The organism is Kitasatospora sp. NPDC092039 (genome assembly GCF_044756065.1).
Classification (GTDB): Bacteria; Actinomycetota; Actinomycetes; order Streptomycetales; family Streptomycetaceae; genus Kitasatospora.
The window spans coordinates 227,976-279,941 of sequence record NZ_JBIVSD010000011.1; the positions used below are offsets into that span (position 1 = coordinate 227,976).

A 51,966-nucleotide genomic window follows, 5' to 3' on the forward strand; every position below is an offset into this window, starting at 1 on the left:
GCTACCCGGGCAAGTTCACCCTTGAGCGGTGGGCCGGGCGCGCCCGCTCCGCCGACCCGGCGACCGACAACGTGGCCGCGCTGTCCGGCGGCACGTCCCTGCACCCGGTGGACGCCCCCGGGCTGGGCCCCGGGCCGCAGTTCGTCCGCACCACGCTGCCGACCGACGCCATGACGGCCGTCCAGCAGCCCTTCCCGGTGCTGCTCAACACCTTCGTCACCGAGATCCCGGCGGGCGCCACCGCCCCGGTCTTCCGGCCGGACGGCCCCACCCCCGGCTCCCGCGCGGTCGCCGGGGGCGGCGGCGGGTACCTCTCCAACGAGGTCGCCTACCGCTCCAACCGGCTGCGCGCGTTCCTCGCCCCGGACCTCCCCGGCGGTCATCTGCACACCCCGGTGCTGACCGGGCTGCCGTCCGACCCGGACCTGCTCACCGCACCGGAGTTCGAGCGGAACGAGGCATCGATCGGCGACGAGGTGCGGGCGATCCTGAGCACCGCCCGGCTCTGACGGGCCGTCCTTCCCGGTCGGCCCCACCCGAGTCCTGGCCGCCGGTCCGGGACCGGACGCTCGGCCGGATCGGGACCGGACCCTCGGCCGGACCGGGGCACCCGCTACGCCGGGTCGGCGTAGCGGGTGCCCGCCGCGCGGGCGCGCGACTCGGCGATCTCGGCGTAGGCGGCGTCGCGGCCCGCCCAGTGCGAGCCCTCGACGGACTTGCCGCGCTCCAGGTCCTTGTACACCTGGAAGAAGTGGGTGATCTCCAGCAGGTCGAACTCGCGCAGGTCGCCGATGTCCCGCAGGTCCGCGTAGCGCGGGTCGCGGGCCGGGACGCAGAGCACCTTCTGGTCCGGGCCGCGCTCGTCGCGCATCACCCACAGGCCCACCGCCCGGCAGGTCAGCACGCAGCCGGGGACGGCCGGCTCGCCGCCGAGCACCAGGGCGTCCAGCGGCTCGCCGTCGCCGCCGAGGGTGCCCTCGACGTAGCCGTAGTCGGTGGGGTAGGCGGTGGCCGTGAAGAGGGTGCGGTCCAGCCGGATCCGGCCCGCGACGAAGTCCATCACGTACTTGTTCCGCGACCCCTGCGGGATCTCGATCATGACCTCGAACTCCACCGCGGCCTCCTCCTTCGGCTCCTCCTCGGCTTCTGCGGGGATTGTCCGCCGTCCGGACGGCCACCGAAAGCACCCCCGCCGTTCAGCCGGCTCCACTACCATCCGGCACATGGGGAGCTGGCGGGTCACTGTCCTGGACCACCGTCGCCGCGGGGGCGGTCGGCCGCAGGGGCTCCCGGAGGGGCCGCTGGCCCGCCGGGACGGGCTGGAACTGCACGCCCGGGACGGCGGACTCGTCTGCGCCGACGCCACCGGCGGCGTCCGCTGGCGGCGGTCCTGCCCGGGCCGTCCGAACGCGGCGCACCTGTCCTCCGGACGGGCGCTGGTCACCACCGACTCCTTCGAGTACACCGCCTGGGGCCACCTCGGCCCGGCCCTGCTGCTGGACCTCGCCGACGGCCGCACCGTCGCCGAACTGCGCGGCGAGCGCGGCGCGGCGCTCGGCGGCGGCCGCTTCGTGCTCGGCCTGGAGGGCTACGACACCTTCGACACCTGGGCGTACGACCGGGACGGCGCCCTGGTCGACTCGTGGCGCAGCTACGGCCACTACGTGGTCGGCAGCGGCCTGCGGGTGGTCGAGACGGACCGCCGCCACCCCACCGGGAGCCGGGTGGTCCGCCTGCTGCCCGGCGGCCGGATCGAGCCCGGCCCCCGGCTCACCGACCCGCAGGCCCCGGCGCCGCTGGTGCTGTCGGACGGCACCCTGCTGGTGCTGGACGCGGGGGTGCTGCGCGCGGTCGGCCGGGACCTGGACCACGCCGTGCTGGCCGAACTGCTCCCCCTGCCCTCGCAGGACCAGCCGCGCTTCAGCGGCTCGCTTCACCGCACCGCCGACCGCCTCACCGTCAACCTGGTGGAACGCCACCCCACCCGCATGGGGGCCTACACCACCCACACCTGGACCCTGGACCTGCGGGCGCCGTAGCGCCGTGCATCACCCCAGGTCTCGATTGTGCGGCGAACTGACGGCCCGGCAGTTCTTCGTCCACGATTCCCCTACGGTGACGCCTGCAACAACCGTCACCATGCAAGAGGGGGCACGCCCATGTCCCGGAGCCGGAAGCTCCACCGCCTCAGCAACCCCGACACCGACGAACGCCGTGCGCAGCGAGCGCTGTTCCGACACCTCCGCGACGACACCAACGCCAACCGAGGCCGGATGGCCAGGCGTGTCCGCGAGCTCCAGCTGCTGCTGGCGATGGACCCGGTCGAGTTCGAGGGACTGATCGCCCGGCTGATGGAGGCGATGGGCATGAAGGTCGAACTGACCGCCCGGTCGCGGGACGGCGGGGTGGACGTCCGCGGCATCGACCCGGACCCGTTCCGCGGCGGCAACGTCATCGTGCAGGTGAAGCGGTACCGGGACACGGTGGCGCCCTCCGCGGTGCGGGACCTGTACGGGACGCTGCGGCACGACCAGGCCGCGACCAAGGCCGTCCTGGTCACCACCAGCAGGTTCGGCCCCAGCTCGCACCAGTTCGTCGCGGGCAAGCCGATCACCCTGCTCAACGGCGCCGAGCTGGTCGGGCTGCTCAAGCACCACGGTTTCCACGAGGTCTTCGCGGACGCCCAGGACGAGGCCGCCGCGGAGGCCGGCGCCCTGGACGGGCTGCCCGCGATCGAGGTGGCCACCGAGCCGTCCCGGCTGCTGCTGCACTGGACCGGGGAGGAGGAGTACGACATCGCCGCCCTGGTCTGCACCGGGAACGTGGCGCTCTCCGACGACCACCTGGTGTTCTACAACAACGGTTCGACGCCCGACGGTTCGGTGCGGCTGGTGACCGGCTACGACGACGCGAACGCCTGCCTGATGGTCGACTTCGACGCGCTGCCCGCCGAGGTCGACCGGCTCGTCGTCATCGCCGCCGCCGACACCGAGAACCATCCGGAGGCCACCATGGGCGGGTTCGCCGGGCCGGCGCTGATCCTGGAGGCCGGCTCCGGGCAGGACGCGGCCGTGGTGCACCTGGCGGACGGCGCGGAGACCAACACCGCGATGCGGCTCGGCCGCTTCGACCGCGAGCCGTCCGGGGACTGGGAGTTCACCCCGGCGCTCGCCGGGTACCCGGGCGGGCTGCGGCAGGCCGTGATCGCGTACGGGCTGGAGGTCGTGGACGCCTGACGGGGGGCGGGGCGCCCGGCCCGGGCCGGGCGCCCCGTACGGCGGCCGTGGTGTTCTACGGCAACGGGCCGTCCGCCGGAGCGCTCCGCCCCGGGACGACCACGACCCGGCCCTGGCCGTCCCCGGACTCCTGGCCGGTCGCACCGGTCGCACCGGTCGCACCGGTCGCGCCCGTCCCGCCCGCCCCGCCGTCGCCGCCGAAGTCGCGGACCGCCTCGGTGACGATCGCCTCCAGCCGGGCGTGGTGGGCACCTCGCCAGTAGGCCTGGCCGCAGTCGGTGCACCGGGCGAAGGCGTCGTAGGAGCGCTCGGTGCCGTCCCGCAACTGCTCGCGCACCGAGGTCTTGGTGGCAGGGAGCAGGGTGCCGTTGCAGGTGGTGCAGCGGCTCCAGGGCGCGAGCGGCGGCGCGAAACGGGAGAGCACGTCGCGCAGTTGCTCGGCGGGGCGGTGACTGTAGACGTACGCGCCGGCCCACAGTTCGCGGCGGCGCAGCAGGCCGCGGTCGCGGGAGAGCATGATCCGCTGTTCGGCGGCCGAGCGGGCGGCCAGGGCGGCGTCGCCGATGTCGGGGTTCTCGTACGCGGCGTCCACGCCGAGCAGGCGCAGTCGGCGGGCGAGGGTGCCGAGGTGGACGTCGAGCAGGAAGCGCGCCGGGACGGGCGAGGGCTGCGGCCTGGCCACGGCGCGGACGGCGATCTCCTCGCCGTCGGCCGGGACGTGGGTGTCGGGCACGGCCCGGCCGTCCACCAGCAGTGCGCCGACCTCGGTGAGCGGGACACCCAGGGACTCGACGACGTGGCCGAGGGTGGAGGTGCCGTCGGTGCGCAGCGCGGTGCGGCCGGCCCGCCGGGGCGCGGAGACGAAGAGGTGCAGCTCGGGGGCGAAGTCGAGCGAGATCTGGGGTCGGTCCACGCGGTCAGCATGCCAGCGGGCGGCGGGCCGGGGCCACCGGTTTCCGGCCCGCCGCCGTGAGTCCCCGCCGCCCCACCGCTGCGACATCCCCGCCGTCGCGAGGTCCGGGGTCAGGCGCCCGCGGCCACCGGTGCCGGCGATGTCACCGCGTGACCGCGGTCCCGCGCCGCCCAGCGGGCGACCGGGCCCATCGCGTACCCCGCCGCGAGGAACACCCCGCCCAGGACCAGCCAGCCGGCCAGGCCGCCTTCCAGCAGCAGCGCGGTGAGCAGCAACGGCCCGACGGTGCGGGCGACGGCGACGCCGGTGCCGAAGAAGCCCTGGTACTGGCCGATCCGCCCGGGCGGGGCGAGGTCGAAGGCGATCTGCCAGCTGCCGGCGGACTGCCGCATCTCCCCGGCCACCTGCAGGACGGAGGCCGCGACCAGCAGCGCGCCGACCGCCCACACCGGCACGTCCAGCGCGGACAGTCCGAAGACGGCGCAGGAGGCGAGCAGCAGCAGCCCGGCGGAACGCACCGCCCGGGCGGCCGGGTCCAGCCCGGTGATGCCGCGCGCCGCCCGGACCTGGAAGGCCAGCACCGCAAGGGTGTTGAGCACGAAGAGCGCCGAGCCGAGCCAGCCGATCCCGGGGGCGCGGGCGGCGATCCAGAGCGGGATGATCAGGCTGAGCAGCGGCATCCGCAGCAGCAGGACGGCGTTGACGGCGGTGACGGCGGCGTACCGGCGGTCGCGCAGCACGGCGAGGCGCGGCCCGGCGTCCGACGGCCCTGCCGCGGGCGGGGCTTCGGGCAGCCGCCGCAGGACCAGCGCGCCGAGCAGGAAGCCGAGCGCGGTGACGGCGAAGGCGGCCTGGTAGGCGGTACGGGTGCCGACGCTGAGCGCGATGCCGCCGATCGCCGCGCCGACGGCCAGTCCGCCGTTGAGGGTCGACTGGATGTGGGCGAGCAGCGCGGTCCGCTGCGCGGGCGGCACCAGCGCGGCGACCAGCGCCTGCCGGGCGGCGGTGAGGCCGGACTGCGCGGTGGCGTAGAGGCAGACCGCGAGCAGGAACAGCGGGTAGGAGCGGATCACCAGCAGGGCGGCGACCACGGCCGCCGTGCCGAGCGCGAGCGCCACCGAGGTGCGGCGCGGGCCGCGCCGGTCGGCGAGCGAGCCGAGCGGGACGCCGGCGAGGGAGCCGAGCGCCCAGGCGAGGGTGAGGCCGAGCCCGAGGGCGGTCGGCGACATCCCGACCACCCGGGTGAAGTAGAGCGCGGAGCAGGTGTAGTAGGCGCCGTCGCCGACGGCGGCGGCCAACTGGGCGGCCGCGAGGGTCCGCTGGGGCCCGGCGGGCGGCAGGGCGCCCCGACGGGCGGCTCGGTCGGTCGGCACTGCTTCTCCTTCACTCGTTCGCGGGGATCACCCGCCGGTCCCGGACACCCGGCCGCCGTGGTGGTCTCACGGTCCGTCACCCGCAGGCGCCCACGGCCGTAAACGTCATCACGGTCCGTCACCCTTGCTCGCTGCGCCCGGACGGGCGGCGCGCGGAGTCGGTCTCCACGACCGCCGGCTCCGGCGCGCCCCCTAGCCTACGGAGGAACCGGCCCAATGGACCGGTCCAGTGATCAAGGAATTCCCTGGGCCAATCCACGGCGCCGCCGTACCGCCGACCGACCGCTGAACCCTCGTGCGAGGGGCGCCAGTTGGCGTCTAGGAGCCCTTCGGAGCGGCCCCGAACCGGCCTCGCCCGCGCCTGCGAAGCGCCGTCCGTACCCGCTCCGAATCCGCCTCCGCCGACCGGCGCGAAACCGTGATCGGGCCGACCAGGGGCCCGCTTTGACCGTGTTGACCCCTCAGTAGCGCGCTCCTATGCTCAACGGCATTCGCGACCAGGCACCGGGCCGGGGCCGCCCCGGCCGCCCGTTCCGTCGCCGCCTCCGGCTCGAAGGGTGTCCTCCCATCAGCACCTCCATCGCCCCCTCGGACTCCACCGGCCAGCCGGGCGACGCCGGACACCCGCTCGCCCACGCCCTTCCGGACGCCGCAGACACTCCGGCCGCTCCGACCAGCCCAGCCGGCGCGGCCGCTCCGACCGGCCCGGCCTCCCGGGCGACGGCAGGCGGCCCCCGCCGCCGGCGCTTCCTCACCTACCTGCTGGCCGCACCCACCCTCACCGTCGCCGCCGGCCTCGGCGTCGACACCGCCGCGCCCGCCACGGCCCGGGCCGCCGCCCCCGCTCCCCCCGCGGGCTCCGTGCCGGTCCACGAGACCGCCCTCCCGAAGCAGTTGATCGGCCTGCCGGGCATCCCGGACATCGTCGACCTCGGCGACGCGATGATCATCGCCGGGCTGCCGACCGCGCACCTGCTGGTCCTCGAAGTCACCCCCGCCGGCCGCGCCGTCCTCCACCTGCCCCGGCTGGAGGTCGGCCAGGGCCTCACCACCGCGATCGCCATGATCGTCGCCGAGGAGCTCGACGCCCGGCTCTCCGACGTCGACGTCCCGCTCTCCGACGCCCGCCCCGAACTCGTCTTCAACCAGCTGACCGGCGGCTCCAACTCGATCCGCTCGCTGTACGACCCGGTGCGCGCCGCGGCCGCCGCCGCCCGGGCCCGGCTGGTGACCGCCGCCGCCAAGCGCTGGAACGTTCCCGCGACCACCCTGCGCACCGCCGACTCCGCCGTCCTCGCCCCCGACGGCCGCCGCCTCCGCTACGGCGACCTCGCCGCCGAGGCCGCCGACGTCACCGCCCCCGCCGTCCCGGCCGTCCCCAAGGACCCCGACCAGCTGCGCCTGGTGGGCCGGCCGACCGGCCGGATCGACGCCCGCGACATCGTCACCGGCCGCGCCCAGTACGCCGGGGACCTCAGGATCCCGGGCGCCGTGCCCACCGTGGTCGCCCGCCCGACCACCGTCAACGGCACGCTCAGGTCCCTGGACGCCTCCGCCGCCCGCGCGATGCCCGGAGTCCTCGGCGTGGTGCGGATCCCGAGCGGCGTCGCCGTCCTGGCCGAGACCTTCGACCAGGCGCTCAAGGCCCGCGACGCGCTGCGCACCACCTGGAACCCGGGCCCGGTCGCCGGCCTGTCCGACGCCGACGTACGGTCCCGACTGCGCGCCGCCCAGCTGCCGTCCCTCCCGCCGCCGCTGTTCGCCCACCGCGTGGAAGGGGAGTTCGACTTCGCCTTCGTCAACCACGCCCCGATGGAGGTGCTCACCGCCGTCGCGGACGTCCGGCCGAACCGGGCCGAGGTGTGGTTCGCCGCGCAGAGCCCGATCCTCGCCCAGGGCACCATCGCCGCCGAACTCGGCCTGCCGGAGAAGGCCGTCACCGTCCACGTGGTGCGCGGCGGCGGCTCGTTCGGCCGTCGGCTGTTCTTCGACGCCGCCCTGGAGGCCGCCCAGGTCTCCAAGGCCGCCGGCCGCCCGGTCAAGCTGATGTGGACCCGCAACGACGACATGCGCCACGGCCGGGTCCGCCCGGCGAGCCACCACCTCGTCCGGGCCACCTACGGCCTCGGCCAGGTGTTCAGCTGGGAGCACCACGTGGCCGGCGTCCGGACCGACCTCGGCCACGGCCTCGGCGACATGCTCACCGCCGCCGGCTACGACCTCCCGCTGGCCGGGCTCACCGCCTCCGAACTGTTCTTCCTGCTCACCGAGAAGATCCCGTACGACGTCGGGGTGCCCACCCAGCTGCTCGCCGAACTGCCGCTGGAGCTGAACACCGGCAGCTGGCGCTCGGTCTACTCCGGCACCGTCCGGGTCTCCGACGAGATCATGATGGACGAACTCGCCCGCCGGATGGGCGAGGACGAACTGGCCTTCCGCCGAACCCGGATGCGCGGCGCCGCCGGGCGGGCGGTGCTGGACGAGCTCGCCGCGCGGGGCGGCTGGGGCCGCCCGATGCCTCCCGGCCACGCCCAGGGGATCGGCTACCACGACGAGCACAGCGCCTGCGTCGGCTACCTGGTCGAGCTGGACGCCACCGACCGGACCGACCCCCGGGTGACCAGGGCCGTCATCGTCGCCGACGTCGGCCGGGTGATCAACCCCAGCGGCCTGGAGGCCCAGCTGACCGGCGCGCTGGTCGACGGCATCTCGGTGATCCTCCGGGCCGGCAACCACCTCGACAACGGCGCCTTCCGGGAGGGCAGTTACGGCGACTTCCACTACGCCCGGCAGCGGCACACCCCGCCGGTGGTCGAGATCCACCTGATGCCGCCGAGCGGACCGCCCGGCGGCGCGGGCGAGGTGGGCGTCCCGGCCGCCTCCGCCGCCGTCGCCAACGCCTACGCCCGGGCGACCGGCACCAGCCCGCGCTCCTTCCCGATCGACTTCTGACGCACCGCCGCCCCATGGCCCGCTCAAGACTCCTGACCACCAGCTGAGGAATCCCGACTCCCCATGCCCACCCACACCTTCGTCCTCAACGGGCGGCCCGTCACCGTCGAGGCCCCGGACGACACGCCGCTGCTCTGGGTCCTGCGCGACAAGCTCGGCGTTACCGGCCCCAAGTACGGCTGCGGTGTGGGCGTCTGCCGCGCCTGCACCAGCCACCTGGACGGCCGGGAGTTCCAGCCCTGCACCCGGCCCGTCAAGGACTGCGCGGGCCACACCGTCACCACCATCGAGGGCCTGGCCGACGGCGAGGTCCTGCACCCGGTCCAGGAGGCCTGGCTCGCCTGCGACGTCGCCCAGTGCGGCTTCTGCCAGCCGGGCCAGATCATGACCGCCGTCGCCCTGCTGCGCCGCACCCCGAACCCGACGGACGCGGACATCGACCAGATCCAGAACATCTGCCGCTGCGGCACCTACCCGCGCATCCGCGAGGCGATCAAGCAGGCCGCCGCCCGGCGGGCCGCCGAGCACTGACCCGGACCGGCGCCGCCGGTCGGCCCAGCGCGGTCCCGCCACCCGTCACGAGAAGGCCGCCACCGTCCGCCGGGCCGGGAGACTCCGCGTCGCCGGGCTCTTCGTCCGGTCCGCCCGCTGATCCGCGGACAGGGCCTACGGCGCGTCCCGGGGGTCGCGGCCGAAGAAGGCGGCGAGCCGGTCGTACGCCGGGGCGTCCTCGGGCACGGCGACGGCGGGGCCGAAGGCGTGGTGGTCCTCCTCGGCGCCGCGGTACTCGGGCTTGAGCGCGCCCTCGGCCCAGGCCAGCGCGACGAGTGCGACCTCGTGGTCCAGGCCCTCGGTGGACTGGCCGGTGGCGCGGGCCAGGTCCCAGCCGTGGACGGCGAATTCGGCGATCTGCTGGTCCACCGGGAAGCGGGCCGGCAGGGTGCCGAATCCGGGGAGCTCCAGGGTGCCGCCGAGGTCGCCGGCCGCGCGCCAGGCGCCGACCAGCTCCTCCGCCCCGGCCTCGAAGGCGTGCAGCCAGTTTTCCTCGACCCGCTCGAACGGCTGCGACCAGTCCGGCTGCCCGCCCTTCGCCCGTACGGTGAACTGCCGCAGGTCGTACAGGAGATGGCTGACCAGGTCGCCGACGTCCCAGGAGCGGCAGGGCGTCGGGTGGCCGGCCAGCTCGACGCCGGTGCCGTCGATCAGCCCGGCGGTCTGCGCGAGGGCCCGGGCGAGCAGCCCGATCGGGTCTTCCGCTGCGGTCATGGCACACCTCTCGGTACGGGGTCCCGGTGCGGGAGCGCGGTGTCGTGCCGGGTGATCGTAAGCGCGGGCGCCGACCACCGCCCGGCACGACACCGTGCGGCCCCCGCGCGTCAGGCGGCGAATCCGCCGTCCACCGCCAGCTCGGCGCCGCTGACGTACCGGCCGTCCCCGCCCACCAGGTAGGCGACCGCGGCGGCGACCTCCGCGCCGGTGCCGTAGCGGCCGAGCGCGGTGAGCCCGCTCTGGAACTCCGCCGAGGGGCCGTCGGCCGGGTTCATGTCGGTGTCGATCGGCCCGGGGTGGACCAGGTTCGCGGTGATCCCGCGCGGCCCGAGCTCCCGGGCCAGCGCCTTGGTCAGACCGATCAGCGCCGCCTTGCTGGTCGCGTACAGCGTGGCGCCGGGAAAGGCGACGCGCTGGGCGATGCAACTGCCGACGGTGACGATCCGCCCGCCGTCGGCCAGGTGCGCACAGGCCGCCCGGGCGTAGAGGAAGGGGGCGCGGACGTTCACCTCCAGCGTCCGGTCGACGTCCTCCAGCGTGAGCTCGCCGATCGGGCCGAGGACGCCGACGCCCGCGTTGTTCACCAGGACGTCCAGCCTCCCGAACCGCTCGACGACGGCCTCGACCACGCCCTGCACCGCCTGCGGGTCGGCGCTGTCCGCCCGTACGGCCCAGCCGGTCCGCCCCATCGCGGTGATCTTCGCGACGACCTCCTCGGCCCGCTCCGCGCCGCCCTGGTAGGTCAGCACCACGTCGGCGCCGTCCTCCGCCAGCCGCAGGGCGACCGCCGCCCCGATCCCCCGGCTGCCGCCGGTCACCAGGACCACCTTGCCGTCGAGGCCGTCGCCACCGTTGCGCACTGCCGCACCGTTCATGGTCATCTCTCCAGAACTCCTCGTTCCGATCTCGGACATGACTCGATCCTGGTCCGACGCGCTTCAAACCTCCGGCGGTATTCGGACGTTGCGTTCAAACTTCAACAACGCTTCCCGGCACCCCGCGCCCCGGCGTGCGCACCGGCCACCGGTCGTACCACCCGGCCACCGGCCGCCGGGTCGGCTCCGGCGCATGCGAAGGGCGGCGCGACCTTCCGTCCGCCGTCCCGCACCCGCCCGACCGGATCCCGCCGGGTGCCCGCCGACTCCCGCCGGGCCCCGTCGACACGGGGAACACCGCGCCCCCGCGCGGCCGGCCACCCCGGGGCAGCCCGGGAACAGCCCCCGAACGGCCCGTGAACGGCCCGCCAACGCGACGGAACCGGCCGAGCGGCCACCCCCGTCCAGGGTGGCCGCTCGGCCGGTTCGAAGGCTCCGTCAGGCGTCCGCCGTCAGACCGGACCCCGGGAGGCCGGGGAACCCGTCAGGCGGAAGGCACGTCAGGCCGAGCTCCTGTCAGGCGCAGATCCCGTCAGACGGCCAGCGTCTGGCCCGGGAAGATCAGGTCCGGGTCGCCGCCGATGACGCGGACGTTGTTCCGGTAGAGGCTGTCCGTGTCGGTGCCGAACTTGGCCGCGATGCCGCTCAGGGTGTCACCGCTCCTGACGGTGTAGCCACCCGCCGCGGTGTTCTTCGGCGCGACCGGCGCGGACTGCGCGGGCTTGGCCGCGGGCTGCCCCTTGGGCGCCTGCGACTTGGCCGCCGGCTTGGCCGCGGGCTTCGCCGCCGGCTTGGCCGCGGGCTTGGCCGCCGGCTTGGCCGCGGGCTTGGCCGCCTTCGTGCTCGGCTTGGCCGGCTTGGCCGCCGCGCCGTCGGAGGTGTCGACGGCGGCCGGGGCGCCGCCCCTGCCCAGGCCCGCCTTCTGCGAGCAGACGGGCCAGGCGCCCGGGCCCTGCGAGGCGAGGACCTTCTCCGCGACGGCGATCTGCTGCGCCCTGGTGGCCTTGCCGGCCTGGGCGGCGTAGGCGGTCCCGCCGTACGCGGCCCAGGTGGACGGGGTGAACTGCAGTCCGCCGTGGAAGCCGTTGCCGGTGCTGATGCTCCAGTTCCCGCCGCTCTCGCACTGGGCGACGGCGTCCCAGGTCGAGGCGGTGGCGGCGGAGGCCGAGGTGGCCGTGACGAGGCCGGCCACCGGCAGGGCCGCGACGGCGGCGCCCGCGACGACCGCCATCCGAACGCGGTGGCGCTTGGCGGTGGCGGTGGTGTCGGTGGCCGCGGCGGTCTCGTGACGGGGATTCATACAAGTCCTCTCGACAAGTCCCGGGTGGGCATGCGGAACCAGGCCCGGGACAGGGGCCGGCAGTTTTTCGCTCACCTCACTCGACGGGCGGCCGGACACGTGTCGGACGTGCCGTGCCGCCCCGGTCACCTCCGCGCGCCGACGGCCTGTTCGAGCCGGCCTGGTCGGCGGGCACCGCCCTCGCGCCGCTGGTCAGTCGGCGGGCAGTGCGTCGGGGTGAACCCGGGTGGCGCTCGTTGCGCCGCCAACGAAGCTAGGGGGCATCACCCGGACGCAGCAAGCAATTCTTGGACGCCGCAGGTCAGTTGACTGTTACCGGCGGTACAGATCAAGAAAAGGTGCCCGATTTGACCATTTTTGACAGTATTTTCAAGATCAAATGGTCGAATTCCGTGCCCTCGCTCACATCTATCCCTCCGAGAAAGCTCACACGCCATCCACGCCGAGGAATCGTCAGGTGACGTACCGTCACCACCGCGCCCGGAGTTCCCGGTTCCGCACCGCCGTCGAGTGGGATCCGTCACGGCCGCTACTCACCGAGACCACGAAATCACTGGACGTGACGGCCGTCGAGCTCCGCGTCCCGGGCCAACAGCGCCGCCTGGACCCGGTTCTCGCAGCCCAGCTTGGCCAGGATCCGGCTGACGTAGGTCTTCACCGTCGCCTCGCTCATGTGGATCCGCGCTCCCGCGTCGGCGTTGGACAGACCCTCTCCGAGCAGCGCCAACACCTCCAGCTCGCGCGGGGTGAGCACCTCCAGCCGGCGCCGCGCCGCCACCGCGCGGGCGGCCAGCGAGGCGCTGCGCCCGGACGCCAGCGAGTCGACGATGTGCCGGGTGGCGGCCGGGGAGAGGAACGCGTTGCCGCCCGCGGCCGCCCGGACGGCCTGGATCAGCTCGTTCGGCGCGGTGTCCTTGAGCAGGAAGCCGGCCCCGCCCTCGGTCACGGCGCGCAGGACGTTCTCGCGCTCCCCGAAGGTGGTGAGGATCAACGCCCGCGCGCCGGGAGCGACCTTCGCCAGCTCCGCGAGCGCCGTCAGCCCGTCCATCACCGGCATCTGAATGTCCAGCAGCACGACGTCCACCCGGTGCGCCCGCGCGAGCTCCAGCGCCTCCCGCCCGTCGGCGGCCTCCGCGACCACCTCGATGTCGTCGGCGGAGCCGAGGATCATCCTGATCCCGGCCCGGATCAGCGGCTCGTCGTCGGCGACGAGGACTCGGATCACGCTGGTCATTCCCCCTCGAACGGTGCTTCGGCTGCGGCACCATCCTCACATCCCGGCGGGCCGCTCCGAACCACCCCGGTCCCGACCACCGCGCTCCGAAACCGGCCCGGACCGGACCGGTCGGAGCACCCGCCCGCGCACGGGGGCACTCAGACCCGGGCGACGTACTCCTGTTTCTCCACCAACGCCCCGTCCCGGAAGCAGAATCGCGCCACGTGCTCCTCGTTCCAGCCGGCACCGGGCGCACCGCTCAGGACGAACCAGCGGCAGTGCGCGCCCACCGGCGCCTCCGGCCCCGTCCCCTTGTACGTGTCCGTGAAGAAGTCGTTGCCGCGCGGCAGCGTCTGCAGCACCTCCGTCTCCGCGGTGCCGACCCTGATCTGGTCGTACATCGGCTTCTGCACGGTCGCGTCGTTGGTGCCCTTGACGAAGGCGACCACGCCCCAGACCAGCAGGCCGAGCACGACCAGCGCGACCACCACCACCCCGAGCGCGCAGCCCATCGCCGGGCTGCGCCGCCGGCTCTCCGCCTCCTCGACCGGCGGCAGGCCGTCCACCGTCCAGTCCTCGGCTCCGCCCGTCGCCGCCGCGTCCTGCTCCGCCCCCTCGTACGGGAGGACGCCCGCCAGCCGGAAGCCGTGCTCCGGCGTGGGACCGGCGTGCACCATGCCGCCGACCAACCGGGCGCGCTCCCGCAGGCCGGCCAGCCCCTGGCCGCCGCTGACCGCGGCGCCCGCGCCGACCCGTGCCCCCACGAGCTCCGGCGCGCGGGAGTTGGTCACCTCCACGACCAGCGCGTCCGGCTCGTACCGCAGCGCGACGCCGATCGGCGCGCCGGGGGCGTGCTTGTGCGCGTTGGTGAGCGCCTCCTGCACGATCCGGTACGCCGCGTGGTCGACGGAGGCCGACAGCGGACGCCGCTCGCCCTCCACGGTGAGCTCGATCTCCGTCCCGGCCGCCCGGGAGGACTCCACCAGTTCCCCGACCCCGTCCACCCCGCCCCGGGCCGGCGGCCCGGCGGCGGCCGGCCCGGAGGTGGGCGGCAGCGCCGTCGACTCGTCGTGCAGCACCCCGACCACCTCGCGCAGCTCGCGCATCGCCGCGACCGCCGCCTGCCGCAGCACCCCGACCGCCTCGCGCTGCCGGTCGGTGAGCGTCCGGTCCACCTCCAGGGCGCCCGAGTGCACCGAGATCAGCGCCAGTTGGTGGCCCAGGCTGTCGTGCATGTCCTGGGCGATCCGGTGCCGCTCGCGCAGCCGCGCCTGGTGCACCACCATGACCCGCTCGCGCAGCAGCTGCTCGTTGCGCTCGCGCAGCGCGTCCAGCAGGGCGCGGCGCTGCGCCCGGTAGCGGCCGTAGAGCGCGGGCAGCACGGCGAACACCAGGAAGAAGCCGAGCGACAGCGGCAGGACGAGCTTCGGCGAGAGCGAGGTGGAGTCCTTCAGCACGCCCGTGGCGGTGAACAGCAGCCAGCCCACGACGAAGGCTCCGACCAGCGACCACACCCGGCGGATCCGCGCCCCGGCCGTCCAGCCCGCGCAGACCAGCAGCGGCACCGGCCCGACCGCCCAGCCGGCGAGGGCCGCGGCGGCGAGCAGTACGGTGGCCGGCAGCCCCCTGCGCAGCACCCACAGCACCGCGACGGCGAGGCCGAAGGGCACCGCCAGACCGCTGTTGGAGAGCAGTTCCAGCAGCGCGGCGAACCCGCCCATCACCAGGGCGAGCACCGCCTCGCCGACCACCCGCCGGGGCCGCCAGGGCCCCGGCAGTGCCGTCCGTACCACCGTCTTCCAGGCCCGCGCGATCGCTTCCACGCGTCGAGGCTATCGGTCCGGCCGGGGCGCCCGCCGTCCTCCTTCGTCGCCGCCCGGTGCCGACGAAAGTCGCCTGGACGGGGCCTACCAGGAACTGGCCGAGCGTCGGTCAGCCGAAGGCCGTGAGCAGCAGCGCCACGTCGTCCACCCGGCGGGTCGAGCCGACCTCGCGCAGCAGCCGCTCGGCCGCCTGCTCCAGTCCCTCCCCCGCCGGGGCCCGGGCCAGCGCGGCCCGCAGCCGGTCCACACCCTGGTCGATCGCCACCGCCGGGTCCTCCACCAGCCCGTCGGTGTAGAGGGCGAGCAGCGCTCCGCGGCCCAGCCGCAGCTCGCTGACCGGGTAGTCGGCCCGTTCGTCGACCCCGAGCAGCGGCCCACCAGCGACGTACAGCGCCTCGGTCCGGCCGCCGGGGTGGCGCAGCACCGGCGGGAGGTGCCCGGCCCGGGCGATCCGGGCGAGGCCGACGGCCGGCGTCAGCCGGACCAGGCAGCAGCTGGCGAGCAGTCCGGGGTCGAGGTCGAGCAGCAGCCGGTTGGTGCGGGCGAGCACCTCGTCGGGCGGGTCGCCGCCGGTGGCGAAGGCGCGCACGGCGCTGCGCAGCTGCCCCATCGTGGCGGCCGCGCCGACGCTGTGGCCCTCGACGTCGCCGATCACCAGGGTGACATCGCCGCCGGTGACGATCGCGTCGTACCAGTCGCCGCCGATCTCCATGCCCTGGGTGCCGGGCAGGTAGCGGGCGGTGATCCGGATGCCGGGCACCTCGGGCAGCCGGTGCGGCAGCAACGCCTGCTGCAGGCCGCGGGCGAGCGTGAACTCGGCGTCGTACAGCCGGGCGCGCTCCAGGGCCTGGGCGATGAAGCCGCCGAGCGCGGTGAGCAGCCCGCGCTCCTCCACGGTGAAGGAGCGCGGCAGGTCGAAGCCGAGGATACAGCTGCCGACCGGCCGGCCGGAGGCGATCAGCGGCAGGAAGGCCCAGGCGCCCATCTCGTCCAGGGCCAGGTCGGGGTAGGTGGCGGCGAGTTCGCGCACCGACTCGAAGAAGATCGGGGTGCCGGTGCTGAGCGTCTCCGAGCCGGGCACCCGGGCGTCGGTCGGCAGGCCCTCGAAGGCGTCCAGGAAGCCGTCCGGGTAGCCGGTCTGCAGGAGCAGGTGCAGGCGCTGCTCGCGCACCGCGTAGATCGCGAGCTCCTGGCCGCCGAAGGCCGGCAGGATCTCCTCGGCCACCGCCCGGCAGACGTCCCGCACGGTGACGGCCTCGGTGAGCGCGCTGGCCAGCTGGAGCAGGTGGTGGGTGTCGCCCACCCCGGTGCGGGCGGCGGGCGGCGGGGTGACGGGCGGTTCGGCCGCGCCCGGCGGTGCCTCGGCCGCGAACACCCGGCCGGTGACGCCGTGCGCGTCCGGGTAGAGGGAGAAGGCGAGCCAGCCGGCGGGCGGGCGGGCGGCCAGGAAGGCGGTCGGCTGCTGGGAGAGCAGGGTGGCGCGGTACCGGTTCTCGTAGAAGGGGTCGGCGAGCCAGGGCAGCACCTCCCAGGGCTGGTGGCCGATCAGCTCCTCGCGGCGGGCCCCGAGCAGCGGTTCGACGGCGCGGTTTGCGTAGCTGATCCGGCCGTCCGGGTCGAGCGAGAACACGCCCTCGTGCAGCCGCTCCACGGCGGCCGCGGCGGCGGTGAGGGCCCGCGCGTCCAGCACCGCGCCGACCAGGTGGGTCCGGCCGTCGGAGATCGCCACGGGCACCCGGGCCCACAGTTCGACCGGGTACGGCCGGCCGTCCGGTCCGAGCACCCGGACCCGGGCGGCCAGCACCTCGCCGCGCTCCAGCGCGATCCGGGCGGCGGCCCGGAACTCGGGCAGGTCGCCGGGGGCGACCCGGCGGTTCAGCGCGGCCACCGTGCCGTCGAACTCGCCCGGCCCGAAGCCGAAGATCTCCTGGAACCGCTCGTCGGCGGCGAGCGCCCCGGTGGCCACGTCCCAGTCGAACAGCCCGACCCGGGTGGCCGGCACCGCCGGCGGCGGCAGCTCCACCACGGCCACCTCTCCGCCCGGCTCCACCGACTGCGCGGGCTCCGCCAACCCCGCCAGTTCGGCGCCCAGTCGGTCGGCCGCCTCGGTCAGCCGCCGGACGGCCGAATCCGGCACCCCGTCGTCCGAGGCGGGCCACAGTCCGCTCAGCACCCCGAACCGCTCCCCGCCGTGCGCCACCGGCACGCAGGCGGAGGCGAAGTCGTACGGCATGCCCACCGCGAGCTGGGGGAAGCGCCGCATGGTGTCCTCGGTGTCGGTCAGGGTGATCACGTGCCCGGTCCGGAAGCAGGCCGCGACCGGCATCGGCCCGGCGGCGGGCACCCGCCGGAACGGGCTGATCACCGCCAGCGGCACGCCCGCGACCGTGCGCAGCACCAGCGACCGGCGGTCCCGCGAGCGCAGGTACACCAGCGCGCCGTACGCCCCGGTGGTCCCGAGCACCCGGCGCACCGCCTCGGCGAACAGCTCGTCCCGCCGGTGGTCCGCCTGCCCGACGGTGTCCTGGACGGACCTCGGGGCCGACCGGTCCGCCTCCGCGCCGGACCCGGGCTCCCGCGGCCGGTCCGGACCGGGCCGCGCACCAGGGGCCCCACCGGTCGCGTGCGGATGGCGCATGCTCTTTTGCTACGCCCGGCCCGCAACCGTGTCAAGGCGAGTCCGCGCCCGCACCGGGGCCCGGCGGAGGCCCGCGGGACACGCCCCGAGCTGCCCGGGGGCCCGGCGTGCCCCAGCATGGACGGCATGCCGAGCGATTCCCGCCGCACCACCGTGGTCAACCTCAAGGGCCACCGCGACGACCCCGGGTACCAGGACGTCGTCTACGTCGGCCGCGCCATGCACCGCGGCGGCTGGCACCTCGACGAGTCCCCGCTGCACTGCCCGTACCGGCCTGGGCCGGACCTCACCCGGGAGGAGATGGTCGTCAAGTACCGCGCCCACCTGCTCGCCCACCCGGAGCTGCTGGCCCTCGTCCCGCCCCTGCGCGGCCACCGCCTCGGCTGCTGGTGCGCCCCGCTCCCCTGCCACGCCGACGTCCTCGCCGACCTGGCCGACCAGGCCGACCAGGCCGACCACCCGCCGGGCAAGCACTGACGCCGCCGTCAAAGCCCGGAGAGGTCCACCTCCACGGGGTACGGCACCACGGCCTTGACCAGCCCGGTGAACAGCTCCCCCACCCGGTAGGCGGCGCCGGCCGCGTCCAGTACGTAGGTGTGGACGATCGGCACCCGGCCGGCGGCCTGCTCGACCCGCCAGTAGAACGGGATGCCCGCCTTGGCGTACTGGTCCAGTTTGACCACCCGGTCCGTGGTCTCCGAGCCCGGCGAGACCACCTCGACCAGCAGCAGGACGTGGTGGGGTCTGGTCGGCGACTCGTCGATCGTGTCCGCGCGGTAGACCACGACGTCCGGTCGGCGGTTGTTCAGCGGTACGTCCTGCAGCCGGACGTCGAAGTCGGTGTCGGCGTTCCATTCGACGCCACCCGCCTCGTCCAGGGCGTTCGCCAGGAACCGGGCGAGCCGGTTGTGCCGCTTGGAAGCGCTCGGGGACACGACCACCATCCCGTCGACGATCTCGATGCCCGCGCACTGCTCATCGGTCCAGGAGTCGTACTGCTCACTGGTGATCTGCCGGTGCATCCACTCGGGTGCAATCATCTCGGCCGTCACGGCGTACCTCCCCTGGGCTGCTGGGCGGGCCTCGTGCTGTGTGCCACAGCCTAGTACGGGCGTTGCGGGGGTTTCGGACGGTTCGCGAACTGTTCGATATTCTCCGGGCGGGTGGTGGCGTGGGGCCGCCGGTGGGGAAGCGAGAACCGTATGCAGTCGCCGTCGTCCGGAGGGCCCGCGCGCGAGTCGTCGTGGCAGTGGGACGGCGAGACCGGCGGCGGCGAGGCCGGCGAGGACGTGGTCGCGGGCGGCGGGGAGCGGTCGCGGCCGAGCCGGCGGCGGTTGCTGGCCGGGGCCGGAGTGCTCGCGGCGGGCGGAGCCGCCTGGGCGTTCGGCCGTTCGGGTGTCGGTGGGGCGCTGCCCGCGCCGGAGCCGACCAGGCCGATCCCGACCGCGCTGTCCGGGCCGACGCCGCTCTGGACCTACCGCGGCCCGGAGGCGATGACGCCGGAGCGGCTCACCGACCCGCCGGGGCGACCCCTCTACCTCTCCAAGAACGGTCTGCAGGTCCTCGACCCCGCCAAGGGCACCCCCGGCCGGCTGCTGGTCTTCGACCCGCCGCCCTCCCGCAACTGGCCGAGCGACCTCGACACCCTCGGCAAACTGGTGCTGGGGCCCGACCACCTCTTCACCACGTTCCAGGGCCACGTCGAGGCCCGCCACTTCACCGACCCCGCCGCCGACTGGAGCCTGCCGCTGCCCGACGAGCTCCAGGGGCAGACCCGGCTGTCCGGCTACGACCGCCATGACCCCGGCGTCCTCTACGGCTACTCCTGGGGCCGCCCGCGGGCCGACGGCGCCCCGGCGGACAACCGGGTCTTCGCGCTGCGGGTCACCGACCGCTCCCTGCTCTGGTCCGTCCGCACCGAGCAGGAGGAACAGCCCGTCACCCCCGCCACCCACAGCGGCGGCCACCTGCTCGCCTGCGTCCGTTTCCTCGGCGGCCGCGCCGAGCTGGTGGTCCGGGACGCCGCCACCGGCCGCGAGCTGTGGACCGCCCCCGGCGAGGAGGACCTGCGCTGGTGCGTCAGCGACGCGGGCGGCTTCCTCGTCCCCGACGGCAACGGCGGCGTGCGCGCACTGCGGGCCACCGGCGAACCGGCCTGGACGCACTCCCCCGCCCGGGGCGATTCCCGGCGGGCACTGCCACCCCTCCCGGACGGCCCCCAGGTGTACGTCCCGTGGGACCAGGGCGTCGTCACCTGCCACGACTCGTCCTCCGGCGCCGTGCTCTGGTCCTGCCGGCTGCCGTTCCCGCTGGACCGCCGCAGCCGTCCGCTGACCGGCGACGGGAGGCTGTTCGTCCCGGGCACGGCGGTCGGCGGGGTCGCCGCGATCCACACCTCGACCGGCGGACTCGGCTGGACCTTCCACGACTCCGGCCCCGGCAAGGACGTCTGGACCCTCGCCTCCGACGGCGGTCTCCTCTACGCGGGCCACGACGACGTCCTGCACGCGCTCCCGCTGGACTGAGCGCACGCCCGACGGAACGGCGGGACGGCACGGAACGGCGGGACGGCACGTTCCATCAGGCCGACACGGACCGTCCGGACGACCCGACACGGTAGACGGCCCGACACGGCAGGATGGCCCGATGCAGGTACGCCCGATCTCCCCCGACAACCTGGCCGAGCTGCTCGCCGACCGCATCGCCGCCCTGCCCGACGCCGGCGCCCGGCGCCTGCGGGTGGCCGTGGACGGCGCGGCGGCCGCCCGCCCCGAGGCGCTCGCCGACGCCCTGGTGGAGCCGCTGCGGCTGCGCGGCCACCCGACGCTGCGGGTCTCCGCCTCCGGCTTCCTGCGCCCGGCCTCGATCCGGCTCGAGTACGGCCACCGGGACGCGGACGCCTTCCACGACCTCTGGCTGGACGACGGCGCGCTGGCCCGCGAGGTGCTCGACCCGCTGGAGCCGGGCGGCAGCGGCCGCGTCCTGCCCTCCCTGCGCGACCCGGTCACCGACCGGTCGACCCGCGCCCCGTACACCGAACTCCCGCCCGGCGGCGTGCTGTTGCTGGACGGCGCACTGCTGCTCGGCCGCTGGCTGCCGCTGGAGCTGACCGTCCACCTGGCGCTCAGCCCGGCCGCGCTGGCCCGCCGCACCCCCGCCGACCAGCAGTGGACGCTGCCCGCCTTCGCCCGCTACGAGGCGGAGACCGGGCCCACCGGGGCGGCCGACGTCACCGTCCGCGTGGACGACCCGCGCCACCCCGCCCTGGTCGAGCGGCCGTGACCTCCGGGGCCGGCCCGCGCTGGCAGTACGGGCACCAGAACACCGCCCGGTCGCGCGGCGGCGAGCCCTGGCGACCGGCGGCCACCGGGGTGACGCAGCGCGGGCACGGCCGTCCGGCCCGGCCGTAGACCCAGTGCTGGTAGCCGGGCCGGGTGTCGCCGGTGGTGATGTGGCCGGGGCGCAGTTTGTTGGCCTCCAGCATCTGCCGGGCGCGCTCCACCAGCCGGTCGGGGTGCGGGAGTTCGCCGACCTCGGTCCACGGGGTGACGCCCGCCACGAAGCACAGTTCGTTGGCGTAGACGTTGCCGATCCCGGCGAGGTTGCGCTGGTCGAGCAGGGCCTCGACGACCGGGCGGCCCGGGCGGGCGAGGAGCCGGCGGACGGCCTCGACCGGGTCCCAGTCGGGGCCGAGCAGGTCGGGGCCGAGGTGGCCGACGATCCGCTGCTCGTCGGTGGTGCGCAGCAGCTCGACGACGGGCAGCCGGTAGCCGACGGCGGTGCCCCGGTCGGTGCCGAGGACGGCGCGGACCTGCCAGTCGGGGCCACCGGTCCACCGCTCGCCCGGGCGGTAGACCTCCCAGCGGCCGTCCATCCGCAGATGGGTGTGCAGGGTGAGGCCGCCCTCGAAGCGGGCGAGCAGGTGCTTGCCGCGCGGGGCCACCTCCAGCACCCGGCGGCCGGTGAGGTCGGCGGTGGCGTACGCGGGCACCCGCAGGTCGGCGCTGGTCAGCGGCTGTCCGGCGAGGGCCTCGTGCAGCCGGGCCGCCACGCGGTAGACGGAGTCACCTTCTGGCATGCCTCCATTCTGGTCCGCGCGGCGGCCCGGCGGGGCGGCGGCCCCCTCCGCGCTACTCCGACTGCTGCGCGGTGCCGTGGGCCTCGCGCACCACGACCACCGGGCAGGGCGCGTGCTCGGTGAGGTGGCGGCTGACCGAACCGAGCAGCACTCCGGAGAAGCCGCCCAGGCCGCGGCTGCCGACGACGAGCAGCGCGGCGCCCTTGGCGGCCTCCAGCAGCGCCTGGGCGGCGTTGCCGGGCATCACGCTCTCGGTGATCCGCACTCCGGCGTCGTCCCCGGCCACCTTGGCGACGGTTTCGCCGAGGGTCTTCCCGGCGAGTTCCTCGGGGTCGAAGGTCTCGACCGTCGGCACGCCCTGCCCGGCCCAGCCGTAGAAGGCCGGGTACTCCCAGGCGGCGATCGCGTGGACCGTCCCGCCGACGGCCTTCGCGTAGTCGATCGCCCAGCGCAGCGCCTGCTCCGAGGCGGGCGAGCCGTCCACGCCGACGACGATCCGGGGATTGGCACTCATGCCCCTGCTCCTTCGGTTGCTCTGATCGGTCCCGACCCTCCGAACATAGATCAAATCGGACAAACGGCCGGTATCTGCCACGCCGGAGGCGGCCTCCGGCTTTCGATTCCAGTGCGGTCGGCGGCTACGGCCTGGGGGGGGTACCCGGATGCCGGGCGGGACCCGCCGCCGTTCCGGCGCTTCACCGGGCCCTGGTACCGCCGAGCCGTTCCCCGCTCAACTCCGGTAGGCGGCCCAGGCGTTGGCCATCCGCCTGACCTGACCCGCGGTGAAGCGGGTCATGCAGGCGTCGTAGCTGTAGTCCATGAAGTTGTGGATCGGGTCGGCCCCCGGGCTGGTGCAGGTGTCACGGCCCTCGGGGCAGCCGGAGGCGGCGCCGCGCTCGGCCGGGGTGTCGTCCACGTAGTCGCCCGGGGCCCGGCAGCCGCCCTGGAAGGTGTGGAAGAGGCCGAGCCAGTGGCCGATCTCGTGGGTCGCGGTGTCGCCCTCGTCGTAGTGGGTGGCGGCACCGCCCGGCAGCGAGGCGTCGAGCACCACCACGCCGTCGTCGGTCGGGTTCGTCCGGTACGCGTTCGGGAAGGTCGACCAGCCGAGCAGGGACTCGCCGAGCTGGGCGGTGTAGAGGTTGAGGGTGCCCTGGTCACCCTTGCGCAGGGCGGTCTTCATCTCCCGCTCGGCCGCCGAGCCGGGGGTCATGCCGGTGTACCAGGAGGCGTTGTCGCTCCAGTCGGTGCCGGCCAGCTCGAAGTGGAACGGGCTCCCGACGTTGCCCTCGCCCCGGCCGCCGTAGCTCTCGTTGAGGTGGTCGATCTGGCCGGACACGGCGGCCTGGTCCAGCCGTCCGGCGTCGCCGTCGTGGATCACGTGGAAGAAGACCGGGACGGTGACGGAGGCGCCGGCCCGGACCCGGCCGGTGCCCAGCCGGGCGAGCCGGCGGCCGAGGTCGGCCTGCATCGCCCGGGCCTGCGCGGTGCTGACCTCGTTCGGATCCCGGCTCGGCCCGCTGCCGGCCGGCCGCCTGGCGGCGGCACCGGCGCCGGCACCGTCGTCCGCGCACGCGGCCGCCGGAGCGGCGGCGAGGTGCGCGGCCGGGGCGGCCGGGGCGGCGAACTGGCTCAGACCGGCCGTGGCGACCAGCGCGGCGGCGCAGGGGAACAGGCGGGGGGCGCGCGAGGGCACCCGGGCAGTACGGCGCATCAGCGCTCCTGACGGGGGAGTTGACGGAGTCTCGGCCGCGCTCCGGACCTGTTCCGGCCGGACCCGCCGGCGCCGCCCGGCGCGGACTCGCCGAGACTACGACGCCGTGAAGTCGATCTCCCGCAGGGCGCGCGCGGCGGCCCGGTCGAGTACCACGGCCGACGCACACCCGGCCGGCAGCAGTCCCGCGTCGAGGATCCGGTGGCGCAGCCGGGCGACGGCGGCCCGGTGCCGGGCGAAGGCGTAGCGCGAGACGACGCGCCGGCGCCGCCGCTGCCCGTCCAGTGCCTCGGCCGGGTCGGCGTCGAGCAGCAGCAGGTGCACCCGGCGGCCCTGCCCGGCGGCGGCCCGGACCAGCCAGGCCCGCACCCAGGGCTGGGTGCCGCAGTCGTGCACCGCGAGCGACCCGCCGTCCAGCACCGCCCGGCGCAGCCGCCGGTAGTGGGCGAGCCGGGCCAGCGGGCGGTAGAGCGCGTACGGCAGCCGGCCGGGCAGCCGGGCCTGGTACTCCTCGCGGACCAGCTGGGAGTCGACCAGCGGGGCGCGGACGCAGCGGCGCATCAGGGTGCTCTTGCCGCTGCCGGGCAGACCGGTGACGACCAGCAGGTCCCCGGCCGGGTAGCGCAGGACCGTCGGCCCGGGCCCGCGCAGTTCGTGCCGTACGGGCGGGTCGTGCGGCACGGGCAGGACGACCCGCTCCCCGGCGGCGCGCGGCGGCGGCACCGTCGGCACCGCCGCCGTCCGCACCGTTCTCGTCCCGCTCACCCGGTCTCCCCCCGCCGTTCCCGTCCGAGGAGCATGTCGCATTCAAAAGGGCGAGTAAAGGGCGGAGGCCGGGGCGGGTACGGACCACCCGGTGGTCGGCGGAGCGGATCCGCCGGAACACGGAACGTCCCGGGCGCGCCGCCGGGGTGGCCAAGGTCTCAGCACGGAACCGTCACGGGCGTCCGTTCCCGCGTCCGGGCTCGCCTAACGTGGACGGATGTTCGCCACCTCCGACGATTCCTTCCGGCGCTCCCCCGACGAGCCGGCCGGCTGCCCGCTGCCCGGCATCGTGACGGCCTTCACGCCCCGGCTGGCCGAGTTCGCCTTCGAGCCCGGCTTCGTCGCGGCGGTCGACCAGCACGCGGCGATGCTGCGGGAGCTGCTGTACGCGCAGGGGCCGGAGCTCGCGCCCCGGCCCCTGGACCGTGAGGAGTTGTCGGACTACGCGCTGGGCTTCCTGGACGCGCTCGCCGAGATCGGCTGGCGGGAGCCGGTCGGCTACGACTACGCCGTGATCCGGCTCACCGCCGTCTGCTGGCTGGTGCGCGAGCAGGGCCTGCTGGAGGTCTGAGCCTCTCCGGCTACCGGCCCTGGTCGCCCTCGATGCCCGGCGCGGGCGGGGTGCCCAGGCCGGTCTGGGTGGTCGGCCGGACCGGCTGGTTGGACAGCGCATCGGAACGGCCGGCCTGGTAGGAGCTGCCGCGCAGCCGGGCGGTCTCCCGCTCGGCGTCGTCCAGCCACCGCTCCCAGCGCTGGCGCATCGGCATGATCAGGCCGCCGCCGACGCCGACCACCAGCACACCGGCGATGGTGGCGAGCGCGGCGATCAGGACCGGTCCGGTGATCGCGGTGGCGATCCCGGCCTGGCCCAGCGCGGCGATCACGCCGAGGCCGACGATGAACGCCCAGACCAGGGTGGAGACCGTCCGCCCGTACGAGGCGCCGGACAGCGCGTTGCCCACGATGTCGCGCACCGCGTTGGCGATGGCCATCGCGACCACCACGATCACCACGGCGACGATGGCGCGCGGCAGCCAGGCGACGATGCTGTGGATCATCGTGCTGATCGGGTTCGGGCCGAAGACGCCGAACGCCAGCTGCAGCGCCATCAGCAGGACGATGTAGTAGACGACCTTGCAGATGATGCCGGTCATGTCGTACTTGGAACCGGCCAGGTGGGCGGCCACTCCGGACCGCGCCGCGACCCGCTCGGAGCCGACCCGGCGCAGCACCCGGTCGAGGACCTTGGCGATCGCCTTGGCCACGAACCAGCCGATGACCAGGATCGCCAGGAAGGCGATGAACTGCGGAATGACCTTGGCGATCTTCGACCAGGCTTCGGTGAAACCCGACCCGAAGTCGACGGACAGTGCGAGCTGCTGAGCCATGGAGTCCTCCACTCGGTGACACGGCGCCACGAGCGGCGCTTCCGGCCCCCACCCTTCGTGGATAGCAGGAGCCCGCTGCGGCCGCGCGCGCCCGGTGTGCTGGATGGTCCCCTCGGGTGAACGGTCCGGTCGTCCGCGCGCGTACAGTGACGGTCCGGGGGGACGGGCCACGGGGGCGGGACGGACGGGACGGTGCGGCAGTGAGCGGTACGGCGGCGGAGCGCGCGGTGGACCACCGGGCGCTGCACTGGCAGGTCCGGCCGGAGGCGGCGCGGGCCGCCGTCCTGGTGCTGCACGGCGGTGAGGAGCACAACCTCGCCCGGCCCGGGTGGCTCAACCTGCCGCTGCTGCGGATGCACGGCTTCCTGCGCGGACTCACCAGGGCGACCGCGGACGCCGGGGTCGCCGTCGGGACCGTCCGCTACCGCCACCGCGGCTGGAACGGCGAACGGGCCGACGCCGCACGGGACGCGACCGCCGCGCTCGACGAACTGGCCGCGCTGCTCGGGCCGGTGCCGACCGTGCTGGTCGGCCACTCGATGGGCGGGCGCGCCGCGCTCCAGGCCGGCGGGCACCCGTCCGTCACCGGGCTGGTCGCCCTCGCACCGTGGTGCCCGGCCGAGGACCCGTGCGACCAGCTCGCCGGACGGGACGTGCTGATGCTGCACGGGGACCGCGACACCGTCACCCCGCCCGCCGAGACCCGCGCCTTCGCCGCCCGCAGCCGCGCGGCCGGTGCCCGGGTCTGCGGCTACACCGTCACCGGCAGCGGCCACGCCATGCTCCAGCGGATCCCCGACTGGCACCGCGCCACCACCCGCCTGACCACGGCCCTCCTCGGTCTCCACGCCCTGCCCGCCGAGACCGCCTCCGCCCTCGCGCTCCCGGCCGCCTCCCCCGAGGCGCTCACCCTCCCCCTGCCGCCCCAGCCCCGCCGCGCCCCGGGCCTCCCGGCGGAGGAGCGTCACGGCTGAGCCCGGCCGGTCCCCGCCTCACGGCCGGCGCAGCGAGCGCCACGTCACCACCGCACTCGTCGCACTCGCCAACAGCAGGCAGGCGCAGGTCACGGCGGCCAGGGCGGCCGGGTTCAGCTGGAGGGGGACCGGCGCTCCGGTGCTCTGGGAGAGGCCGGAGGCGAGGCCGGCCAGCGGTGGCAGGGTGGCCAGCAGGCCCAGCAGGGTGGCGACGGCGGTCACCAGGGCCGCCTCGGCCGCGGCGAGCAGGACCAGTTGGCGGACGGTGCCTCCGGTGGAGCGCAGGACGGCGAGGTCGCGGCGGCGGCCGTGGGCGGACAGCGCGGTGCTGTTGGCGGTGGCGATCGAGCTGTAGCCGACGGCGACGGCGATCAGCATCGCGGCGAGGCTGTCGGTCAGCCGGGCGTCGGTGTCGTAGTCGTCCAGGGCGTAGCGGACGGCGTCGTGGACGGCCGTGCCGGGGACCACCGCGACGGCCTCGGTGCCCGCCGGGACGAAGAGGTCGTCGCCCAGGGCGGCCGGGTCGTGGGTGCGGACCAGGCTCCGGGCGAGGACGAAGTCGCCGCGGGCGGGGTCGTCCGGCAGGATCCCGGCGACGCACAGCGGGACGGTGGCCCCGTCGGCGAAGCGGACCGGGTACTGCTGCCCGGCCGTCACGCCCAGCCACGCCGCCATGGACTCTCCCAGCACCGCCTCGCCGGGCCGGTCCCAGGCGGGGTCGCGGGAGCCGAGGGCGTCGATCACGGCGGTCGTCCCGTCGGCGCGGTGGACGAAGGCGCGGGTCGGCAGGGCGGCCTTGCCGACCGGGTGGGCGGCGACCGCCTCGTCGGTGAGGCCCGGGGTGCCGTCGTTGGTGACGATCGCCTGGCCGGAGAGCCGCAGCGCCTGGCCGGCCGGGTAGGCCGCCCGCATCGTCTCCACCGCGCCGCTGAGCAGCACCGCGAACCCGACGGCCGCGATCACCGGGGCCGCCGTGGCGGCGGCGCGGCCCGCGCCGGCCGTCAGCCCGGCCCGCAGCAGCAGCGGACCGGCCGTGCCGAGCCGCCGCAGTGGTGCGGTCACCACCCGGCCCACCGGGCCGACCAGGACCGGGGCGAGCAGGGCGGCGGCCGTGATCAGCACCATGGTGGCGGTGATCGCCAGGCCCACCCGGCGGTCCGCGGCGGAGGCGGCGGTGAGGACGGCGCAGCCGGCGCCGAGGCCGAGCACGGCCAGTCCGGCGCCCAGCCGGGCGCGGCTCGGCCTCCGCTCCGCCGTGCGGTCCTCGCGCAGTGCCTCCAGCGGTGCGACCCGGACGGCCGTACGGCTCGCCGCCCAGGCACCGAGCACGCTGACGCCGATGCCGACCGCGGCGGCGGTGAGCAGCGGCCAGGCCGTCACCCGGACGGCGAGCCCCGGCGGGGCGATGTCCAGGCGCAGCAGGGTGTCCCGCAGCAGCGGGGCGGCGGCGAGGCCGGCCAGGCAGCCGGCCGCCGAGCCCAGCAGGCCGACCACCGCGGCCTCGCCGAGGACCATCCGGCGCAGTTGGCCCGGGGTGGCGCCGAGGGTGCGCAGCAGGCCGAGTTCGCGGCGCCGCAGGCCGGTGGCGAGGACGAGCATCGAGGCGACCACGAAGCCGGTGGTGAACAGGCCGAGGGCGGCCAGCGCGGCGATCAGCTGGGTGCCGAGGAAGCGCCGGTGCTCGACGTGGCGGGGCTGGAGCGCGGCGCGGCCGTCGCCGGTGACCACGGTCGCCCCGTCGCCGACGGCCGTACGGGCGGCCGCGGCCAGGCGGGAGGGCGTGGTGTCGGGGGTGGGCAGCAGGGCGATCGTCCGGACGCCGGGGTCGCGCTGGGCGGCCGCGGCGTCGCTGAGGTAGTAGCCGGGGCCGTCCACGGTGCCGACGACGGTGAACTCGCTGCGTCCGGCGGTGAGGTTGACGGTCAGCCGGGCGCCGGCCGGGACGCCGAGGGCCTGGTCGACCACCACCTCGTCGGCGGTGTCGGGGACCCGGCCGGTGAGCAGCCGGTACGGGGCCAGCCGGGCCGAGGACCAGCCGTGGCCGGCCTCGGCCGCGCCGTCGTCCGGGAGCGGTCGGCCGTCGCGGACGGCCTGGGCGTAGAAGACGCGGTCCACCACGACGGCGGCCGCGCCGGGCACCGCGCGCAGCCGCTCGGTCAGGGACTGCGCCTCGGCGGGGCTCCACGGGACGCGGTCCTTCGGGCTGCCGCCGCGGTCGGTGGCCTGCGGCGGCAGCACCAGCGCGGGGGCGGCGGCGAGGCGGGGCTGGACGGCGGGCCGGGCGGACTCGTGGATCGTCAGGGTGGCGGTGATCAGGGCGACGCCGACCAGCACGGCGAGCCAGCAGGAGAGGTACCCGGCCCAGCGCTCACGGACGTTGGCGAGGATCAGCATCACGCCTCCAGCCGGGCCATGCGGGCCGCGACGGCGGCGGCGGAGCGGGCGGTGTCGCCGTCCAGGTCCAGCCGGTCGGCGATCCGGCCGTCCTGGAGGAAGACCACGGTGTCGGCGACGGCGGCGGCCGTCGGGTCGTGGGTGACCATGACCGTGGTCTGCGCCTGCTCGTCCACCAACCGCCGTAGCAGCCGCAGGACTTGGCCCGAGGTGCGGGTGTCCAGCGCGCCGGTGGGCTCGTCGGCGAAGAGCACGTCGGGGCGGGTGACCAGGGCCCGGGCCAGGGCGACGCGCTGCTGCTGGCCGCCGGAGAGCTGGCTGGGCCGGTGCCGGGCGCGGTCGGCCAGTCCGACGGCGTCCAGTGCGGCGGTCACCTCCGCGCGGCCGACCGGCCCGCCGCCCCTGCGGCCGGCGAAGCGGGAGGGCAGTTCGACGTTCTGGGCGGCGGTCAGCGACTCGACCAGGTTGTACGCCTGGAACACGAAGCCGATCCGTCGGCGCCGCAGTTCGGTGCGCCGGCGCTCGCTCTGGGCGCCGAGGTCGAGGCCGGCCAGCAGCACCCGGCCTCCGGTGGGCCGGTCCAGGCCGGCGGCGCACTGGAGCAGGGTGGACTTCCCGGATCCGGAGGGCCCCATGATCGCGGTCAGGGTGCCGCGGGGGAAGCCGAGCGTCACACCGTCGAGCGCGGTCACGGCCCCTTCGCCGGTGCCGTGCACCTTGCGGAGGTCGTGCAGTTCCACGACGCCGCGCTGTTCCACCACACCGTGCTGTTCCGCCGTGTCGTGCTGTTCGGCGGCGCCGCCGTCCGCCGCGGGTTCCCGATGGTTCGTCATGCCGGCCATTCCAGCGAACCCGCAGGCCGGGGGCACTGATCCGGGCACTACCGGCAAGGTAGTGCCTGCACTACCCCGCCCGGCGCCCCGCCGCACTATTGTTCGTCGCATGCGTCCGAGAACGGCATGGCAGGCGATGGCCCAACGGCCGTTGAGCTTCCTCACGTCCGCGTGGCCGTGGCGCTCACTGGCGTACCTGGCGAGCGGGGTGCTGGTGGGGGCCGCGGCGCTGGCCGTGCTGGCCGCCGGGCTGGTGGCGGGCGCGGTGCTGCTGGTGGTGCTGGTGGGGGTGGCGCCGCTGGTCGGAGTGGTGCTGTCGGCGGTGGCGGTCGCGGCCGTCGAGCGGCGCCGGCTGCGGCTGGTGGACCTGGACCCGGCCGAGGACCCGCACCGGGCGCCGGACGCTCCGGGGCTGCGCGCCTGGGCGGCCACCCGGCTGACCGAGCCGGCGACCTGGCGCGAACTGGGCTTCGCGCTGGTCTCGGCGGCCGCGCTGTGGTGGCTGGACCTGCTGGTGCTGTCCTTCTCCTTCGGGGTGCCGGCGCTCTGCTTCTCGTCGCTCGACGGCTCCACCTGGCCGTGGTCGGTCTTCGGGGCCTTCGTGCTGCTGGCCTCCCCGTACACGGTGACCTCCTGGGCGGGCGCCCGGGCGGCGCTCGCCCGGACCCTGCTCGCCCCGCGCGACGCGGAGCTGGGCGCGGAGCTGAGGGAGGTGAAGGCCTCCCGGGCGCGGCTGGTGGACGCCTTCGACGCGGAGCGGCAGCGGATCGAGCGGGACCTGCACGACGGCGCGCAGCAGCGGCTGGTCTCGCTGGGGATGACGCTCGGGTTGATGCACCTGGACGTCCCGCCGGGCTCGCCGCTGGGCCCGCAGCTGACCCGGGCTCAGGAGCAACTCGGTACCGCGCACGAGGAGTTGCGCCGGATCGTGCGCGGCCTCAACCCGCCGGTACTGGCCGACCACGGGCTGGCCGCGGCCGTCCGGGAGCAGGCCAGCCGGTTCCCGATCCCGGTCACCGTCGACCTGGACCTGCCCGGCCGGCTGCCCCGGCAGCTGGAGACCGGTGTCTACTACCTGATCAGCGAGGCGATGACCAACATCGCCCGCCACAGCGGCGCCGACCGCGCCCGGGTCTCCGGCCGCTACCACGCGGACCTGCTCGTCCTGGAGATCGCCGACGACGGCCGCGGTGGCGCGGACCCGGCGCTCGGCAGCGGGCTGACCGGGCTCGCCGACCGTCTCACCGCCGTCGACGGCCGGATGCGGGTGTCCAGCCCGGCCGGCGGTCCGACCCTGCTCCACGTGGAGATACCGTGCCACTTCGGGTGATCGTCGCCGAGGACGCCGTCCTGCTCCGGGAGGGGCTGGTCGGCCTGCTGCACCGTTTCGGGCACCAGACCCTCGCCGCCGTCGGGGACGCGGACGCCCTGGTCGCCGCCGTGCGCGCGGAGCGGCCGGACCTCGTGGTCACGGACGTCCGGATGCCCCCGGACGACCGCGACGACGGCCTGCGGGCGGCCGTCGAGCTGCGCCGGGAGTGCCCGGGGCTGCCGGTGGTGGTGCTCAGCCAGTACGTCGAACAGTCCTACGCGATGCGGCTGTTGGACTCCGACGGCGGTCGCTCGGTCGGCTACCTGCTGAAGGAGCGGGTGGGCGCGGTCGCCGACTTCATGGCCGGCCTGGAACGGGTGGCCGGCGGCGGGACGGTGGTGGACCCGGAGGTGGTCCAGCAGTTGGTGCGGCTTCGGCACGACCCGCTGGAGCGGCTCAGCACCCGCGAGCGCGAGGTGCTGGCGCTGATGGCCCAGGGCCGCTCCAACGCCGCGCTCGCGGCGGAACTCTTCATCAGCGACGCGGCGGTGAACAAGCACATCGGCAACATCTTCGCCAAGCTGGACCTGCCGGTGGACGTGGACGGCCACCGGAGGGTCCTGGCGGTGCTGCGCTACCTGGGGGCGTGACGGCGGCGGGCGCCGGCCGACAGGGCCGAACGCACGGCGCGAGCACGGGGAAAAGCAACGGTCACCGCATGATCCTTGAGGGGGTGTGTGGGCTCCTGAGGTCGTGACTGATCCTAGACCGTGTGCCAGAGGGCGGCGGCGAAGACCGTCGCCACCCAGGTCCACAGCACGGACAGGCCCAGGTGGGCGACGGTGCGCAGGCGGTCGCCGCGCCACAGCCGGGGCGAGAAGTAGGCGAACTCGAAGAGCCAGCGCAGGCCCCAGAAGAGGGTCTGGCCGGCCAGCAGGGCGGTGCCGAGCCGGCCGCCGGCGAGCAGGTCGGGGGCCAGGAGGAGCGGGAGCAGGCCGAGTAGGGCGCAGGCGAGGCCGATGAAGAAGAGGTGGGCGTAGGAGACCTGGCGGGTCAGCAGGGTGGTACCGGACAGGTCGGCGGGCCAGCCGATGGCGCGGGGCAGCACCGCGTGGACCAGGCCGACGCCCAGCAGCGCCGCGCCGACCAGCCGCAACTGGCCCTCCAGGGTGAGCAGTCCGGTCATGACGCGGGCTTCCGGAACGCGAAGACGGTGACCAGCCCGGCGATCCGGCGTTCGGCGGCCCGGTGCAGGCCCGCCTCGGCGGCGTGCCGCAGCCAGGTGCCGCGGGGCAGGAAGTGCCAGGCGCCGGGGCCGTAGACGGCGGTGTTGGCGGCATCCCGCAGGTGCTCGACCAGCAGCAGGGTGCCGCCGGGGCGCAGGGCGCGGGCGGCCTCGGCGAACAGGGCGGTGCGGTCGGCGGACCGGCGCAGCTCGTGGGCGGCGAAGACGGCGAACACGGTGTCCAGGGTGCCCGTCGCGGCGGGCAGCGCGTCCGGGCGGGCCGGGATGCCGCCGGGGGCGGGCGGGGCGTGGCGGCGGGCCCGGCGGATCGAGCCGCTCGCGGTCAGCGCCGGGTCGTACAGGTCGGCGAGCCGGCCGCGGGCCTCGGGGTGGCGGGCGGCGAGCGGGCGGCTGGCCTCGTCCAGGCCGGTGCTGACCACCAGGTGGTCGCCCGGCCCGCCGGGCAGCAGTTCGGGCAGCCAGTCGTAGCGGTGGAGCTCGGAGCGGTCGTAGACGCAACAGGTGGCGAGGGTGCTGAGGGCGAGGTACCCGGCGGCGGTGGCGGCGGCGGTGCGGGCGAGCGCGGCGGCCGGGCCGGGCAGTCGGCGGGCCAGCACCCGGCCGGCGGCGACGGTGAGCGCGCCGGCCGCGTACATCGGCCAGTTGTAGCGGACGACTTCGCGCACGCCGGACGGACGGGGGCCGGCGAGCCCGGCCGTGGACGGGCAGAGGACGGCCGCGCAGAGGGCGGACGGGCGGGCGGTGTGCGGGCGAGCAGCGTGCGGGCGGGCGGCGTGCGCGCCGGGCCCGGTCGGGGCGGGGGCGGTCATCGGGCGGCTCCGGTGAGGTTGCGGCGCTCTCCGGCGTGCCAGCCGTAGTCGAGGCCGGCGACGTGGAAGGCGTTGGCGAGCACCGGCCGGCTGCCGGCCAGCGGGCCGTGGTCGAAGTAGGTGAGCCGGGGCACCTCGACGGCCACCGGGGCCGGGTCCCAGTGGGCACGGGTGGCCTTGACCACGATCATCGAGCGGGTCTGCGGCTCGTACTCGAAGGTGTAGGGCAGCGGCCCGGCGAATCGGCGCGCGGCCCGGGCGTCCGCGAACGGGCTGCCCGGCGGCAGGGCGGCGGGAGCACTGCCGAGGTCGGCGCGCACGTGCAGGTCGGCCCGGCCGTCGCCGCTGACGACCTTGAACTCCAGGGTGTCGCCGACCAGTCGGGTGCCGATCCGGGCGTGCCGGTAGTGGTAGCGGGAGAAGGCGTTGCCGCCGAGCGCCATCACCCGGCTGTCGGTGTCGGAGCGCAGGATGCGCAGGCCGCGCATGGTGCGGCCGCCGGGGGTCGGGAAGCGGGTGAAGACCCGGTAGCCGGTCAGGATGAAGTCCCGGCCGAGGCGGGCGGGCAGCGCGGCCGGTCGCAGCGCCCGGGTGTCCACGACGGCGGCCGCGACGAAGCCGTGCTCGGTGCCGTCGGGGTCGGTGTAGGTGTCGAGGGCGAGGCCGGGCGGCACCAGCGGGGCGAGCAGGCGCGGCGGCAGGGCGTAGGTGAGGACGAGCGAGTGCGCGAAGTGGGTGCGCATCGCGAAGGGGTGGCGTTGCAGCAGGTGTCGCACGGTCGACTCCGTGGTCCGGTACGGGGTGGGGGTTACGGATGACGGGTTGCGGGGCCCGAAGCGTGTCGGGGCAGCACGGGGCCGTCCCTCGCCGCAGGCCGCGGCGGGGTGTTCTCGCGCGGCCTCATCATGGCGCACGACTTTGAACGCGTTCAACTCGGGGTCGGGGCGGCATCCGGGCGCCTCCCGGACGGTCCCGGGGCGTACCGGTCGGCGAGGGGGTGTGCGGGTGCCCCAGGGGGCGTCGATCTCCGGACGAACCACCCGGGACCACTGCTCCGCGCCCCCCACACGGGTGGATTCCCCCTCCGATCCGGCCCCGGGGACGGCCGGTGGACGGATGATCCGTCCCGGGGCCGTAATCGGCGGCCAGGGAAGGACGGATCGGGACGATGAGCACGACGCGACGGACGCTGCTGGGCGCGGCGTTGGCCACCCCCCTGCTGGGGTGGCTCACCGGGGCGGCGGCCGGTGCCGTCGACGACGGCACCGGCCGCTCCGGAAACCTGGGCACGCTCACCGACGGCTGGGTGGAGGTGCGCTGGACACCGGCGGCCCAGGCCCAACTGGACCGCTTCGGGGCGAAGGTGGACGTGGTCGCGCCGGCGCGCCTGGTACCGGACGCATGGGGCCCGGGGGTGCGCCTGCCGATCCGCTCGGCCCAGGGCGACCCGTCCCTCGCGAACCCGCCGAAGGCCCAGGGCGACGGGGCGCTGGAGGGCGGGGTCTCCGTCCGCACCACGCAGGGCGACTACGAGGTGGTGAAGCTGGTCGGCGCGATCCGCGACGGGCTGGCCTCCGGCCGGTGCGAGGTCGGCGGCGCCGAGATGGGGCACCGCTCCGCCTTCCGCTGCGGCCTGGCGGAGGGGAAGCTGACGGCCCAGCCGGTGCCGGCCGGGCAGCCGATGAAGGTCCGGCTCAGCGGGGTGCCGCTGCGCCCCACCCAGGAGGCGGTGGACGCGTACACCACGAACTACGGCCCGCACCCGGTCACCGTGGACACCGTGCTGGGGTACGTCACGGCCGAGGGGACGTACACCCCTCCCCCGGCCGCGCAGGAGTAGCGCCGACGGCGGGTGGGGCGTCGCGGGGCTGCGGGGGCTTCCCGGCCTGCGGGGGCTGTGCGGCCTGCGGGGGCTGCGCGGCCGGCGCGGCCTGCGGGGGCTGCGCGGTCTGGGGAGGCTGTCGGGACTGGGTGGGAACGCCGCCGAAACGGCGCTCCCGGGCCGCGTAGGCCCGGACCGCCGCGCGCAGCCCGGCCAGGTCGTAGTCGGGCCACGGCGTCGGGTCGAACAGCAGCTCGGCGTACGCGAGGTGCCAGGGCAGGAAGTTGCTGATCCGCTGCTCCCCGGAGGTTCGGATCAGCAGGTCGACGTCCGGGAGGTCCGGCAGGTACAGGTGCCGGGCGAGGTCGGCCGGGCCGATCGCCTCCGGGCGGATCGCGCCGGCCACCGCCTCGGCGGCCAGGCTGCGCGCCGCGGCCGCCAGTTCCTCCCGTCCGCCGTAGTCCACGCAGACCGTCAGGGTCAGCGTGCCGTTGTTGGACGTCATGCTCTCCACCACCGCGATCGAGGAGGCCAGCGATTCGTCCACCCGGTCCCGCCGGCCGCACCAGCGGATCCGTACGCCGAGCGCGTGCAGGCCTTCCGCGCTGCGGGTGAGGCCGTCGGCCAGCGAGTCGAACAGCTCGGTCAGCTCCTCCGGCGGGCGGTCCCAGTTCTCGGTGGAGAACGCGTACAGGCTCAGGTGCCTGATGCCGAGCCGCAGCGCCGCGTTGACCAGGCGCAGCGCGGCCCGCTGCCCGGCCCGGTGGCCGTGCTGGGCGGGCAGTCGCCGGGCCTCGGCCCAGCGGCGGTTGCCGTCCATGATCACGGCGACGTGGGCGGGCGTGCCCTCCGAGGGCTCGGACCGGGCGCGGCGGCGGAGCGTGGTGCCGTCGGCGCTCAGCGGTGTGAGGCCGTCGGTCAGGACGCGTGAGCGCAGCAGGGTCATCTCGTCGTACTGGAGCTGGGTGCCGAGCAGCAGGGTGTGCAGGAACGGGCGGCAGCCGGGGGCGGCGAGCCAGGTGGCGGGCAGGGCCTGCTGCAACAGCCGGTGCAGCTGGGCCCGTTGGCCGTCGAGCAGCTCGTCCAGGGCGTCCCGGTCCCGGTGCTCTTTCCGGCGGTCGTGCCGGTATCCGGCCCCGTCTCGGGCCCGGTCTCCGGCCCGGTCTCCGGCCCGGTCTCCGGCCCGGTCTCCGGCCTGGCCTCCGTGCCGGCCGAGGTCGGCGGCGGTCAGCCCGAGCCGGCGCAGCTCGCCCTGCGGCAGGTAGCAGCGGCCGGCCGCCAGGTCGAGCGGCAGGTCCTCCAGGATGTCGGCCAGCTGGCAGGCCTCCCCCAGCGCGGACAGAGCGCCCGCCGCCCGGGGGCCGTGCGCCCCCAGCAGCGGGGCCCACAGCTCGGTGATCGTCCCCGCGACGCCCCGCAGGTGGCGGCGCTGGTCCGCCGGGGTCTCGAAGGCGGGCGGACGCGCGCCGTCGGCCCGGGTGGCGTCCAGGAACTCCTCGACCAGCGCCGGGTCCAGCGCCCAGCGGCGCACGGTGTCCACGAAGGCCCGGCGCAGCGGGTGCCGGCTGTGACCGGCCGCCAGCTCGGCCAGGGTGTCGGCCCGCCAGCGGGCGAACCGGCGCTGCCGCTCGGCTGGGTCGGCACCGCCGAGGCGGCCGCCGGCCTCGGCGTCGGCGCCCGCGCCCGCGCCGTCGTGGGTGTCCGCGTCCCCGGCGTCCGCGCCCCCCGGATCTGCGGCCCCGGTGTCGGCGATCCGGTCGGACCGGGAGGCGAAGGCGTTGACGGCGTGGAAGTGCGGGCGCACCTCGGGCGGCAGCGTGTCGGTGATCGCCCGCAGCGAGGCCAGGTGACCGGCCACCTCCTGCTCGCAGACCTGGTACGACTCGGCCAGCTCCGGCGAGCCGCCCACCACCGCCGGCCGGTTCCCCGCCATGCCCGCTCCCTCCCGCCGCCGACACCGTGCGCCGTCTGGTCAACGAGGCGGGGGCGGATCGGTGGCGCTCCGGGCGGCCGCCGCCCTACAGCGGCCGCCGTAAACAGCCGCCGCAGGACAGCCGCCGAGCGGCCGTCGAACGTCCGCCCGGCCGGGCCCGGCCGGGATTCAGGCGAGGTCGGCCGGGGACTCCACCACCACCCCGTACAGGTCGCCGACCGTCGCCAGCGCGGCGCGGTGGACCTGGGCGGCCTTCAGCGCGGTGCCCGCCGACTCCAGCGGCCGGGTGGCACAGGCGGCGGCCACCACAGTGGGGCGGTTGCCGCGCAGGAAGGCGCCGGCCGTGGTGAAGGCGACGCACATGTGGGTCATGAACCCGGCGACGACGACGTCCCGGTGGCCGGCCGCGTCGACCAGTTCGCCCAGCTCGGTGCCGACGAAGGCGTCCGGCGCCCGCTTGACCACCACCCGCTCGCCCTCGCCCGGCGCCACGCTCGGGTGGATCCGCCCGATCTCGGCCCGGACGTCGTACGGCGTGCCCTCGCCGCCGTCGTTGATCACGTGGATCACGGTGGCGCCGGCGGCCCGGGCCCGGGCGAGCAGGTCGGCACCGGCGTCCAGCGCCTCCCGCCAGCCCTCCAGCTCCATCACGCCGCGCACGTAGGTGTTCTGGTAGTCGATCATGATCAGGGTCGAGTCGCCGAGCGCGGCCGGCGTCTCGTCGAGGCCGTTGAGGGTGCGCAGGGTCGTCGTGGGCACGGGGTACCGCCTTCATGGTCGGGATTCGGGGTTCTCGCAGGTCACACCTGGTGCGACCGGCCCTTCGAACGCTACGGGCGGCGCTCGGGTGTCGGCAATGTCGCCTAACATGCAGATTCCGACATCGAGGAGGGGCCCGTGACCGCCCACGCCGTGCAGCGGCTGATCGTCATCGTGCTGTTCGAGGGCGTCGACCTCCTCGACGTGACCGGCCCGCCCGAGGTGTTCTCGCTGGTCCGCCGGGAGACCGACGACGCCACCGGCTACCGGGTCGTGCTCGCCGCCGAGACGACGGCCCCGGTCACCACCGCGGCGGGCGTGCGCATCCTGCCCGACCTCACCTTCGACGAGGCCGCCCGGAGCCGGATCGACACCCTGCTGGTGCCCGGTTCGGTCGAGGTGGACGACCGCCGCCGGGTCCGCGCGCTGACCGACCCCGCGGTGGTCGAGCGGGTCCGTACGCTGGCCGCCCGCTCGCGCCGGGTGGCCAGCGTCTGCGTCGGCGCCCATCTGCTCGCCGCCGCCGGGCTGTTGGACGGGCGGCGCGCCACCACCCACTGGTCCACGGCCGGCCAGCTCGCCGAGGAGCACCCGGAGGTCGAGGTCGACGCCGACCCGATCTTCATCCGGGAGGGCGGGGTCTGGACAGGTGCGGGCATCAGCGCCTGCCTGGACCTGTCGCTCGCGCTGGTCGCCGAGGACTTCGGCGAGGAGCTGGCGCTGCGGGTCGCCCGCCAGCTCGTCATGTACCTCAAACGCCCCAGCGGCCAGAGCCAGTTCAGCGTTCCGCTGGAGCCGGTGTCGACCACCCGGCGGATCGAGGAGCTGCGCCACCACATCCTGCGCAACCTCTCCGGGCGGCTCACCGTCCCGGACCTCGCGGCCCACGCCCACGTCGGCGAACGGCAGTTGACCCGGATCTTCAAGACCGAACTGGGCACCACGCCGAGCGCCTACGTCGAGTCGGCCCGGGTCGAACTCGCCCGCCACCAGCTGGAGTCCACCGACTCCACGCTCGAACGCGTCGCCACCGCCTGCGGGTTCGGCACCGTCGACACCCTGGTGCGCGCGTTCCGCCGCCGCCTCGGCACCACCCCGACCGACTACCGGCAGCGGTTCCGGACGGCGGCCGCGACGCCGCCCGCCACCGCGGAAGCGGCGACGACCGCGGAGGGGGAGGTCACGGCAGCCGTACGATGAACCCGGCGCGACGGGCCCCTTCCGGCCTACGCCCGCCCCTGCTGCGCCGCCCGCCAGGCCTCCCAGGCCACCAGCGGCGCGAGGTACGACCAGCGCCGCGAGCCGTCCGGACAGGTGCCGCCCTCGACGAGCTCGGAGACCGTACGGCGGGTGAACGGCACCCAGACGGCCATGTCGTGCTCAAAGGTGCTGTGACAGGCCTCGCGGCGGCGGTCGATCTCGGCCGCGTCGAGCCGGGACCGGACGGTGGCCACCAGGTTGTAGCAGGACGCCGGCTCGCTCCAGCCCAGCCAGGTGATCGCGGTCGGCCCGACGTCCTCCGGCAGCAGCCCCAACTCCTCCTCCAGCGCACGCCGGACCAGCCCGTAGAAGTCCTCGGCGGCGCCCGGCTCGTCGCGGTACTTCATCGTCTCGTTGATCCCGACCGTCCACTGCGCGGGGAAGGTGTTGACCGCCAGCGACCGGCGGAGCAGCAGCAGCCGGCCCAGCCGGTCCCGCACCGCGACGCAGGCGCTGACCATGGTGGGCGGCGCGACGGCCACGAAGCTCGTCAGGCCCTGGTCCAGCGCCTCGTGCAGCAGCCGGGCCGCCTCCGGGTCCTCCCGGCCGAGCCGGGTGGTGGCCATGCACTCCGCGTAGTCGCTCTCGGCGATGTCCACCTCGCAGACCCGCGCGCCGCCGTGCTCACCGTGATCGACCGTCAGCCGGGTGATGTACGCCGTCCGGCCCGCCGCGCCGGCCGCCCGCTGGCGCGCCACCTCGTCGGCCCACCCGACCGTGTCCAGCGCGTGCGGACGCTCCACCCGTCCGCGGTGCGCCGTCACCAGCGTGTTCGGCGTCAGCGGCCGGGACGCCGACCAGGTGATCAGCGGTGCCAGCCCGTCCGCCCGTACGTCGTGCGCCCGGGCCGCCGCCGTCAGGGCCGCCCGTCGGCCGCGCGGCAGCGGCACCCGGGAACCGAGCCGCGAGCTACCGAACTTGGCGAAGTCGTACACCAGATTGGTCAGCACCCCGAGCAGCAGGGCGCCACCGATCCCCAGCAGCCATTCCACCCCGGTCCCCCCACTTCCGCGATCGACCGCCCCATTGTGGAGGTGGCCCGCTGCGGAGGGAAGGGCCGCAGGCCGCAGCCGGTCGCGAGGCCGGTGTTAGGGTGATCGAAAAGTCGGCTCGGAGGCGCGGAGGCACTGAACAGTCGTGCGGGAGACCAGGATTGCCGCATCCAGGACTTCCCCGTCCAGGACCGCGGCCCTCAGGACCGCCGCGTCAAGGACCGCGGCGTCCACGGTCCGGTCGACCGTCCGCTCCGCCGCCCGGTCCGAGGTGCGCCGCTCCCCCGCCGCCGCCGGCTACCTCCTGCTCGGCCTCGGCACCGGCCTGGCCGCGCTGGTCGGGCTCGGCCTGCTGCTCGTGGTCCTGGCCCTCTGCGCGGTCGGCGTGGGCCTGCCGCTCCTCCCGCCGGCCCTGCGACTGCTGCGCCGCTGCGCCGGGTTCCACCGGCGGCGGGTCGGCCGCCGGCTGGGCGGCGAGCCGCTGCACACCCCGTACGGCGACCGGGTCTCCGTACGCGATCCGGCCGTCCGCAAGGACCTGGTGTGGCTGCTCGCCCACGGCACCGCCGGAACGCTGCTGTGCGGGGCCGCCCTCACCCTGTGCAGCCACGCCGTCAACTGGCTCACCGCGCCCGTGTGGTGGCGGCTCCTGCCGGCCGAACGCGGGCGGATCATCCTGGTGACCGTCGACTCCTGGCCGACGGCCGTCGCGGCGGCGGCCGTCGGGGTCGGCTACGCCGCGGTCGCCCTGACCGCACTGCGGCCGGCCGCCGACCTGCACGCCCGGGCCTCCCGCCGGCTGCTGGTCGCCCGGCCCCGCACCTCGCTCGCCCGGCGCGTCCAGGAGCTGACCACCAGCCGGTCCGCGGCACTGGACGCCCACGCCGCCGAACTGCGCCGGATCGAACGGGACTTGCACGACGGCGCCCAGGCCAACCTGGTGGCCGTCTCGCTCCGGCTCGGCATGATCCGCCGCGCCCTCGACCAACGCCCCGAGCAGGCGGCGGCGTTGGTCGACTCCACCCAACTCGTCGCCGAACAGGCCCTGGAGTCGCTGCGCGCGCTGGTGCGCGGCATCCACCCGCCGCTGCTCGCCGACCGCGGCCTCACCGAGGCCGTACGGTCGCTCGCCGCCCGCTGCGCCGTCCCCACCCGGGTCGAGCCGGCCACACCGGAGGCGTCCGCCGCCTCCCCCGCCGCTCCCTCCCCCGGCCCCGCCGCCGACCCGCCACCGCGCGCACCGGCCGCCGCCGAGGCCGCGGCCTACTTCGTGGTCTCCGAGGCGCTCGCCAACGTCGCCCGGCACAGCGGCGCCCGCCGCGCCCTGGTCCGGCTGCGGATCACCGCCTCCGCCATCACCGTCCGGGTCGAGGACGATGGCCGGGGCGGCGCCGTCGAGGGCGCCGGAAGCGGGCTGCCCGGCCTGCGCCGCAGGGTCGCGGCGTTCGACGGCACCACCCGCCTGTCCAGCCCGCCCGGGGGCCCGACCGTTCTGGAAGTGGAGATCCCGTGCGGATCCTGATCGCCGAGGACAACACCCTGCTCCGCGAGGGCCTGGTCCTGCTGCTGCACAGCGAGGGGCACGAGGTGTGCGCGACCGTCGAGCACGGCGACGACCTGCTGCCCGCCCTGCTCGACCACCGCCCCGACGTCGCCGTGGTCGACGTCCGGCTGCCACCGGACTTCCGCGACGAGGGCCTGCGCGCCGCCGTCGAGGCCCGCCGCCGGCTGCCCGCCCTGCCCGTCCTGATCCTCTCCCAGTACGTCGAACGCGCCTACGCCGCCGAGCTGCTCGCCCAGAGCGCCACCGGCGTCGGCTATCTCCTCAAGGACCGGGTCGGCCGCGCCGAGGAGTTCCTCCAGGCGCTGCGGCGCGTCGCCGAGGGCGGCACCGCGATGGACCCGGAGGTCATCTCCCAGCTGATGGCCCACCGCACCGCCCCCGACCCGCTGGCCGCCCTCACCCTGCGCGAGCGCGAGGTGCTCGCCCTGATGGCCGAGGGCCACAACAACCCGACCATCGCCCGGCTCCTCCTCCTCGCCGAGAGCTCGGTCAACAAGCACATCGGCAACATCTTCGGCAAGCTCGGCATGCCCACCCCCGACACCGGCCACCGCCGGGTCCGCGCCGTCCTCACCTACCTCCGCACCCTCCCGCCCGGCTGACCGTCCACCCCCACCGGCCGGTCCACCGCCTCCGCGGTCGGCCCGCCGGGGCGGTCGTGCCGCCGCCTGCACTTCGGCCGGGGCGGCCGTGCGGCGCTAGGCGCGGATGCGGCGGAAGACGGCGACCAGCATCGATGCCGTGAGCGCCGCGAGAATGCCCGCCTCGACGAGTTGGATGGGGACGAGGTGGTCGGCCGGGTGGTAGCGGGCCCAGGAGGCGGTGGCGGTGTTGCAGCTGGCGAGGTCGTGGAAGGAGAAGAGGCAGGAATCGGTGCTGCCGCGGGTGCCGTCGGGCAGGACGATGCCGCGGCCGAGGAGCCAGGCGTTGGTGGGCTGGGGGGTGCCCACGGCGGCGACCTGGTCCACGACGGGGTAGAAGTAGGGGCGGGCCCAGTAGACGAGGCCGTGGGCGGTGGCGACGAGGGCGCCGGTCAGGAACATCGCGGGCAGGGTACGGCGGACGAGCAGGCCGACGAGGACGCCGAGGACCAGGGCGAACAGGGACCAGGCGATCGGGGCGAGGCCGAGGACCGGGTAGGTGAAGAACTGGAACGGCGGATCGAAGGCGGACGGCCCGTGCACGATGTCGGTCCACCACACCCAGGTCATCATCGCGGCGAGCACGCCGCCGACGGTCAGGACGGCGAGGCCGGGTACGGCGAGGCGGACGGCCAGCCAGCGGACCGGGCTGACGGACTGCGCGCGGATCAGCCGGATGGTGCCGCGTTCGTGCTCCTGGGCCAGCAGCGGGGCGCCGACGAACATGCCGATCAGCAGCGGGGCGGCGGTGACGACGGGCTGGAGGACCCGCGTGTACCAGAAGACCGGGCGGTTGATCGGCGAGAGGAGGTTCCAGCAGTAGTTGTCGGACCAGGACGTGGGGCTGTAGCAGCCGGTCCGGCGCAGCACGCCCACGATGTGGCGGCAGGCGACGTGGATCCAGAGGAGATCGGCGACGGCCAGGACCAGCAGTGCGCCCAGCGCCCAGAGCAGGAGGCGGTTCTGTCGGAGCACCAGCCAGAAGAGCCCGCGCAGGCGGGGCCCGGTGGTGGCGGTCGGGGTGGTGGCGCGGTCGGGCAGGACGGTCGTGCTCATGCGGCCACCTCGTTGGGGTCGTTCAGGTCGTCCGGGTCGGCGGGTGCGCGGAGGTAGCCGAGCAGCAGGTCCTCCAGGCCCGGCCGCTCGCTCTCCCACTCGCCGTCCACCGGCTCGCCGGTGCGGACCAGCGCGACGGCCCGGCGGCCGCTGACGCGCTGCTCGACCACCGACCCGGCGGCCACCGGGGCGCCCTGGGCGGCCGGCCCGGTGAGCAGCCGGTGCCCGTCGAGGATCTCCTCCAGGTCGCCGGCCAGCCGGACGCGTCCGCGCTGGACGAGGAGCAGGTGGTCGATGACGCCGTCCAGCTCGGGGAGGATGTGCGAGGACAGCACGATGCTGGTGCCGCGTTCGGCGGCGGCCGACATCAGGGTGCCCATCAGCTGGTGCCGGGCGAGCGGGTCGAGGTCGGCCATCGGTTCGTCGAGCAGCAGCAGGTCGGGGAGCTTGCCGAGGGCCAGCGCGAGGCAGACCCGGGTGCGCTGGCCGCCGGAGAGCGAGCCGATCCGCGCCTTGGGGTTCAACTCGCCCTGGACGATGATCTGTTGGGACAGCGCCTCGTCCCACACCGGGTTGAGCTCGCGGCCCATCCGCAGCGTCTCGGCGACGGTGAGGCCCGGGTAGAGCGGCTTGTCCTGCGGTACGTAGGCGACCCTGGCGCGCAGCTCGGGCGCACCGGCCGGGGCGCCGAGGATCCGCAACGTACCCTCGGTGGGCTTGAGTTGGCCGGCGGCGAGGGAGAGCAGGGTGCTCTTGCCCGCGCCGTTGGGGCCCACCACGCCGCAGATCCGCCCGGCCGGGACCGCGACGTCGCAGCCGCGCAGCGCCCAGCCGCCCCGGTAGTTCCTGCCGAGGCCGTCGGCCTCCAGGGCCGCCACCTGCCGCTCGGTCCCCTGCGGCGGATCCTGCACCGGCGCCGACGCGGGCGCCGTGGTCGTCGGGTCGTCCACCCGGTCCCCCCACTGTTCTCGGTTCGGTGTTTCCGGGGAGGTCGGTCCCCGGTTTCGGCCTCAGGCCCCGGTGTCGGAGCCCGCGCCCCCGGTGACGGCATCCGACCCCCCGCCCCCGGCGCCGGACACGCCGGTACCGGACACGCCGGTGTCGAAGCGCTGCTCCAGGACGGAGGCCATCAACGCGGCGATGTCCTCGCGTTCCAGTCCGGCCCCCCGGGCCTGGTCCACCCACCCGACCAGGTCCGCGCGCAGTGGCCCGTCCGCCGCCGCCTCCGGCCGGGCGAGCGAGCGCCGGACGAAGGTGCCGAGCCCCGGGCGGGGCTCGACCAGCCCTTCGCGTTCGAGCTCGCGATAGGCCTTCAGCACGGTGTTGGGGTTGATCGCGGTCAGCTCGACCACCTCACGGGCGGTCGGCAGCTTGTCCCCGGGCTGCAGCAGCCCGAGCCGCAGGGCCTGCTTGGTCTGCTGCACGATCTGCTGGTACGTGGAGACGCCGCTGCGCCGCTCGATGCGGTACTCGATCACCGGCGATTCGGCCTTTCACTAGTTCAATAGTGGAATGGTGGCCCACCGCGGTGCGTGGGTCAAGCCGGACCCGGGGGGCCGCCCCGTGCGAACCCTCAGGGGCGCTGCAGCAGGAGCAGGCCGTCCCGCTCGATCAGCGGCTGGTAGCCGCGCTCCCGGTAGCCGGCCAGCATCCGGGCGGTGTCGGCGGTGGCGCACGGGGCCTGCACGCTCGGGTCCCGCAGGTCGACGGCCACCCACTGCGGTCCGGGGCCCTCCGGCGCCCGGCACACCAGGGTGACCTCCGCCCGGCCGGTCAGTTGCGCCGCGAGCCGGTTGGAGGCGGCGACCGTGGCGTCGTCGGGTATCCGGTGGAGCAGCGCCCGGGTCTCGGTGAGCCGGGGCGAGGTGCGCCAGGCCTCGGGCATCACCACCTCGTGCAGCGGGTAGAGCGGCAGCGTCACGGCGGTCACCAGGGCGCTGACGGCGAGCGCCCGCCTCGCCCGCCTCGCGTCCACCCGGCGCAGGGCGTCGACCAGGGCCGCGACCGCGATCGGCATCAGCACCGCGCTGTAGTGGTAACTGACGCCCCAGTAGTGCGGGTTGGACGACGCCAGCCGCCAGGCGAGGGTGGGCACGCAGAGCAGCAGGAGCGGGGAGCGCAGTCCGACGAAGCCGGCGGTCGAGGCGAGCAGGAACAGCAGCAGCCACTTGACCGGTGGCCAGCCGAGCCGCAGCGGCAGCGACCAGGGCGAGGGCTGCCCGCCGCCGTCCAGTTGACGCCAGTAGTCGAATCCCCCGCCCGGGTTGAACGCCGGCAGGACGACGAGCACGGCGAGCGCGGTCGCGGCGAGGCCGACGGCGACGAGGACGAGCCCGGGCAGCGGGCTGCGGTGCCGCTCCCGCCGGGCCTGCCAGGCGATCAGGGCGCCGACGGCGGCCACCGTCAGCCCCAGGTCCTCCTTGACCAGCAGCAGCGGCAGTGACCAGAGCGCGGCGGCGAGCGGTCGGCGCCGGCCGAGCGCGGTGGCCGCGAAGGCGAGCAGCGGGACGGCGAAGGCGATCTCGTGAAAGTCGTCGGCCGCCGCCCGGACGATCCCCCAGGAGGCCCCGGTGGCGCAGCCGACGAGCAGCGCCACCCGGGGCCCGGCGACCTCGTGGGCCCAGCGGGTCAGCGGGACGACGGCCAGCGCCATCAGCAGCGCCTGGGCGACGACGAGGGTGAGCGGGCCCGGGAAGGCCCGGTAGACGGGGGCGAGGACGGCGATCAGCGGGTGGAAGTGGTCCCCGAGCAGGTGGTAGCCGGGCCCCTTGAGCGGCACGACCGGCGCCTGCCCGTGGGCGTACGCCCGGACGGCCTGCTCGAATATGCCCAGGTCGTAGGCCTTGGTGAGGCCGCGCCGGTGCCGGTTGACGGCGACGCAGGCGTAGAGCGCGGCGAACCCGGCCGCCAGGCCCCAGGCGAGCACGGCGGGGCGGCAGACGAGGGGCTTCACCCGCCGGACGGCCAGCGCGAGCACGGCGACCCGCGCGGGCCGAGCGGGTCGCGCAGCCCGGTCGGACGGCGCTGCGGAAGGCACGGTGGATGGCGCGGCGGGCGGGGAGGAGGAAACGGGCATCGGCAAAGTACCCTTTCACTATTCGATTAGTGGAAGGGTGATGGAAGCCCGGACCGCCGTCAAACCCGGCCGGACGACGCCGACCGGGCCTCCGGGCTGCCCGCGAAGGCCCCCGCACCGCCCCCGAAGGGCCGGGACGGTGCCCGCGAAGAGCCTCCGGAGACAGCCGCTTGACCTTGACGCTACGTCAGGGTTGGAGGCTTGCCGCATGACGAACGAGAGCACCACCCCGACCCCGCTCCACCCCCCGATCGGCGGCTTCCAGGAGGTCGACGGCCGCCGTCTCTACCTGCACCGGCAGGGCGGCGGCGGGCCCGCCGTCGTCCTCCTGCCCGGCGCCAGCGCGATCGGCCTGGACTACTTCGGCGTCCAGCAGGGCGTCTCGGAGTTCACCACCGCCGTGGTGTACGACCGCGGCGGCACGGGCTTCAGCGACGACGCCCCGCTGCCGCGCACCGCCGCCGAGGTCGCCACCGAGCTGCGCGAACTGCTGCGCGCCCAGGGCGTTCCCGGCCCGTACGTCCTGGTCGCGCACTCGCTCGGCGGCGCCTACGCCCACGGGTTCGCGCAGCTCTACCCGCAGGACGTGGCCGGGCTGGTCTGGCTGGACGCGTTCCACCGGGACTGGGACGACTACGTGCCCGCCGAGGGCAGCCTGGCCGCCAGCGCGCGGTTGTCGCCCACCGAGGCACAGCTGCGGCAGGCCCTCCCGGCCATCCGGCAGATGGCCGCGGAGCTCCTCGTGGACTACCCGGCGGACGTCCGGGACGCGGTGGTCGAGTACCACGTGAGCGAGCGCTGGATCCACGCCGGCATGGCCGAACGCGCCTCGATGGCCGACCTGGCCGTCGAGCTGCGGGCCGGGGCGGACCTGCCCGACGTCCCGCTGATCGCGCTCACCCCGCTCGGCATCGACCCCGGCCAGCAGGCGCTGATGTCGGAGGAACTCCTCCAGGCGATGCACGACGGCAAGGCCCGGCTGTACGCGGCCATGGCCGACTCGGTCTCGAACGGGGAGCAGCGCATCCTCACCGACACCGGCCACAGCCAGTTCGTCTTCGAGCGGGTCGACGACGTGGTCCAGGCGATCCGCGACGTCGTGGACCGGGCGGGCCGCGCCTAGACTTCGACCTCGTCGTCAACCGTCGCGTCGATCTCGGCGTCGATCTCGGCGTCGATCTCGACGGGCTTTCAACAGGGGAGCGGTACCGGTGCTCACGATCGGTCAACTCGCGTCGACCGCCGGCGTGACCGTGCGCACCGTCCGCCACTACCACCAGGTCGGGCTGCTGCCCGAGCCCGAGCGCGACGCCTCCGGCTACCGCCGGTACAACGCGCAGGCGGCAGTGGACCTCATCCGGATCAGGACGCTCGCCGACGCCGGGGTGCCGCTGGCCCGGATCGACGCGCTGCTGCGGGCGGAGCCGGAGGAGTTCGCCGCCGCCGTCACCGATCTCGACGCCGAACTGGAGCGCCGGATCGACCAACTCGCCGAGCACCGCCGCCGGATCGCCGACCTCGCGAGCGGCGAGCGGCTCGCCCTGCCGCCCGAGGTGGTCGCCATCCTGGACCGGATGCGCGCGCTCGGGGTCAGCGAACGGTCCGTGCTGCTCGAACGCGACACCTGGATCCTGCTCCAGACCCTGGACCCGGAAGCCATGCGCCAGGGCATCCGGGAGAAGAACGCCAGCTTCGACGACCCCGGGACGCTGCGGCTGTTCCTGCTCTGCGACCAGTCGCTCGACTGGGAACCGGACGATCCGCGGGTGGACCGGCTGATCGACGACCTGGACGCCTGGGAGATCGCCCACGGGCGGGACAACCGCCGGCCCGGGAACCAGGAGGTGATCTTCTCCCGGATCGCCGAGGCCTCGCCGACCTGGCAGCGCATCCTGGACGTGCTCGCCCACCGCGCCAAGCAGCGCCGCCTCGCCGCGGAGCGCGGGAGCGCCGGGGAACGCCGGGCCGCCGTGCAGCGCGGCGGCACCGACGACCGCCCGACCGCCGCACGACGCCGGGCCGCCGAACCGGCCCGGAAGCGTTGACGTCGGATTCACGCCAGCCCAACCCCCCGTCGAATTGGTGGACTTCGGGTCAGACACCCACCACCCGTCGACGGGACCTCCGACATGCCGACCGGCACCACCGTTCACTACACTCCCTCGCCCGCCCCGGAGCCGCCCTCCCGGAAACCGCGCGCCCGGGACGGCGGCACGCTCGCCGTGCTCGCCGTCACCACCGGCGTGTTCTCCATCGTCACCACCGAGATCCTGCCGATCGGCCTGCTGACCCCGATCGGCACCACCTTCCGGATCTCCGACGGCACGGCCGGGCTGATGATGACCCTGCCCGGCATCGTCGCCGCGGTGGCCGCACCCGTGGTGACCGTCGCGACCAGGCGCGCGGACCGGCGGACCATGCTCTGCGCGCTGCTGCTGGTCCTGACCCTGGCGGACCTGCTCAGCGCGTTCGCCCCCGCCTACTGGGCGGTGCTGGCCGCCCGGGTCGCCCTCGGCCTGGTCATCGGGGCGTTCTGGTCGATCGGTTCCGGGCTCGCCCCGCGCCTCGTCCCCGAGCACCGGCGGGCGCGCGCCAACACGGTGATCTTCTCGGCCGTCCCGCTCGGCTCGGTGCTCGGCGTGCCGGCGGGGGTGTTCCTCGGTTCGCTGGCCGGCTGGCGGGCGGCCTTCCTCGCGATGGCCGCGCTGACCCTGCTCGCCCTGGCCGCCCTCCTGCGGTCGCTGCCGCCGCTGCCCCCGCTGACGGTCACCGGGCTGGGCGTGCTGCGCGGTCTGCTGGCCGGCGGGGGCACCCGTACCGGCGTCGCGGTGACCTTCCTGATCGTGGTCGCCCACTTCGGCAGCTACACCTACGTCACGCCCTTCCTCGCCGGAACCACCCACGCCGGCCCCGGTCTGATCACCGCCCTGCTGCTCGTCTACGGCGCCGCCGGACTGCTCGGCAACCTCCTGGCCGGCGGCCGGGCGGCCCGGGCACTGCGGCCGGTGTTCGGCGCGGCGGCCGTGCTGCTCGCCGGCGCGGCCCTGCTGCTGCCCCTCCTGGGCACCGCCGGTCCGGGCGCCGCCGTCCTGCTGGCGCTCTGGGGCGTGGCGTACGGCGCCGTCCCGGTCTGCTCGCTCAGCTGGTTCCTCGCCGCGGCCCCGCACGCCCCGGAGGGCGCCGGCGTGGTGTTCACCTCCGCGTTCCAGGCGAGCTTCTCGATCGGCGCGCTGACCGGCGGCCTGGTGGTGGACCACTCCTCCCCCGGCACCGTCATGCTGCTCGGCGGGTCGGTCGCCCTGCTCGCCGCCGCCACTGTGCGGCGGTACGGCCACCGGGTCCGTCCCGAACCGGCGCAGTGACCCCGCGCCGTGGACGCCGCCGCCACGCACCCGTCGCCGGACCCTGGCCCTCCGGTCCGTCCGTGGTGAGAATGCCGGGGTGCCGTCAGCCCGTCCACCCGTACGGCGGGAGCGGGCTGACGGCACCGCCGGCCGGGACGGTCCCGGGCGGGCGAGGGCGGAAGGACGGCCAGCGGATGGACAGCCAGCAGACCCATCGGGCGTTCCACGGGCACCAGGCGTTCCACGGGCGGTTCGGCGACTACCAGAGCGAGATCTACCTGCGCGGTCTCGGCGGCGTCCTGCCGACGATGCCGATGGCCTCCGCCGACCTGGAGGCCCGGGCGAGCACCGCGCTGCCGCCCTCGGTCCTCTCCTACGTCGCGGGCGGGGCCGGCGACGAGTCCACCCAGCGGGCGAACGTCGCCGCCTTCGAGCGGTGGGGCCTGGTGCCGCGGATGATGGTCGGCGCGAGCACGCGGGACCTCTCGGTGGAGCTGTTCGGCCTGCGCCTGTCGACCCCGCTGTTCATGGCGCCGATCGGGGTGATCGGCCTGTGCGCCCAGGACGGCCACGGGGACCTGGCCACCGCCCGCGCCGCCGCCCGGACCGGCGTGCCGATGGTCGCCTCCACCCTGACGGTCGATCCGCTGGAGCAGGTGGCCGCCGAGTTCGGCGACACCCCCGGCTTCTTCCAGCTCTACACCCCGACCGACCGGGCACTGGCCGAGAGCCTGGTGCACCGGGCGGAGGCCGCGGGCTACCGGGGCATCGTCGTCACCCTGGACACCTGGGTCACCGGCTGGCGCCCGCGCGACCTGGCCACCGCCAACTTCCCGCAGCTGCGCGGCCACTGCCTGGCCAACTACACCTCCGACCCGGTGTTCCGCGCCCGGCTCGCCAAGGCGCCGGAGGAGGACCTGCAGGCCGCCGTCCTGGAGTGGGCCGCCGTCTTCGGAAACCCGCTGACCTGGGACGACCTGCCGTGGCTGCGCTCGCTCACCGACCTGCCGATCGTCCTCAAGGGCCTCTGCCACCCCGAGGACGTCCGCCGCGCCCGGGACGGCGGCGTCGACGGCGTCTACTGCTCCAACCACGGCGGCCGCCAGGCCAACGGCGGGCTGGCCGCCCTCGACCTGCTCCCCGGCGTGGTCGCGGCCGCCGACGGCCTGCCCGTCCTCTTCGACTCCGGCGTCCGCTCCGGCACCGACGTCGTCAAGGCGCTCGCCCTCGGCGCCACCGCCGTCGGCGTGGGCCGCCCGTACGCCTACGGGCTGGCGCTGGAGGGCACCGACGGCATCGTGCACGTGCTGCGCTCCCTGCTCGCCGAGGCCGACCTCCTGATGGCCGTCGACGGCTACCCCACGCTCGCCTCCCTCCGTGCGGACGGCGCGCTGCGTCGGACCTGATGCGCCGCACCCGGCCTGGTGCACCGCGCCGGACCTGATGCGCTGAGCCGGACCTGGTTCGCTGAGCCGGACCTGACGCGAATTCAGGTCATGGTGTCCATCGGGAACCAGTGGGGCTTGCCGGGACATTCGGGACGGCTCTACGCTCGAACGGCACAAATCGGGTCCGTACGATCCCGTAAGCTGGGAGGTCCGCCATCATCCGCGTCCTGCTGACCGCCTTCGAACCGTTCGGCCGCGATCGACTGAACTCGTCGCTGGAGGCGGGCCGGCTGGTCGCAGCCGGTCCGCCGGCCGGAGTGGCCCTGGAGTTCGCCGAGCTGCCCTGGGCGTTCGGCGACTCGATCGCCGAACTGCGCCGGGCGGTCGCCCGGTTCGGGCCGGACCTGGTCATCGCCACGGGCCAGGGCGGCAACCGCCCGGACCTGACGGTCGAGCGGGTGGCGGTCAACCTCGACGACGCCGTCCGAACCGCCGACCGGAAGGGCCATCAGCCGATCGACCAGCCGGTCGTGCCGGACGGCCCGGCCGCGTACTTCTCCTCCCTGCCGGTGAAGGCCTGCGTGGAGGCCGTCCAGCAGGCCGGGATCCCGGCCACCCTCTCGCACACCGCCGGCACCCACCTCTGCAACCACGTCTTCTACGGGCTGGCACACCTGATCGCCACCGAACGCCCGGAACTGCGCGGCGGGTTCGTCCGCCTGCCGTACCTGCCCAGCCAGACGTCCGGTCAGGAGAGGAGCGCGTCGATGGCGGCGGAGACGGCCGCCGAGGGGGTGCGCATCCTGATCCGCAGCGCCGTGGCCGCCCTCCACCCGCCGACCTCCGCCACGGTGGCCGCACCGCGTCGACGGAGCTGGCTGTCCCGCCGGGGCGGCAATTGACGATGTCGGCCCGGAAACGCGAAGAACCCCCATCCGGGGTCCCGGATGGGGGTTCTTCAGCAATGATTGTTCGGCGGCGTCCTACTCTCCCACAGGGTCCCCCCTGCAGTACCATCGGCGCTGT

48 protein-coding genes (1 of these 48 cut by a window edge) are annotated in these 51,966 nt (G+C 75.4%); 21 read left to right on the top strand and 27 right to left on the bottom strand.

Features of this window, described 5'->3' with window-relative positions:
* Nucleotides 1-509: the end of a pyroglutamyl peptidase gene (locus tag ACIQI7_RS22730; RefSeq protein WP_401112821.1), read on the top strand. Its footprint begins 751 nt before the window's first position; 509 of the gene's 1,260 nt are visible here — the last part of the coding sequence; its start codon lies off the left edge, out of view; the stop codon is at nt 507-509.
* 104 nt (nt 510-613) lie between these two features.
* Here ACIQI7_RS22730 and ACIQI7_RS22735 read toward each other — a convergent pair whose 3' ends face one another.
* Nucleotides 614-1,114: an inorganic diphosphatase gene (locus tag ACIQI7_RS22735; RefSeq protein ID WP_387753933.1), complete on the bottom strand. Its 501-nt coding sequence runs from the start codon at nt 1,112-1,114 to the stop codon at nt 614-616.
* Nucleotides 1,115-1,223: 109 nt separating this feature from the next.
* On the opposite strand from ACIQI7_RS22735, the gene ACIQI7_RS22740 reads away from it, so the two are divergent.
* Together ACIQI7_RS22740 and ACIQI7_RS22745 are read left to right on the top strand one after the other, a co-directional pair.
* Nucleotides 1,224-2,039, top strand: a complete 816-nt coding sequence (locus ACIQI7_RS22740) for a hypothetical protein (protein ID WP_401112823.1) — start codon at nt 1,224-1,226, stop codon at nt 2,037-2,039.
* 120 nt (nt 2,040-2,159) lie between these two features.
* Nucleotides 2,160-3,236 (top strand): restriction endonuclease, encoded by a 1,077-nt coding sequence (locus ACIQI7_RS22745; RefSeq protein WP_401112825.1) that lies wholly within the window; start codon nt 2,160-2,162, stop codon nt 3,234-3,236.
* Nucleotides 3,237-3,291: 55 nt separating this feature from the next.
* Here ACIQI7_RS22745 and ACIQI7_RS22750 read toward each other — a convergent pair whose 3' ends face one another.
* Together ACIQI7_RS22750 and ACIQI7_RS22755 are read right to left on the bottom strand one after the other, a co-directional pair.
* Nucleotides 3,292-4,149, bottom strand: a complete 858-nt coding sequence (locus tag ACIQI7_RS22750) for a Mut7-C RNAse domain-containing protein (protein ID WP_401112826.1) — start codon at nt 4,147-4,149, stop codon at nt 3,292-3,294.
* 110 nt (nt 4,150-4,259) lie between these two features.
* Nucleotides 4,260-5,522 carry an MFS transporter gene (locus ACIQI7_RS22755; protein ID WP_401112827.1) on the bottom strand — a complete coding sequence of 421 codons (1,263 nt, stop codon included), beginning with the start codon at nt 5,520-5,522 and terminating at the stop codon, nt 4,260-4,262.
* Nucleotides 5,523-5,999: 477 nt separating this feature from the next.
* On the opposite strand from ACIQI7_RS22755, the gene ACIQI7_RS22760 reads away from it, so the two are divergent.
* On the top strand, nt 6,000-8,474 hold the full coding sequence (locus ACIQI7_RS22760) for a molybdopterin cofactor-binding domain-containing protein (RefSeq protein WP_401112829.1): 2,475 nt from the start codon (nt 6,000-6,002) through the stop codon (nt 8,472-8,474).
* A gap of 63 nt (nt 8,475-8,537) precedes the next feature.
* Complete coding sequence (locus tag ACIQI7_RS22765; RefSeq protein ID WP_401112831.1) at nt 8,538-9,005, top strand: (2Fe-2S)-binding protein; 468 nt, start codon at nt 8,538-8,540, stop codon at nt 9,003-9,005.
* A gap of 135 nt (nt 9,006-9,140) precedes the next feature.
* Here ACIQI7_RS22765 and ACIQI7_RS22770 read toward each other — a convergent pair whose 3' ends face one another.
* From ACIQI7_RS22770 to ACIQI7_RS22795, 6 genes are all read right to left on the bottom strand, one after another.
* Nucleotides 9,141-9,740: a TIGR03086 family metal-binding protein gene (locus ACIQI7_RS22770; protein ID WP_401112832.1), complete on the bottom strand. Its 600-nt coding sequence runs from the start codon at nt 9,738-9,740 to the stop codon at nt 9,141-9,143.
* 110 nt (nt 9,741-9,850) lie between these two features.
* Complete coding sequence (locus ACIQI7_RS22775; RefSeq protein WP_401112913.1) at nt 9,851-10,618, bottom strand: SDR family NAD(P)-dependent oxidoreductase; 768 nt, start codon at nt 10,616-10,618, stop codon at nt 9,851-9,853.
* Between the two features lie 532 nt (nt 10,619-11,150).
* Entirely contained in the window at nt 11,151-11,918 is a 768-nt protein-coding gene (locus ACIQI7_RS22780; RefSeq protein ID WP_401112834.1) for a transglycosylase family protein, read from the bottom strand.
* Nucleotides 11,919-12,468: 550 nt separating this feature from the next.
* Entirely contained in the window at nt 12,469-13,143 is a 675-nt protein-coding gene (locus tag ACIQI7_RS22785) for a response regulator (RefSeq protein ID WP_387754081.1), read from the bottom strand.
* Between the two features lie 149 nt (nt 13,144-13,292).
* Entirely contained in the window at nt 13,293-14,957 is a 1,665-nt protein-coding gene (locus ACIQI7_RS22790) for a sensor histidine kinase (RefSeq protein WP_401112835.1), read from the bottom strand.
* A 109-nt stretch (nt 14,958-15,066) separates the two neighbouring features.
* A complete protein-coding gene (locus tag ACIQI7_RS22795) occupies nt 15,067-17,595 on the bottom strand; it encodes a SpoIIE family protein phosphatase (RefSeq protein WP_401112838.1) in 2,529 nt (842 codons plus the stop codon).
* A gap of 126 nt (nt 17,596-17,721) precedes the next feature.
* On the opposite strand from ACIQI7_RS22795, the gene ACIQI7_RS22800 reads away from it, so the two are divergent.
* On the top strand, nt 17,722-18,072 hold the full coding sequence (locus ACIQI7_RS22800) for a DUF4326 domain-containing protein (RefSeq protein WP_401112840.1): 351 nt from the start codon (nt 17,722-17,724) through the stop codon (nt 18,070-18,072).
* Nucleotides 18,073-18,080: 8 nt separating this feature from the next.
* Here the strand turns inward: ACIQI7_RS22800 and ACIQI7_RS22805 are convergent, their stop codons facing one another.
* Nucleotides 18,081-18,647 (bottom strand): Uma2 family endonuclease, encoded by a 567-nt coding sequence (locus tag ACIQI7_RS22805; protein ID WP_401112842.1) that lies wholly within the window; start codon nt 18,645-18,647, stop codon nt 18,081-18,083.
* A gap of 150 nt (nt 18,648-18,797) precedes the next feature.
* Here ACIQI7_RS22805 and ACIQI7_RS22810 point away from each other — a divergent pair, with 150 nt between their 5' ends.
* Together ACIQI7_RS22810 and ACIQI7_RS22815 are read left to right on the top strand one after the other, a co-directional pair.
* Nucleotides 18,798-20,120: a PQQ-binding-like beta-propeller repeat protein gene (locus ACIQI7_RS22810; protein ID WP_401112844.1), complete on the top strand. Its 1,323-nt coding sequence runs from the start codon at nt 18,798-18,800 to the stop codon at nt 20,118-20,120.
* A gap of 121 nt (nt 20,121-20,241) precedes the next feature.
* Entirely contained in the window at nt 20,242-20,877 is a 636-nt protein-coding gene (locus ACIQI7_RS22815) for a uridine kinase (protein WP_387753966.1), read from the top strand.
* On the opposite strand, the gene ACIQI7_RS22820 is transcribed toward ACIQI7_RS22815, so the two are convergent.
* The 4 genes from ACIQI7_RS22820 to ACIQI7_RS22835 all read right to left on the bottom strand — a co-directional run bounded on the left by ACIQI7_RS22820 (nt 20,825) and on the right by ACIQI7_RS22835 (nt 24,149).
* On the bottom strand, nt 20,825-21,673 hold the full coding sequence (locus ACIQI7_RS22820; protein WP_401112846.1) for a DNA-formamidopyrimidine glycosylase family protein: 849 nt from the start codon (nt 21,671-21,673) through the stop codon (nt 20,825-20,827). The two genes, ACIQI7_RS22815 and ACIQI7_RS22820, sit on opposite strands and share 53 nt — an antisense overlap.
* Before the next feature lie 52 nt (nt 21,674-21,725).
* Nucleotides 21,726-22,187, bottom strand: coding sequence for a universal stress protein (locus ACIQI7_RS22825; protein ID WP_401112848.1), 462 nt, complete (start codon nt 22,185-22,187; stop codon nt 21,726-21,728).
* Between the two features lie 216 nt (nt 22,188-22,403).
* A complete protein-coding gene (locus ACIQI7_RS22830; protein WP_401112850.1) occupies nt 22,404-23,384 on the bottom strand; it encodes a zinc metalloprotease in 981 nt (326 codons plus the stop codon).
* 96 nt (nt 23,385-23,480) lie between these two features.
* Nucleotides 23,481-24,149 (bottom strand): AAA family ATPase, encoded by a 669-nt coding sequence (locus ACIQI7_RS22835; RefSeq protein WP_401112852.1) that lies wholly within the window; start codon nt 24,147-24,149, stop codon nt 23,481-23,483.
* Nucleotides 24,150-24,366: 217 nt separating this feature from the next.
* Here ACIQI7_RS22835 and ACIQI7_RS22840 point away from each other — a divergent pair, with 217 nt between their 5' ends.
* Nucleotides 24,367-24,720, top strand: a complete 354-nt coding sequence (locus tag ACIQI7_RS22840; protein WP_387753980.1) for a DUF6401 family natural product biosynthesis protein — start codon at nt 24,367-24,369, stop codon at nt 24,718-24,720.
* A 10-nt stretch (nt 24,721-24,730) separates the two neighbouring features.
* Here ACIQI7_RS22840 and ACIQI7_RS22845 read toward each other — a convergent pair whose 3' ends face one another.
* Nucleotides 24,731-25,537 carry a hypothetical protein gene (locus ACIQI7_RS22845; protein ID WP_401112854.1) on the bottom strand — a complete coding sequence of 269 codons (807 nt, stop codon included), beginning with the start codon at nt 25,535-25,537 and terminating at the stop codon, nt 24,731-24,733.
* 200 nt (nt 25,538-25,737) lie between these two features.
* Between ACIQI7_RS22845 and ACIQI7_RS22850 the strand changes: the two genes are divergently transcribed.
* Complete coding sequence (locus ACIQI7_RS22850) at nt 25,738-26,511, top strand: alpha/beta hydrolase (RefSeq protein ID WP_401112856.1); 774 nt, start codon at nt 25,738-25,740, stop codon at nt 26,509-26,511.
* An 18-nt stretch (nt 26,512-26,529) separates the two neighbouring features.
* On the opposite strand, the gene ACIQI7_RS22855 is transcribed toward ACIQI7_RS22850, so the two are convergent.
* Together ACIQI7_RS22855 and ACIQI7_RS22860 are read right to left on the bottom strand one after the other, a co-directional pair.
* Nucleotides 26,530-28,905: an FtsX-like permease family protein gene (locus ACIQI7_RS22855; RefSeq protein ID WP_401112858.1), complete on the bottom strand. Its 2,376-nt coding sequence runs from the start codon at nt 28,903-28,905 to the stop codon at nt 26,530-26,532.
* Entirely contained in the window at nt 28,905-29,738 is an 834-nt protein-coding gene (locus ACIQI7_RS22860; protein ID WP_401112860.1) for an ABC transporter ATP-binding protein, read from the bottom strand. The genes ACIQI7_RS22855 and ACIQI7_RS22860 overlap by 1 nt, the downstream gene beginning before the upstream one ends.
* A gap of 109 nt (nt 29,739-29,847) precedes the next feature.
* Between ACIQI7_RS22860 and ACIQI7_RS22865 the strand changes: the two genes are divergently transcribed.
* Complete coding sequence (locus ACIQI7_RS22865) at nt 29,848-31,068, top strand: sensor histidine kinase (RefSeq protein WP_401112862.1); 1,221 nt, start codon at nt 29,848-29,850, stop codon at nt 31,066-31,068.
* Entirely contained in the window at nt 31,053-31,700 is a 648-nt protein-coding gene (locus tag ACIQI7_RS22870; RefSeq protein WP_401112864.1) for a response regulator, read from the top strand. Before ACIQI7_RS22865 ends, ACIQI7_RS22870 begins: the two co-directional genes overlap by 16 nt.
* 113 nt (nt 31,701-31,813) lie before the next feature.
* Here ACIQI7_RS22870 and ACIQI7_RS22875 read toward each other — a convergent pair whose 3' ends face one another.
* Genes ACIQI7_RS22875 through ACIQI7_RS22885 form a run of 3 tightly spaced genes read right to left on the bottom strand, consistent with a single transcriptional unit; the run spans nt 31,814 to nt 33,881 of the window.
* Entirely contained in the window at nt 31,814-32,236 is a 423-nt protein-coding gene (locus ACIQI7_RS22875; RefSeq protein ID WP_401112866.1) for a hypothetical protein, read from the bottom strand.
* Nucleotides 32,233-33,105, bottom strand: a complete 873-nt coding sequence (locus ACIQI7_RS22880) for a class I SAM-dependent methyltransferase (protein ID WP_401112867.1) — start codon at nt 33,103-33,105, stop codon at nt 32,233-32,235. The genes ACIQI7_RS22875 and ACIQI7_RS22880 overlap by 4 nt, the downstream gene beginning before the upstream one ends.
* On the bottom strand, nt 33,102-33,881 hold the full coding sequence (locus ACIQI7_RS22885) for a DUF2071 domain-containing protein (RefSeq protein WP_401112869.1): 780 nt from the start codon (nt 33,879-33,881) through the stop codon (nt 33,102-33,104). The genes ACIQI7_RS22880 and ACIQI7_RS22885 overlap by 4 nt, the downstream gene beginning before the upstream one ends.
* Nucleotides 33,882-34,273: 392 nt before the next feature.
* Here ACIQI7_RS22885 and ACIQI7_RS22890 point away from each other — a divergent pair, with 392 nt between their 5' ends.
* The gene (locus ACIQI7_RS22890) at nt 34,274-34,945 is read left to right on the top strand and encodes a hypothetical protein (protein WP_401112871.1); all 672 of its coding nucleotides are present in this window, start codon (nt 34,274-34,276) and stop codon (nt 34,943-34,945) included.
* On the opposite strand, the gene uppS is transcribed toward ACIQI7_RS22890, so the two are convergent.
* A complete protein-coding gene (gene uppS, locus ACIQI7_RS22895) occupies nt 34,899-36,860 on the bottom strand; it encodes a polyprenyl diphosphate synthase (protein WP_401112873.1) in 1,962 nt (653 codons plus the stop codon). The two genes, ACIQI7_RS22890 and uppS, sit on opposite strands and share 47 nt — an antisense overlap.
* Before the next feature lie 168 nt (nt 36,861-37,028).
* The gene (locus ACIQI7_RS22900; RefSeq protein WP_401112875.1) at nt 37,029-37,619 is read right to left on the bottom strand and encodes an isochorismatase family protein; all 591 of its coding nucleotides are present in this window, start codon (nt 37,617-37,619) and stop codon (nt 37,029-37,031) included.
* 138 nt (nt 37,620-37,757) lie between these two features.
* On the opposite strand from ACIQI7_RS22900, the gene ACIQI7_RS22905 reads away from it, so the two are divergent.
* On the top strand, nt 37,758-38,819 hold the full coding sequence (locus tag ACIQI7_RS22905; RefSeq protein WP_401112877.1) for a GlxA family transcriptional regulator: 1,062 nt from the start codon (nt 37,758-37,760) through the stop codon (nt 38,817-38,819).
* A gap of 26 nt (nt 38,820-38,845) precedes the next feature.
* On the opposite strand, the gene ACIQI7_RS22910 is transcribed toward ACIQI7_RS22905, so the two are convergent.
* Complete coding sequence (locus tag ACIQI7_RS22910; RefSeq protein WP_401112879.1) at nt 38,846-39,871, bottom strand: hypothetical protein; 1,026 nt, start codon at nt 39,869-39,871, stop codon at nt 38,846-38,848.
* Between the two features lie 271 nt (nt 39,872-40,142).
* On the opposite strand from ACIQI7_RS22910, the gene ACIQI7_RS22915 reads away from it, so the two are divergent.
* Nucleotides 40,143-41,393 (top strand): sensor domain-containing protein, encoded by a 1,251-nt coding sequence (locus tag ACIQI7_RS22915; protein ID WP_401112881.1) that lies wholly within the window; start codon nt 40,143-40,145, stop codon nt 41,391-41,393.
* Nucleotides 41,381-42,037 (top strand): response regulator, encoded by a 657-nt coding sequence (locus ACIQI7_RS22920; RefSeq protein ID WP_401112883.1) that lies wholly within the window; start codon nt 41,381-41,383, stop codon nt 42,035-42,037. Before ACIQI7_RS22915 ends, ACIQI7_RS22920 begins: the two co-directional genes overlap by 13 nt.
* Nucleotides 42,038-42,133: 96 nt before the next feature.
* Here the strand turns inward: ACIQI7_RS22920 and ACIQI7_RS22925 are convergent, their stop codons facing one another.
* From ACIQI7_RS22925 to ACIQI7_RS22940, 4 genes are all read right to left on the bottom strand, one after another.
* Complete coding sequence (locus tag ACIQI7_RS22925) at nt 42,134-43,132, bottom strand: hypothetical protein (RefSeq protein WP_401112885.1); 999 nt, start codon at nt 43,130-43,132, stop codon at nt 42,134-42,136.
* The gene (locus tag ACIQI7_RS22930) at nt 43,129-44,082 is read right to left on the bottom strand and encodes an ABC transporter ATP-binding protein (protein ID WP_401112887.1); all 954 of its coding nucleotides are present in this window, start codon (nt 44,080-44,082) and stop codon (nt 43,129-43,131) included. The genes ACIQI7_RS22925 and ACIQI7_RS22930 overlap by 4 nt, the downstream gene beginning before the upstream one ends.
* 60 nt (nt 44,083-44,142) lie before the next feature.
* Nucleotides 44,143-44,610, bottom strand: coding sequence for a GntR family transcriptional regulator (locus ACIQI7_RS22935; protein WP_401112889.1), 468 nt, complete (start codon nt 44,608-44,610; stop codon nt 44,143-44,145).
* A gap of 95 nt (nt 44,611-44,705) precedes the next feature.
* On the bottom strand, nt 44,706-46,085 hold the full coding sequence (locus ACIQI7_RS22940; protein WP_401112891.1) for a DUF2079 domain-containing protein: 1,380 nt from the start codon (nt 46,083-46,085) through the stop codon (nt 44,706-44,708).
* Between the two features lie 331 nt (nt 46,086-46,416).
* On the opposite strand from ACIQI7_RS22940, the gene ACIQI7_RS22945 reads away from it, so the two are divergent.
* From ACIQI7_RS22945 to pcp, 5 genes are all read left to right on the top strand, one after another.
* Nucleotides 46,417-47,331 carry an alpha/beta fold hydrolase gene (locus tag ACIQI7_RS22945; RefSeq protein WP_401112893.1) on the top strand — a complete coding sequence of 305 codons (915 nt, stop codon included), beginning with the start codon at nt 46,417-46,419 and terminating at the stop codon, nt 47,329-47,331.
* 88 nt (nt 47,332-47,419) lie between these two features.
* Nucleotides 47,420-48,253 (top strand): MerR family transcriptional regulator, encoded by an 834-nt coding sequence (locus tag ACIQI7_RS22950; protein WP_401112894.1) that lies wholly within the window; start codon nt 47,420-47,422, stop codon nt 48,251-48,253.
* Between the two features lie 84 nt (nt 48,254-48,337).
* The gene (locus ACIQI7_RS22955) at nt 48,338-49,570 is read left to right on the top strand and encodes an MFS transporter (protein WP_401112896.1); all 1,233 of its coding nucleotides are present in this window, start codon (nt 48,338-48,340) and stop codon (nt 49,568-49,570) included.
* Between the two features lie 176 nt (nt 49,571-49,746).
* Nucleotides 49,747-50,958: an alpha-hydroxy-acid oxidizing protein gene (locus ACIQI7_RS22960; RefSeq protein WP_401112898.1), complete on the top strand. Its 1,212-nt coding sequence runs from the start codon at nt 49,747-49,749 to the stop codon at nt 50,956-50,958.
* 197 nt (nt 50,959-51,155) lie between these two features.
* Nucleotides 51,156-51,842 (top strand): pyroglutamyl-peptidase I, encoded by a 687-nt coding sequence (pcp, locus tag ACIQI7_RS22965; protein ID WP_401112915.1) that lies wholly within the window; start codon nt 51,156-51,158, stop codon nt 51,840-51,842.
* Nucleotides 51,843-51,966: the final 124 nt, after the last annotated feature.

What these genes read in the sequence shown, in the direction of transcription:
- ACIQI7_RS22740 (WP_401112823.1), top strand. Translation starts at nt 1,224, where the DNA reads ATGGGGAGCTGGCGGGTCACTGTCCTGGACCACCGTCGCCGCGGGGGC.
- ACIQI7_RS22745 (WP_401112825.1), top strand. Translation starts at nt 2,160, where the DNA reads ATGTCCCGGAGCCGGAAGCTCCACCGCCTCAGCAACCCCGACACCGAC.
- ACIQI7_RS22760 (WP_401112829.1), top strand. Translation starts at nt 6,000, where the DNA reads ATGCTCAACGGCATTCGCGACCAGGCACCGGGCCGGGGCCGCCCCGGC.
- ACIQI7_RS22765 (WP_401112831.1), top strand. Translation starts at nt 8,538, where the DNA reads ATGCCCACCCACACCTTCGTCCTCAACGGGCGGCCCGTCACCGTCGAG.
- ACIQI7_RS22770 (WP_401112832.1), bottom strand. Translation starts at nt 9,740, where the DNA reads ATGACCGCAGCGGAAGACCCGATCGGGCTGCTCGCCCGGGCCCTCGCG.
- ACIQI7_RS22775 (WP_401112913.1), bottom strand. Translation starts at nt 10,618, where the DNA reads ATGAACGGTGCGGCAGTGCGCAACGGTGGCGACGGCCTCGACGGCAAG.
- ACIQI7_RS22780 (WP_401112834.1), bottom strand. Translation starts at nt 11,918, where the DNA reads ATGAATCCCCGTCACGAGACCGCCGCGGCCACCGACACCACCGCCACC.
- ACIQI7_RS22795 (WP_401112838.1), bottom strand. Translation starts at nt 17,595, where the DNA reads ATGCGCCATCCGCACGCGACCGGTGGGGCCCCTGGTGCGCGGCCCGGT.
- ACIQI7_RS22800 (WP_401112840.1), top strand. Translation starts at nt 17,722, where the DNA reads ATGCCGAGCGATTCCCGCCGCACCACCGTGGTCAACCTCAAGGGCCAC.
- ACIQI7_RS22810 (WP_401112844.1), top strand. Translation starts at nt 18,798, where the DNA reads ATGCAGTCGCCGTCGTCCGGAGGGCCCGCGCGCGAGTCGTCGTGGCAG.
- ACIQI7_RS22815 (WP_387753966.1), top strand. Translation starts at nt 20,242, where the DNA reads ATGCAGGTACGCCCGATCTCCCCCGACAACCTGGCCGAGCTGCTCGCC.
- ACIQI7_RS22820 (WP_401112846.1), bottom strand. Translation starts at nt 21,673, where the DNA reads ATGCCAGAAGGTGACTCCGTCTACCGCGTGGCGGCCCGGCTGCACGAG.
- ACIQI7_RS22825 (WP_401112848.1), bottom strand. Translation starts at nt 22,187, where the DNA reads ATGAGTGCCAATCCCCGGATCGTCGTCGGCGTGGACGGCTCGCCCGCC.
- ACIQI7_RS22830 (WP_401112850.1), bottom strand. Translation starts at nt 23,384, where the DNA reads ATGCGCCGTACTGCCCGGGTGCCCTCGCGCGCCCCCCGCCTGTTCCCC.
- ACIQI7_RS22840 (WP_387753980.1), top strand. Translation starts at nt 24,367, where the DNA reads ATGTTCGCCACCTCCGACGATTCCTTCCGGCGCTCCCCCGACGAGCCG.
- ACIQI7_RS22845 (WP_401112854.1), bottom strand. Translation starts at nt 25,537, where the DNA reads ATGGCTCAGCAGCTCGCACTGTCCGTCGACTTCGGGTCGGGTTTCACC.
- ACIQI7_RS22855 (WP_401112858.1), bottom strand. Translation starts at nt 28,905, where the DNA reads ATGCTGATCCTCGCCAACGTCCGTGAGCGCTGGGCCGGGTACCTCTCC.
- ACIQI7_RS22860 (WP_401112860.1), bottom strand. Translation starts at nt 29,738, where the DNA reads ATGACGAACCATCGGGAACCCGCGGCGGACGGCGGCGCCGCCGAACAG.
- ACIQI7_RS22865 (WP_401112862.1), top strand. Translation starts at nt 29,848, where the DNA reads ATGCGTCCGAGAACGGCATGGCAGGCGATGGCCCAACGGCCGTTGAGC.
- ACIQI7_RS22875 (WP_401112866.1), bottom strand. Translation starts at nt 32,236, where the DNA reads ATGACCGGACTGCTCACCCTGGAGGGCCAGTTGCGGCTGGTCGGCGCG.
- ACIQI7_RS22880 (WP_401112867.1), bottom strand. Translation starts at nt 33,105, where the DNA reads ATGACCGCCCCCGCCCCGACCGGGCCCGGCGCGCACGCCGCCCGCCCG.
- ACIQI7_RS22890 (WP_401112871.1), top strand. Translation starts at nt 34,274, where the DNA reads ATGAGCACGACGCGACGGACGCTGCTGGGCGCGGCGTTGGCCACCCCC.
- uppS (WP_401112873.1), bottom strand. Translation starts at nt 36,860, where the DNA reads ATGGCGGGGAACCGGCCGGCGGTGGTGGGCGGCTCGCCGGAGCTGGCC.
- ACIQI7_RS22925 (WP_401112885.1), bottom strand. Translation starts at nt 43,132, where the DNA reads ATGAGCACGACCGTCCTGCCCGACCGCGCCACCACCCCGACCGCCACC.
- ACIQI7_RS22945 (WP_401112893.1), top strand. Translation starts at nt 46,417, where the DNA reads ATGACGAACGAGAGCACCACCCCGACCCCGCTCCACCCCCCGATCGGC.
- ACIQI7_RS22955 (WP_401112896.1), top strand. Translation starts at nt 48,338, where the DNA reads ATGCCGACCGGCACCACCGTTCACTACACTCCCTCGCCCGCCCCGGAG.
- ACIQI7_RS22960 (WP_401112898.1), top strand. Translation starts at nt 49,747, where the DNA reads ATGGACAGCCAGCAGACCCATCGGGCGTTCCACGGGCACCAGGCGTTC.